Annotated in this window: 55 protein-coding genes (1 of these 55 running past the window's edge); 30 read left to right on the top strand and 25 right to left on the bottom strand. The window is 66.5% G+C overall.

The window, feature by feature from the left end; genetic code table 11:
• Nucleotides 1-179: the 5' portion of an LLM class F420-dependent oxidoreductase gene (locus tag ACOOF5_RS02555; protein WP_420435405.1), read on the bottom strand. 658 nt of this gene lie to the left of the window's left edge; 179 of the gene's 837 nt are visible here — the first part of the coding sequence; its start codon is at nt 177-179; its stop codon lies beyond the left edge, outside the window.
• A 55-nt stretch (nt 180-234) separates the two neighbouring features.
• Here ACOOF5_RS02555 and ACOOF5_RS02550 point away from each other — a divergent pair, with 55 nt between their 5' ends.
• Together ACOOF5_RS02550 and ACOOF5_RS02545 are read left to right on the top strand one after the other, a co-directional pair.
• A complete protein-coding gene (locus tag ACOOF5_RS02550) occupies nt 235-999 on the top strand; it encodes a hypothetical protein (protein ID WP_420435407.1) in 765 nt (254 codons plus the stop codon).
• Nucleotides 1,000-1,073: 74 nt separating this feature from the next.
• A complete protein-coding gene (locus ACOOF5_RS02545; protein WP_420435409.1) occupies nt 1,074-2,744 on the top strand; it encodes a SulP family inorganic anion transporter in 1,671 nt (556 codons plus the stop codon).
• A gap of 40 nt (nt 2,745-2,784) precedes the next feature.
• Here ACOOF5_RS02545 and ACOOF5_RS02540 read toward each other — a convergent pair whose 3' ends face one another.
• Nucleotides 2,785-3,516: a DNA alkylation repair protein gene (locus ACOOF5_RS02540; protein WP_420436279.1), complete on the bottom strand. Its 732-nt coding sequence runs from the start codon at nt 3,514-3,516 to the stop codon at nt 2,785-2,787.
• Nucleotides 3,517-3,668: 152 nt separating this feature from the next.
• On the opposite strand from ACOOF5_RS02540, the gene ACOOF5_RS02535 reads away from it, so the two are divergent.
• Entirely contained in the window at nt 3,669-4,427 is a 759-nt protein-coding gene (locus ACOOF5_RS02535; RefSeq protein WP_420436277.1) for a rhomboid family intramembrane serine protease, read from the top strand.
• 14 nt (nt 4,428-4,441) lie between these two features.
• Here ACOOF5_RS02535 and ACOOF5_RS02530 read toward each other — a convergent pair whose 3' ends face one another.
• Nucleotides 4,442-5,320: an EamA family transporter gene (locus tag ACOOF5_RS02530; RefSeq protein WP_420436275.1), complete on the bottom strand. Its 879-nt coding sequence runs from the start codon at nt 5,318-5,320 to the stop codon at nt 4,442-4,444.
• A gap of 168 nt (nt 5,321-5,488) precedes the next feature.
• Between ACOOF5_RS02530 and ACOOF5_RS02525 the strand changes: the two genes are divergently transcribed.
• The 6 genes from ACOOF5_RS02525 (at nt 5,489) to ACOOF5_RS02500 (ending at nt 12,544) form a co-directional block, all read left to right on the top strand.
• Nucleotides 5,489-6,832: an ABC transporter substrate-binding protein gene (locus ACOOF5_RS02525; RefSeq protein ID WP_420435417.1), complete on the top strand. Its 1,344-nt coding sequence runs from the start codon at nt 5,489-5,491 to the stop codon at nt 6,830-6,832.
• 23 nt (nt 6,833-6,855) lie between these two features.
• On the top strand, nt 6,856-7,965 hold the full coding sequence (locus tag ACOOF5_RS02520) for a branched-chain amino acid ABC transporter permease (RefSeq protein WP_420436273.1): 1,110 nt from the start codon (nt 6,856-6,858) through the stop codon (nt 7,963-7,965).
• Complete coding sequence (locus ACOOF5_RS02515; protein ID WP_420436271.1) at nt 7,962-9,839, top strand: branched-chain amino acid ABC transporter permease; 1,878 nt, start codon at nt 7,962-7,964, stop codon at nt 9,837-9,839. Before ACOOF5_RS02520 ends, ACOOF5_RS02515 begins: the two co-directional genes overlap by 4 nt.
• Nucleotides 9,836-10,639, top strand: coding sequence for an ABC transporter ATP-binding protein (locus tag ACOOF5_RS02510; RefSeq protein ID WP_420436269.1), 804 nt, complete (start codon nt 9,836-9,838; stop codon nt 10,637-10,639). The genes ACOOF5_RS02515 and ACOOF5_RS02510 overlap by 4 nt, the downstream gene beginning before the upstream one ends.
• Nucleotides 10,636-11,448, top strand: a complete 813-nt coding sequence (locus ACOOF5_RS02505) for an ABC transporter ATP-binding protein (RefSeq protein ID WP_420436267.1) — start codon at nt 10,636-10,638, stop codon at nt 11,446-11,448. Before ACOOF5_RS02510 ends, ACOOF5_RS02505 begins: the two co-directional genes overlap by 4 nt.
• Nucleotides 11,449-11,659: 211 nt before the next feature.
• A complete protein-coding gene (locus ACOOF5_RS02500; RefSeq protein ID WP_420436265.1) occupies nt 11,660-12,544 on the top strand; it encodes a DUF1932 domain-containing protein in 885 nt (294 codons plus the stop codon).
• Nucleotides 12,545-12,564: 20 nt separating this feature from the next.
• Here the strand turns inward: ACOOF5_RS02500 and ACOOF5_RS02495 are convergent, their stop codons facing one another.
• On the bottom strand, nt 12,565-13,461 hold the full coding sequence (locus ACOOF5_RS02495) for an LLM class flavin-dependent oxidoreductase (RefSeq protein WP_420436263.1): 897 nt from the start codon (nt 13,459-13,461) through the stop codon (nt 12,565-12,567).
• Between the two features lie 130 nt (nt 13,462-13,591).
• On the opposite strand from ACOOF5_RS02495, the gene ACOOF5_RS02490 reads away from it, so the two are divergent.
• The gene (locus ACOOF5_RS02490; RefSeq protein ID WP_420436261.1) at nt 13,592-14,386 is read left to right on the top strand and encodes an SDR family NAD(P)-dependent oxidoreductase; all 795 of its coding nucleotides are present in this window, start codon (nt 13,592-13,594) and stop codon (nt 14,384-14,386) included.
• Nucleotides 14,387-14,462: 76 nt separating this feature from the next.
• Nucleotides 14,463-15,113, top strand: a complete 651-nt coding sequence (locus ACOOF5_RS02485) for a GGDEF domain-containing protein (RefSeq protein WP_420436259.1) — start codon at nt 14,463-14,465, stop codon at nt 15,111-15,113.
• Between the two features lie 19 nt (nt 15,114-15,132).
• On the opposite strand, the gene ACOOF5_RS02480 is transcribed toward ACOOF5_RS02485, so the two are convergent.
• From ACOOF5_RS02480 to ACOOF5_RS02470, 3 genes are read right to left on the bottom strand one after another with little or no spacing between them, the layout of a single operon-like run.
• Nucleotides 15,133-15,624 carry a hypothetical protein gene (locus ACOOF5_RS02480; RefSeq protein ID WP_420436257.1) on the bottom strand — a complete coding sequence of 164 codons (492 nt, stop codon included), beginning with the start codon at nt 15,622-15,624 and terminating at the stop codon, nt 15,133-15,135.
• A gap of 49 nt (nt 15,625-15,673) precedes the next feature.
• Nucleotides 15,674-16,465 carry a hypothetical protein gene (locus ACOOF5_RS02475; RefSeq protein ID WP_420436255.1) on the bottom strand — a complete coding sequence of 264 codons (792 nt, stop codon included), beginning with the start codon at nt 16,463-16,465 and terminating at the stop codon, nt 15,674-15,676.
• 47 nt (nt 16,466-16,512) lie between these two features.
• The gene (locus ACOOF5_RS02470; protein WP_420436253.1) at nt 16,513-18,126 is read right to left on the bottom strand and encodes an acyl-CoA dehydrogenase family protein; all 1,614 of its coding nucleotides are present in this window, start codon (nt 18,124-18,126) and stop codon (nt 16,513-16,515) included.
• A 127-nt stretch (nt 18,127-18,253) separates the two neighbouring features.
• Here ACOOF5_RS02470 and ACOOF5_RS02465 point away from each other — a divergent pair, with 127 nt between their 5' ends.
• On the top strand, nt 18,254-18,775 hold the full coding sequence (locus tag ACOOF5_RS02465) for a MaoC family dehydratase (RefSeq protein WP_420436251.1): 522 nt from the start codon (nt 18,254-18,256) through the stop codon (nt 18,773-18,775).
• A gap of 35 nt (nt 18,776-18,810) precedes the next feature.
• The gene (locus tag ACOOF5_RS02460) at nt 18,811-19,689 is read left to right on the top strand and encodes an A/G-specific adenine glycosylase (RefSeq protein WP_420436249.1); all 879 of its coding nucleotides are present in this window, start codon (nt 18,811-18,813) and stop codon (nt 19,687-19,689) included.
• 1 nt (nt 19,690) lies between these two features.
• Here the strand turns inward: ACOOF5_RS02460 and ACOOF5_RS02455 are convergent, their stop codons facing one another.
• Nucleotides 19,691-20,209: a UGSC family (seleno)protein gene (locus ACOOF5_RS02455; RefSeq protein WP_420436247.1), complete on the bottom strand. Its 519-nt coding sequence runs from the start codon at nt 20,207-20,209 to the stop codon at nt 19,691-19,693.
• Between the two features lie 133 nt (nt 20,210-20,342).
• Nucleotides 20,343-21,863: a thioredoxin family protein gene (locus ACOOF5_RS02450; protein ID WP_420436245.1), complete on the bottom strand. Its 1,521-nt coding sequence runs from the start codon at nt 21,861-21,863 to the stop codon at nt 20,343-20,345.
• A 96-nt stretch (nt 21,864-21,959) separates the two neighbouring features.
• On the opposite strand from ACOOF5_RS02450, the gene ACOOF5_RS02445 reads away from it, so the two are divergent.
• Nucleotides 21,960-22,454 (top strand): flavin reductase family protein, encoded by a 495-nt coding sequence (locus ACOOF5_RS02445; RefSeq protein ID WP_420436243.1) that lies wholly within the window; start codon nt 21,960-21,962, stop codon nt 22,452-22,454.
• A gap of 133 nt (nt 22,455-22,587) precedes the next feature.
• Nucleotides 22,588-22,962 (top strand): MauE/DoxX family redox-associated membrane protein, encoded by a 375-nt coding sequence (locus tag ACOOF5_RS02440; protein WP_420436241.1) that lies wholly within the window; start codon nt 22,588-22,590, stop codon nt 22,960-22,962.
• Between the two features lie 63 nt (nt 22,963-23,025).
• On the opposite strand, the gene ACOOF5_RS02435 is transcribed toward ACOOF5_RS02440, so the two are convergent.
• The gene (locus ACOOF5_RS02435) at nt 23,026-25,119 is read right to left on the bottom strand and encodes a S9 family peptidase (RefSeq protein WP_420436239.1); all 2,094 of its coding nucleotides are present in this window, start codon (nt 25,117-25,119) and stop codon (nt 23,026-23,028) included.
• Nucleotides 25,120-25,191: 72 nt separating this feature from the next.
• On the opposite strand from ACOOF5_RS02435, the gene ACOOF5_RS02430 reads away from it, so the two are divergent.
• The gene (locus tag ACOOF5_RS02430) at nt 25,192-25,710 is read left to right on the top strand and encodes a gamma carbonic anhydrase family protein (protein ID WP_420436237.1); all 519 of its coding nucleotides are present in this window, start codon (nt 25,192-25,194) and stop codon (nt 25,708-25,710) included.
• A 69-nt stretch (nt 25,711-25,779) separates the two neighbouring features.
• Nucleotides 25,780-26,685, top strand: a complete 906-nt coding sequence (locus ACOOF5_RS02425) for an LLM class F420-dependent oxidoreductase (protein ID WP_420436235.1) — start codon at nt 25,780-25,782, stop codon at nt 26,683-26,685.
• A gap of 14 nt (nt 26,686-26,699) precedes the next feature.
• Here ACOOF5_RS02425 and ACOOF5_RS02420 read toward each other — a convergent pair whose 3' ends face one another.
• The 8 genes from ACOOF5_RS02420 to ACOOF5_RS02385 all read right to left on the bottom strand — a co-directional run bounded on the left by ACOOF5_RS02420 (nt 26,700) and on the right by ACOOF5_RS02385 (nt 36,896).
• Entirely contained in the window at nt 26,700-29,867 is a 3,168-nt protein-coding gene (locus ACOOF5_RS02420; RefSeq protein ID WP_420436233.1) for a cell wall-binding repeat-containing protein, read from the bottom strand.
• 59 nt (nt 29,868-29,926) lie between these two features.
• The gene (locus ACOOF5_RS02415; protein WP_420436231.1) at nt 29,927-30,958 is read right to left on the bottom strand and encodes a hypothetical protein; all 1,032 of its coding nucleotides are present in this window, start codon (nt 30,956-30,958) and stop codon (nt 29,927-29,929) included.
• A gap of 32 nt (nt 30,959-30,990) precedes the next feature.
• On the bottom strand, nt 30,991-31,401 hold the full coding sequence (locus ACOOF5_RS02410) for a hypothetical protein (protein ID WP_420436229.1): 411 nt from the start codon (nt 31,399-31,401) through the stop codon (nt 30,991-30,993).
• 679 nt (nt 31,402-32,080) lie between these two features.
• Complete coding sequence (locus ACOOF5_RS02405; RefSeq protein ID WP_420436227.1) at nt 32,081-32,662, bottom strand: hypothetical protein; 582 nt, start codon at nt 32,660-32,662, stop codon at nt 32,081-32,083.
• A gap of 241 nt (nt 32,663-32,903) precedes the next feature.
• The gene (locus tag ACOOF5_RS02400) at nt 32,904-34,253 is read right to left on the bottom strand and encodes an IS1380 family transposase (protein WP_420436225.1); all 1,350 of its coding nucleotides are present in this window, start codon (nt 34,251-34,253) and stop codon (nt 32,904-32,906) included.
• Entirely contained in the window at nt 34,141-36,156 is a 2,016-nt protein-coding gene (locus ACOOF5_RS02395) for a cell wall-binding repeat-containing protein (RefSeq protein WP_420436223.1), read from the bottom strand. Before ACOOF5_RS02395 ends, ACOOF5_RS02400 begins: the two co-directional genes overlap by 113 nt.
• Before the next feature lie 177 nt (nt 36,157-36,333).
• On the bottom strand, nt 36,334-36,594 hold the full coding sequence (locus ACOOF5_RS02390) for a DUF4160 domain-containing protein (protein WP_420436221.1): 261 nt from the start codon (nt 36,592-36,594) through the stop codon (nt 36,334-36,336).
• A 2-nt stretch (nt 36,595-36,596) separates the two neighbouring features.
• Nucleotides 36,597-36,896: a DUF2442 domain-containing protein gene (locus ACOOF5_RS02385; protein WP_420436219.1), complete on the bottom strand. Its 300-nt coding sequence runs from the start codon at nt 36,894-36,896 to the stop codon at nt 36,597-36,599.
• A 120-nt stretch (nt 36,897-37,016) separates the two neighbouring features.
• Between ACOOF5_RS02385 and sufB the strand changes: the two genes are divergently transcribed.
• The 9 genes from sufB to ACOOF5_RS02340 all read left to right on the top strand — a co-directional run bounded on the left by sufB (nt 37,017) and on the right by ACOOF5_RS02340 (nt 44,356).
• The gene (sufB, locus tag ACOOF5_RS02380; protein WP_420436217.1) at nt 37,017-38,429 is read left to right on the top strand and encodes a Fe-S cluster assembly protein SufB; all 1,413 of its coding nucleotides are present in this window, start codon (nt 37,017-37,019) and stop codon (nt 38,427-38,429) included.
• Nucleotides 38,429-39,487, top strand: a complete 1,059-nt coding sequence (locus ACOOF5_RS02375; RefSeq protein ID WP_420436215.1) for an HpcH/HpaI aldolase/citrate lyase family protein — start codon at nt 38,429-38,431, stop codon at nt 39,485-39,487. The genes sufB and ACOOF5_RS02375 overlap by 1 nt, the downstream gene beginning before the upstream one ends.
• Before the next feature lie 17 nt (nt 39,488-39,504).
• Nucleotides 39,505-40,380 (top strand): HpcH/HpaI aldolase/citrate lyase family protein, encoded by an 876-nt coding sequence (locus tag ACOOF5_RS02370; protein ID WP_420436213.1) that lies wholly within the window; start codon nt 39,505-39,507, stop codon nt 40,378-40,380.
• A gap of 14 nt (nt 40,381-40,394) precedes the next feature.
• Complete coding sequence (locus ACOOF5_RS02365) at nt 40,395-40,805, top strand: hypothetical protein (RefSeq protein WP_420436211.1); 411 nt, start codon at nt 40,395-40,397, stop codon at nt 40,803-40,805.
• A 66-nt stretch (nt 40,806-40,871) separates the two neighbouring features.
• A complete protein-coding gene (gene sufD / locus ACOOF5_RS02360; RefSeq protein ID WP_420436209.1) occupies nt 40,872-42,122 on the top strand; it encodes a Fe-S cluster assembly protein SufD in 1,251 nt (416 codons plus the stop codon).
• Between the two features lie 55 nt (nt 42,123-42,177).
• Nucleotides 42,178-42,510, top strand: a complete 333-nt coding sequence (locus tag ACOOF5_RS02355; protein WP_420436207.1) for a non-heme iron oxygenase ferredoxin subunit — start codon at nt 42,178-42,180, stop codon at nt 42,508-42,510.
• The gene (gene sufC / locus ACOOF5_RS02350) at nt 42,507-43,397 is read left to right on the top strand and encodes a Fe-S cluster assembly ATPase SufC (RefSeq protein WP_420436205.1); all 891 of its coding nucleotides are present in this window, start codon (nt 42,507-42,509) and stop codon (nt 43,395-43,397) included. The genes ACOOF5_RS02355 and sufC (ACOOF5_RS02350) overlap by 4 nt, the downstream gene beginning before the upstream one ends.
• A 97-nt stretch (nt 43,398-43,494) precedes the next feature.
• Nucleotides 43,495-43,791 carry a 4a-hydroxytetrahydrobiopterin dehydratase gene (locus ACOOF5_RS02345; RefSeq protein ID WP_420436203.1) on the top strand — a complete coding sequence of 99 codons (297 nt, stop codon included), beginning with the start codon at nt 43,495-43,497 and terminating at the stop codon, nt 43,789-43,791.
• Between the two features lie 10 nt (nt 43,792-43,801).
• On the top strand, nt 43,802-44,356 hold the full coding sequence (locus ACOOF5_RS02340) for an NUDIX domain-containing protein (protein WP_420436201.1): 555 nt from the start codon (nt 43,802-43,804) through the stop codon (nt 44,354-44,356).
• A 24-nt stretch (nt 44,357-44,380) separates the two neighbouring features.
• Here the strand turns inward: ACOOF5_RS02340 and ACOOF5_RS02335 are convergent, their stop codons facing one another.
• The 5 genes from ACOOF5_RS02335 to ACOOF5_RS02315 all read right to left on the bottom strand — a co-directional run bounded on the left by ACOOF5_RS02335 (nt 44,381) and on the right by ACOOF5_RS02315 (nt 49,714).
• Nucleotides 44,381-45,562, bottom strand: coding sequence for a hypothetical protein (locus ACOOF5_RS02335; RefSeq protein ID WP_420436199.1), 1,182 nt, complete (start codon nt 45,560-45,562; stop codon nt 44,381-44,383).
• Nucleotides 45,563-45,700: 138 nt separating this feature from the next.
• On the bottom strand, nt 45,701-46,207 hold the full coding sequence (gene sufU / locus ACOOF5_RS02330) for a Fe-S cluster assembly sulfur transfer protein SufU (protein ID WP_420436197.1): 507 nt from the start codon (nt 46,205-46,207) through the stop codon (nt 45,701-45,703).
• A gap of 31 nt (nt 46,208-46,238) precedes the next feature.
• Nucleotides 46,239-47,486, bottom strand: a complete 1,248-nt coding sequence (locus tag ACOOF5_RS02325) for a SufS family cysteine desulfurase (protein WP_420436195.1) — start codon at nt 47,484-47,486, stop codon at nt 46,239-46,241.
• Entirely contained in the window at nt 47,483-48,265 is a 783-nt protein-coding gene (sufC, locus tag ACOOF5_RS02320; RefSeq protein ID WP_420436193.1) for a Fe-S cluster assembly ATPase SufC, read from the bottom strand. Before sufC (ACOOF5_RS02320) ends, ACOOF5_RS02325 begins: the two co-directional genes overlap by 4 nt.
• Nucleotides 48,266-48,340: 75 nt before the next feature.
• Nucleotides 48,341-49,714: a M20/M25/M40 family metallo-hydrolase gene (locus tag ACOOF5_RS02315; RefSeq protein WP_420436191.1), complete on the bottom strand. Its 1,374-nt coding sequence runs from the start codon at nt 49,712-49,714 to the stop codon at nt 48,341-48,343.
• A 149-nt stretch (nt 49,715-49,863) separates the two neighbouring features.
• On the opposite strand from ACOOF5_RS02315, the gene ACOOF5_RS02310 reads away from it, so the two are divergent.
• The 3 genes from ACOOF5_RS02310 to ACOOF5_RS02300 are packed head-to-tail and all read left to right on the top strand — an operon-like array spanning nt 49,864 to nt 53,333.
• A complete protein-coding gene (locus ACOOF5_RS02310) occupies nt 49,864-51,303 on the top strand; it encodes an amidase (RefSeq protein WP_420436189.1) in 1,440 nt (479 codons plus the stop codon).
• Between the two features lie 60 nt (nt 51,304-51,363).
• Nucleotides 51,364-52,515 carry an ATP-binding cassette domain-containing protein gene (locus tag ACOOF5_RS02305; RefSeq protein WP_420436187.1) on the top strand — a complete coding sequence of 384 codons (1,152 nt, stop codon included), beginning with the start codon at nt 51,364-51,366 and terminating at the stop codon, nt 52,513-52,515.
• Nucleotides 52,512-53,333, top strand: a complete 822-nt coding sequence (locus ACOOF5_RS02300) for an ABC transporter permease (protein WP_420436185.1) — start codon at nt 52,512-52,514, stop codon at nt 53,331-53,333. Before ACOOF5_RS02305 ends, ACOOF5_RS02300 begins: the two co-directional genes overlap by 4 nt.
• Nucleotides 53,334-53,390: 57 nt before the next feature.
• Here the strand turns inward: ACOOF5_RS02300 and ACOOF5_RS02295 are convergent, their stop codons facing one another.
• Both ACOOF5_RS02295 and ACOOF5_RS02290 read right to left on the bottom strand, forming a co-directional pair.
• Nucleotides 53,391-54,032: an MBL fold metallo-hydrolase gene (locus tag ACOOF5_RS02295; RefSeq protein WP_420436183.1), complete on the bottom strand. Its 642-nt coding sequence runs from the start codon at nt 54,030-54,032 to the stop codon at nt 53,391-53,393.
• A gap of 30 nt (nt 54,033-54,062) precedes the next feature.
• Entirely contained in the window at nt 54,063-55,829 is a 1,767-nt protein-coding gene (locus ACOOF5_RS02290) for a molybdopterin-dependent oxidoreductase (RefSeq protein WP_420436181.1), read from the bottom strand.
• A 217-nt stretch (nt 55,830-56,046) separates the two neighbouring features.
• Between ACOOF5_RS02290 and ACOOF5_RS02285 the strand changes: the two genes are divergently transcribed.
• Nucleotides 56,047-57,159, top strand: coding sequence for an acyl-CoA dehydrogenase family protein (locus tag ACOOF5_RS02285; protein ID WP_420436179.1), 1,113 nt, complete (start codon nt 56,047-56,049; stop codon nt 57,157-57,159).
• Nucleotides 57,160-57,198 lie beyond the last annotated feature (39 nt).

Raw genomic sequence — 57,198 nt, 5'->3', positions numbered from 1 at the left:
TCGTCCCGCTTGCCGGGCATCTTGCCGTCTTCGGAGTACGGGTACGGCGTCTGGTAACCCTCCGGCACCACGACGTGTTCGACCGTCCACAGCGACTCGAAGCCGGCTGCCTCTGCCGCTTGCGCATACGCGATCGCCGAATCGCCCTCGACGTTGGGGCCCGTGTTGGCCAGTGTCATTCCGAATTTCACTGTGCACCTCTCTTCACAATGCTGCAGGTCCTAGTCTGCCCCTATGCGACGCATCTGCGCTTTGTACGTTGTGCTTTCCCTCGTAGCTGCCGCGTGCGGCGGCTCTGACGACGGTCCGCCTCCTGTCACCGAAGCGGCGGCGCCGGACCCGGTCGCGACGACCGAGGCGCCGCCGCCCACGACCGAGGCGCCGCCCCCGACGACGACCGAGGCGCCGCCGCCCACGACCGAGATGCCGCCCCCGACGACTACCGAAGCGCCGCCCCCGACGACCGAGGCTGCGCCGGTGGCGAACGCGCTACCCCCCGCGGTCGAGGGCGTCCTGCTTGAAGGCACTACGCCAGGCGGCTTCGACTCCCTGCAAGTCGCTAGCAACACACCACGGGTCGAGACCTGTCCGGGGTTCCCGGCCTACGGCGGGATCGGGCCAGTGGCCTATTCCGAAGCCATGTGGGCGGCCGATCCGCTGACGGGGCCATTTCTTGATGTCTCGGTCGCTCGATTCGAGTCACCTGAAGCGGCCTCGGAAGCCTTTATCAACTACCGCTCCGAGCTGGTCGACTGCGGTGAGTTCCCCGAGCCGACGACCGGCGCGGTGGGTTCGTTCAGCTACGGCGAAGACCCGGGCCTCGGGGACGAGTCCTTCGGCACCGACTACGTGGCCACCTTCCAGGGGCTTCCCGTCAACCGCTACGGCGTCCTGGTACGCATCGGAGACTCCCTCTACAGCTCGGGCGCGACCCACGTCTTTGTGGACCCTGACAAGGCCACCGTCTTCGCGGCGTTGGACACCTTCATCGGCCAATAGCCCGGCGGACGGCCTGAACCGGCGTTGACATGCCAGCGCTGAGAACGCGGAGGCTTGATTACAGCGGGGAACAGATGCGCGGGGACGTCTTCGGCGGACTCACCGCAGCGGTGGTCATGCTGCCGCTGTCGCTGGCGTTCGGCGTGGCCTCGGGCCTCGGCGCGATCGCTGGCCTGTACGGCGCCATCGCCGTCGGATTGCTGGCGTCGGTCTTCGGCGGCTCCAGGACGCAGGTCTCGGGACCGACTGCACCGCTGTCGGTGGCGATGTCCGTTGTTGTCATCGACTACGCCGGCGAAGACCTGGGAAAGGCGCTCGCGATCGTCGCCTTTGCGGGAGTCATCCAGATACTGCTCGGAGCGTTGCGTCTTGGCAGCTACGTGGCCTATACGCCCTACCCGGTGGTGTCAGGCTTCACCTCCGCCGTCGGCGTCATCATCGTCGTAGTCCAGTTGGTGCCATTCCTCGGAAGCGACGTGGCGCTCGGCGGGGTGTCGGCCTCCATTCGCTCGCTTCCCGACGCCATCGGAAACATTGAAACCGGTGCCCTGGTGCTCGGCGTGCTGACCATCGTCGTGTGCATGTTCTGGCCGCGGCGACTGCGTCGGATGCTTCCCCCTTCAGTAGCGGCATTGCTCATCGGCACGCTGATCAGCGTGCTGTGGTTCGGCGACGTCGACGTCATCGGCCACGTACCTTCCGGGCTGCCTGAGTTCGAGATGCCCGAGTTTGGCTGGGGAGACCTCGGAGGTGCCTTGGCGCCGGCTGTGACGCTCGCGCTGCTCGGTTCGATCAACAGTCTGTTGACGGCGATGGTCGCCGATTCGATGACGCGAGACCAGCATCAGCCGAACCGTGAGCTGATCGGCGTCGGCTTCGCCAACGTCGTCGCTGCTTTCTTCGGTGCTGTGCCCGGTGCGGGCGCCACCTCAGCCACGGTCGCCAATGTCAAGGGCGGCGGACGTTCACGGGTCTCGGGCGTGCTGTGCGCATTGGTGCTGCTCGCGCTGGTGCTCGGTCTCGGCAGCTACGCCGAACTCATCCCGCACGCAGTGCTCGCGGGCATTCTCATCAAGATCGGCTTCGACATCATCGACTGGCAGTACCTGACTCGCGTGCGCCGAGTTCAGCTTGATCAGTACGGCGTGATGGTGTTGACGCTGGGCCTGTCGATGGTGGCTGACCTCGTCGTGGCGGTCGGTGCCGGCCTCATCGCAGCGGCGATGACTGCCGCCCGACAATTCGAGCGATTCGAGCTCGACACGGTGGTCTCCACCCCGTTGCTGGACATGACGTTCCTGAATGCTCCGGACGAATCCGAGAACGACGGCGATGATGCCGGGGCCGGCGGCTTGCCCAGATTCGACCTCGACGGCCCAGATCCGTTCGCTGCGCGCACTGGGTTGCTGTCACTGCGCGGCACCTATACCGCCGCGTCCTCGATCAAGCTTCTCAAGTCGATTACCACCGATGTGGCCGAACATGAGGTGGTGATCTTCGACTTCACCGACACGCGCTACATGGACGACAGCGCCGCCTACATGGTGGGCAATCTGGTCGATGTCGCCGTCGAGGGGGGCGCGAAATGCATCGTGATGGGCATTGAGGTGTCGCAGGCGGCGAGCATCAGGGAGCTGAACGTCCTTCGCTCGGTTCCTGCTGAGCATTTCGTGGCCGACTTGGACGAGGCCCGGATCATCGCCCGGCGACTCCTCGACGTGCGTGACTGCGGCGACGGAAGCTAGGGGCTGACAGGCGCGAAACAGTCGGTTCCGGCGACAAGGGCTAGGCGATTTCCTTCGCAGCCGCCTTGGCCGCAGCCTGTTGGGCCCGCCGCTGCGCCATCTTGCGCCGATGCGTCAGCGTGCGGTCGATGTAGGGAGCGATGGCTGGCGTCTTGCAGCCCGTCTCGCCGTGGTCCACCACGATGGGGCCGATGCGGCTGTCCACTTCGAGCACCGAGCGTCGCAAGGTGTCGTCTCGCAACGCAATCGCGATGAGTACGCCGTTCATCTCGTGCCGCACCCGGTTCGGTCGCTCGCCGATCTCCGATTCGATCTGGGCGACGAGATCTCGCAGCTCGCTGATCGACCACACGTCGGTCTGCTCGGCGGTGCAGGTCACGATGAACCAGCCCACCGAGGCGGGCCACTCACGGGGCGAGTCTCGCCATTCGTCGCTGAGCCCGCGCGCGTGCGGCGACTGCGCGAGCAGCCCGCCGAGCGCCTCGGCCAGGATGTAGTTGTCGACATCGCGCAGCCAGCGCCGCGCCCGCGTCTTGGTCATCGCAGCGGCATCGGCGATGCGCAGCCCCAGCACGCGGGCGTCGTGATTGCCCGAGTCCCACAAGTCGATGGCCAGCGACTTGTCGGTCCCCAGCGGCTTGGCGATGCGGCCCAGGTCCTTGTAGCTGACTCCAAACATCGGCTCAGCGGCGCCGTGGCGGGCGTACACCTTGCGATTCTGCGCTGTTCCGGCGAGCTGCAACTGCGCCATGACATCCTGCAGCGTCGACACAGTCTCTGGTCCTTCGGCGAACCCGGACGAGCTTCCCGGCCAAGATCAAGCTAGTGCGGCCTGCACCCGTCTGCGCCGGCCAGCATCAGCCGGTGTCTGTATGCACCCGCCTGCACTGGCTCGCACCAGCGCGACTCGTAGGGTTCAGGGCCGTGCGCGGGCTCGGAGTAGGACGCGGCGGGCAGCCGGCGGCAACGGTCGTGCTCGGCGCCGTCTCGGTCGTGGTCTTCTTCGGGACCCACGAGCTGGCGCGCGTCCTGCCGTTCTCCCGCAGCTCGCTGCGGTACTCGGTGCTCGACGGTTACGGCACTTTGGGCCCCTACATCGCCGAGTTCGGGGAGTGGTGGCGGATCGTCACCGGCACGTTTCTGCACGCCGATCTGCGACATCTCCTGTTCAACATGTTGGTGCTGTACCTGCTGGGCAGACGCCTCGAGCGCTCCGTGGGCCCGGCGCTGCTGACTGGCACCTACGTCGTGTCCCTGCTCGGGGGATCAGCGGGCGCATTGCTCCTGCGGCCCGACGCCTTTGTCGTGGGGGCTTCGGGCGCCGTGTACGGCCTGATGGGCGCGGCCTTCGTGGTGGAGTACCTCCGCGGCGGCAAGCCGTGGCAGGACGGGCTGGGCAGCCTGATCATCATCAACGTCCTCATCTCATTCCTCATTCCGGGCATTTCCATCGGCGGGCATCTCGGCGGCCTGGTGGCGGGCGTGCTGGCCGGTTTTGCCATCGGCGACGCAAGCCGGCGCCAGCACCTGCCCACGCTCGCCGAGCGGCTCTCGGGCGAGCCTGTCGACACACGTTCGCGCCGCTCGCCCCTGGTGGTCTGGGGCTTGCTGGCGCTCACCGGATCGGCGTCATTCGCTGGGGCGCTGGCGGCGGCGTCGACGTGGCGCAACCCACTGTTCTGAGACGGCCGCGCTGTTCAGGGAATCACGTCGCGCGGCGTCGGATCGGACTCGCGGTTGATGACGATGGCGGCGATGACAGCTGCGATGCCCGCCACCTCACGCAGGCTCGGCACCTGGGAGAGCCACGCCAGCCCGATCAGCGTCGCCGTCACCGGCAGCAGCGCCTGCAGCAGCGCGAACCGTGCCCGTTCGAGACGCTGCATCACGAGCTGGTCGATGCCATAGGGGATGACATTCGACAGCACGCCCGCGGCGACGCCGCCCGCCAGCAGCAGCGGCGCTCCCACCCCGGCATCGAGGCCGCTGAAACCAGCCGGGCTGATGACGACGGCACCGATGAGCATGCCGACGCCCAGCCCGTCCACTGCCATGCCCGAACGGGCCACCCGGTGCCCCAGGATGATGTAGCCCGCCCACAGCGTGCCTGCGATCAGTGAGAACAGCGCGCCGAGCTGTGCCTCGGGAGGCGCGAATCCGGCCAGCACCACGACCCCCGCGATTGCCAACGCCAGCGCCCAACCTGATCTCAACGTGCGGGTGCCGAAAGCTGCGACGGCAATCGGGCCGATGAACTCGATGGCGACGGAGTTGCCGAGCGGCACCCGCTCGATGGCGAGGTAGAAGAACAGGTTCATCGACGCCAGCGCGGCGCCGAAAGCGGCCGTCCACGCCAGCTCGATGCGTGACCAGTGCCGCCGCCACGAGCGCCGCAGCACGACGAGCACGGCACCGGCGCCTGCAACCCTTAGCAGTGCGACGGTGCCGGGCCCCATCTCGTCGAACAACTCGAAAGCCGTGGCGGCGCCGAGATACTGCGACACCGCGCCGACGGCGAACAGCGCCTCGGGCGAGATCCTGCCCGCCCGCCAATTGCGTTCGACAGAGGCGCTCACTGGGTACCTTCCGACGACACGTGTCATCTATGCTCAGGAAGAGACGCATTCAGCTTGGCAAACCATGCTGGCACTTGTGCAAGAAGCCGACGGCTGAGGCCGCAAGTGCTGGAGGCGCGAGCGCATTGCGCAGGGTCCTCAGGCTGACGTACCGGGGAGGATTTGCGCATGAAACGAAAGCTCTTGACGCTGGCAGCGACGCTGTTCGCGGTATCGCTGTTCGCCGCTGCGTGCGGCGACGACAGTGACGATGCGGAGACCACGACGGCGCCCCCAGCGACCGATGCGCTGGCGGTCACGGAGGCTCCGTCAGAAGAGATGATGGACCATCTCGGCGACGGCTCCCTCGGTGTCGTCACGGTTGAATCGGGCGGTGCGGTCCAGATCCGCTCGCTCAACGCCATCACCGGAGATGTCGCGTTCTTCGGTCTGCCGCTCGAACGTGCGGTCATGCTGGCGATCGAGGACTACGGACAGATCCACGGCTTCGAGGTCGACTTGGGCACCGGGCTCGACGATCTGTGTTCCAACGACGGCGGTCAGGCAGCAGCCCAGATCATCGTTGCTGACGAAGACGTGCTCGGCGTCATCGGCACCTCGTGCTCGGGCGCTGCCGTCGCAGCGGCGCCGCTCATCACCGACGCCGGCATGGTGCTGATCTCAGGCGGCAACACGTCGCCTGCGCTCACATCGGACCTGGCGGGAACGCCGGGCGAGAACTACAACGTCGGCTACTACCGCACAGCTCACAACGACTTGTTCCAGGGCGCTGCCATGGCGAAGTTCGTCTTCGGCGAGCTGGGGCTGACCACGGCCGCGGCGATCCATGACGGCGACCCCTACACCCAGGGACTTGCGCAGGCCTTTGCCGACGCCTTCGAGGCCGAGGGCGGCACCATGACCGGGTTCTCAGCGGTCAACAAGGAAGACACCGATATGGTGCCGGTGCTGACCGAGATCGCTGCGGGCGGTCCCGAGGCGCTGTTCTTCCCGATTTTCCAGCCGGCAGGCGACTTCATCGCCGACCAGGCGCCGGGAGTCTCGGGACTGGAGAACACGGTGCTGCTGGCCGCTGACGGGCTGCTCAACACCAACTACCTGGCGCTGTCGCAGACCGCGGGCATGTACTTCTCGGGTCCGGACACACGCTTCGGCGAGAATGTCAACCAGAGCACCGGTAAGACGGCGCAAGACTTCTTGGCCGTCTACGAGGAGCGCTGGGGCGAGTCTCCGGCAGCACCGTTCTGGGCGCACGGCTACGACGCAACAACGTTGCTGTTGGACGCGATTGCGGCGGCCTCCTATCTCGACGGTGACACGCTCGTAGTCGACCGCCAGGGCATCCGCGACCACCTCAACAGCGTCGAGGGTTACAGCGGCTTGATCGGCACGATCAACTGCGACGACTTCGGCGACTGCGGTGCGGCTCGCATCACCGTCGTGCAGAACATCGGCGGTGAGGACAACGCCGAGGCCAGCATGGACAACGTGGTGTTCTCCTTCGCACCGTGAGCCGAGGAGAAAAGCTCTAGGCGGTGCGCGCCCGACTGCTGCGGCCCCGCACCCGGGTCGACTGGTTGCTCACCGTCATCCGGGCGGCGGTGCTGATTGTCCTCGCTGTCGGCTTTGCGGCCTTTATTGCCCAGGAGATCAACCCCGACAATCCGTTCGCCCGGTGGGCGAATCCCGATGCGACCGGCCTGACCGGCGCCCAGTTCCGGGGGCTGGTCGTATCGGGAATTGCCCAGGGCTCGATGTACGGGCTGATCGCGCTGGGCTACTCGATGGTGTACGGCGTTCTGGGGTTTATCAACTTCGCCCATGGCGAGGTGTTCATGGTGGGCGCCATGACCGGCATGATCACCTCGAACAAGCTGGCCGATGCCGGGCTGTGGGAGTCGAACTTCATCGGCTCACTGGTGTTCATCGTGGTCGTGTCGATCATCGTGTCGTCGCTGACGGCGGTGATCATGGAACGGGTCGCGTACCGCCCGCTGCGCGGCTCGCCGCGGCTGATCCCGCTGATCACTTCGATCGGCGTGTCGTTCTTCCTGCAGAACGCTTCCGTGGTGCTGCTGGGGCCCGCCAGCAAGTCCTACCCCGACGTGCCGGACTGGGTGAAGGCCAAGCACACGTTCCTGCAGATTGAGGGGGCGAAGATCCTGGTGGTGGTCGTGGCTGCGCTGTCGATGGCAGCGCTGTGGTACTACGTCGACCGCACCAAGACCGGCAAGGCGATGCGTGCCGTCGCCGAAGATGCCGAGATAGCGGCGCTCATGGGAATCGACGTGAACCGCACCATCGTGAAGGTGTTTGCGGTGGGCGGTGCCATGGCGGGGATGGCTGGGATCCTGTGGGGGATTCTGTTCCGCAGCGTCATCCACACGACGGGTTTCCTGCCGGGCATCAAAGCGTTCAGTGCTGCGGTGGTGGGCGGCATCGGGCATCTGGGCGGTGCGATGGCGGGCGGGCTGTCGATCGGCGTGGCCGAGTCGGTCGGGCCGCTGCTGATCCTCGAGCCGCTGGGCGTGAGCGGTGTGTCGCAGCTGCGTGACGCAGTTGCGTTCTCGATGCTCATCATCGTGCTGCTGGTGAAGCCGGCCGGCCTGTTCGGCGAGCGGTTGCCTGCGGAGGATCGGACATGAGTCTCGCAGTGCCGCCCGAAACTGGGTCGCAGCCGACGCCCGCGGCGAGCACAGCCAGCAATGACTCGCCGCCGCGCCCGCCGTTCGCGCAGGACTGGGGCCGCATCGCCCGCATGGGTGCGGTGGGCGCCGTCGGGCAGATCTTCATCTCGCTGTCCAACATGCCCGTCAAGCTCGACGGCCGGGCGATCATCGAGGGCATCCTCAGTTTGGGGTACCTGTCGCTTGTGGTCCTGCCGTTCGCTGTGGGAAGCCGCGTCGGGTATCAGGTCCGCCGCGAGGGTGTGCCGTTCCACCGACCCGGCACCTATGAGGTGGTCGGCGGGGCAGCGTGCGGCGCGGTGGTCGGCGGGGGGCTGTCGCTGCTGGCGATCCTGATTGCCAACTTCGATCTGCGCGAGCCGCTGGTCAACTGGAGCCCGATCCTGGCGGACCTGTTGGCGTTCAACCGCGGCACCGTGTTCGCGGTGGTGATCTGGCTCGCTGTGGGCGCGGTGATCGGTGCCTTGGGCGGGCTGCTGCGTGTGATACCGCCGCTCGCCAAGCGGATTCTGTGGACGGTGGTGCTCACGCTGTTCGGCGCTGCGGTGCTGGAATCGCTGACCACCGACCTGGCCGAGGGGATGGGTCTCGAAGGGCCGGTCGAGTGGTTCTACGCCCCCCGCGGCGGGCTGACCGTCACCGGCGTGATCGCTTTGGCGATCGGGTCAACCGTGCTCGCCGTGGTCGGACGCGGTCGCGTCAAGGGGGCAAAGGCCCGTATCGACTCGCTCGAAGGCCCGGCCCGCACCCGAGCGCATCTCGGGCTGATCCTGGCTACCGGAGCGGTGTTGGTGATCCTGCCGATGTTCGCGGGCAAGCTCACCAACGAGCTGCTAGCCAACGTGGGCCTGTTCGTATTGCTGGCGTTGGGTCTCAACGTGGTGGTCGGGCTCGCCGGCATATTGGACCTGGGTTACGTGGCGTTCTTCGCCGTCGGCAGCTACAGCGCTGCAGTCCTCACCGCTGCTGCCTCACCGCGTATCAACCCCGAGCTGCCATGGTTCGTTGCCCTCATCGGCGTCGTGATTCTGACCGGGCTGGTCGGGCTGTTCATCGGCGCGCCGGTCATCCGGATGCGCGGCGACTATCTCGCCATAGTCACGCTCGGCTTCGGCGAGATCATCCGGCTGCTGTTCCTGTCGGACTGGCTGTCGGGCTGGTTCGGCGGCTCGCAGGGAATCACCAACATTCCCGGTGCGGAGATCTTCGGCCTCGCTGAGGTGTCGGGCACCGATCCGCGCAGCGTCTTCTATCTGGTGCTGGCGTTCTGCGCGATTGCGATCTATGTCTCGTGGCGGCTGGAGCGATCGCGCATCGGGCGGGCCTGGATGGCGGTGCGCGAGGACGAGACGGTGGCCGAGGCGATGGGCATCAATACGGTCAACGTCAAGCTGCTGGCGTTCGTAGTGGGGGCGGTGCTCGGCTCGTTCAGCGGGGCGATCTTCGCGGCGAAGGTGGGCTCGGTGTTCCCCTCCAGCTTCCTGATCTTGGTGTCGATAGTGATCCTGGTGGTGGTCATCTTCGGCGGGATGGGCAGCATCGTCGGCGTCATCGCCGGTTCGGCAGTGCTGATCGGCGTGCTGGGAGGGCCCAAACAGCCAGGCCTGCTGGCAGAGTTCTCCGAGTTCAAGCTGCTGATCTACGGGGCGCTGCTGGTGTGGATGATGCTGGCCCGGCCCGAGGGGCTCATCCCGAGTGTGCGCCGCACTCGCGAGCTGCATCAGGAGGAGATGGCCCAAGACGCCTGGCTGCGAGGCCAGACCGGCGACGATGAGAAAGCAGACGACGACAAGGGTGCCACGGCCGGCCGGACGGTTGCGGGGGAGTCATGAGCCACGACGCCCCGCCAGAGCAGCCGCTTCTGGAAACGAGAGGCCTCAGCGTCGACTTCGGCGGCCTCACAGCGCTCGACGGGCTGGATCTCGCCGTGTATCCCGGCGAGATCGTCTCGGTGATCGGGCCGAACGGTGCCGGCAAGACCACGCTGTTCAATGCCATCACGGCCACGGTGTCGGCCTCGGAGGGCGACATCCGCTTCGAGGGCGAGTCGCTCATCGGCCTCGACCCCAACCGGGTGACCGCACGCGGCATCGCCCGCACATTCCAGAACGTCCGGCTGTTCGCCAACATGACCGTGCTCGAAAACGTCATGGTCTCCCAGCACTGTCGGACGCGCCAAAGCGTCGTGGGGGCGCTGCTGTGGACGAAGGCCTTTCGTCGCGAGGAGGAGGAGATCGCCGAGCGAGGCAAGCAGGTGCTGTCGTTCTTCGGGAGCCGGCTCACGGGCTACCGCTTCGACCAGCCCGCGTTCACGCTGTCGTACGCCAACCGGCGACGCCTCGAGATTGCCCGGGCTATGGCCACCCAGCCCAAGCTGATCCTGCTGGACGAGCCCGTGGCGGGCATGAACCCCACCGAGTCGGCCGAGCTGACCGGCCTGATCGGGCGGCTGCGCGACGAGTGGGGATTTGCCATCGTGGTCATCGAGCACGACATGGAGGTGGTCCGCGAGGTCTCGGACCGGGTGATCGTGCTCGACCATGGGGTCAAGATCGCGGAGGGCGACTACGCCGACGTGTCGGCCGACCCCCAGGTCGTCGAGGCGTACCTGGGCCACGGGGCGTCGGCATGAACGACGAGCAGAGCCCCGAGGCCAAGCCGGGCGCAAGCTTCGTCCCCAGCCCCGACGCACATCCCGGCGTGCGCATCCCGCTGCTGGAAATGCGCAGGGTGAACGCGCACTACGGGGCGGTGCATGCGCTGCGCGACGTGGACTTGTTGATCTACGAGGGCGAGCTGGTGTGCCTGCTGGGCGGCAACGCGAGCGGCAAGTCGACCACGCTCAAGACACTGCTCGGCATGCTCAAGCCCACCTCGGGCGAGGTGGTGCTCGACGGCGAGGTCGTGAACGACCGCCCGACCAGCTACCGGGTGGAGCGCGGCATCACGATGGTCCCCGAGAACCGGCGCCTGTTCAAGCGCCTGACGGTGCGCGAGAACCTGCAGCTCGGCGCCTACCTCCGCAAGGACAGCGACGCCATCGCAGCCGACTTGGAGCGCGTGTACGAGCTGTTCCCCCGCGTCAAAGAGCGTCTCGGCCAGAAGGCGGGCACGCTGTCGGGCGGCGAGCAGCAGATGGTGGCCATCGGCCGGGCGCTCATGTCCCAGCCCCGCGTGCTGCTGATGGATGAGCCGTCGATGGGGTTGGCGCCAGCGCTGGTGCAGCAGAATTTCGAGCTGATCTCACAGATTCACGAGGCCGGCATGACGGTGTTCATGGTGGAGCAGAACGCCAACATGGCGCTGGGCATCGCGGATCGGGGCTGGGTGCTGCAGACCGGCCGGGTCGTGCTCGACGACACTGCCGAAGCCCTGCTGGCCAATCCGGCCCTGCGCACGTCCTATCTGGGCGGCGGCAAGGACGGCACCGACTCGTCGTAGGCGCCAAGAAAACCGTAGGGAACTGACACCGCACGGTTCCTAGAGTGCCGGAGGGTCTGGTCCGCTGGCTCTGCCAACGACGACACAGCGGACCGGCCCTCCTGAACGAGGCGACCCAAAATGGGCGATATTCGTTCTGCCGCAATCATACGCCCGCAGGCGCGGTCGGCGTGCTCGCAATTTCGGCAGCGAGGCTGCTAGGACTGGCAGCGTGAGCGAGGCGGCGGGCGGGATACAGGGCACTGCCGTGACGGGGGTGCTGCACCCCGGCGACATGGGCTCGACCGTGGCGGCCGCGTGTTCCGGTACCGTGCTGTGGGCTGGCGAAGGCCGCTCGGTCAAAACCCGGCGGCGGGCGGAAGATGCTGAGCTCACCGATGCCGGCGACCTCACGTCATTGGGCGCCGCAGCGGACATGGTGATCTCGGTCTGCCCGCCGCATGGGGCCGAGGCGCTAGCCCGCTCGGTGGCTGGTGCAGGCTTTGAGGGCTGCTACGTCGATGCCAACGCCGTCTCGCCGGCAACTGCCCGCCGCATTGCCGAACGCTTCGACGACTTCGTCGACGGCAGCCTGATCGGGCCGCCGGCACGTGAGCCTGGAACGACCCGGCTCTACCTGTCCGGTCCGTCGGCCAACCGGGTCGCCGCACGATTCGAAGGCTCCGCGCTGGACGCCCGAGTGCTGGCCGGAGGCGAACCAGGTGCTGCCTCGGCGCTGAAGATGGCTTACGCGTCGTGGACCAAGGGGACGAGTGCCCTCTTGATGGCGGTGGCGGCCCTGGCGGCGGCCGAGGGCGTGTCCGACGAGCTGACCGCCGAGTGGGCTTTGTCGCAGAGCAGCCTGTCGCAGCGGTTGGCGTACACCTCCATCGCCGTTGCCCCCAAGGCGTGGCGCTGGGTCGGCGAAATGGACGAGATAGCAGACACGTTCGCTGCGGCGGGTCTGCCAGACGGCTTCCACCGTGCCGCGAGCGAGGTGTATGAGCGCCTGGAGGCTTTCAAGAACGCCCGGAGTGCCTCCGTCTCCGAGATGCTCGAGGCACTGTTGAGTCCCGCAGCAGCGGTCGAAAACGCGTCGCCCGATAACGCTGGCTGACGCCGAGCGCTTCTGCAGGGTTAGTTCTGCAGCGGGAGGACGGCGTCGGCGACGCCTTCGAGCTCGGCGAACCAGTCCTCGGGTTCGCCGACCAGAATTGGCACAAACTTGGACGCGCCCACCTCGATGAATCGCTGGAGCTGGTCGCGCAAACCGTCCCAGCCGGTCGGGATGATCTCGCTCGGATCGATGCCGGGCGCACGACGTTCGAGGATTGCCTTGTAGCCGGCGGTCATCTCGCCGTGGGTGTAGGGGACGAGAACGCCGAAGTGCTCCGGATCGATCCAGCGCTCGTGCTCGTCGGCGGCTTCGTTCACGATCTTCCAGCCGGCCGCTGCGATGTCGGGCGTGCAGAACGACGGCAGCCAGCCGTCGCCGAAACGGCCGCATCGGCGCAGCTCCACTTCGGCGGCCCCGCCCAGCCAGATGTCCATGGGCTTTTGGGCCGGCTTCGGCAGCAGCGACACCTCGTCGTAGTCGTACCAGTCGCCGTGATGGGTGACCGGCTCGTCCTCCCAGAAGCGCTTCAGCAGCGGCAGAGCCTCGTTGAACATCTTCGCCCGCTGGCGCCGCTCGACGCCGAACGCGGCCTGCTCATGCACATCGGCGACGCCCAGCCCGAAGGCAGGCAGCAGCCTGCCGTCGGAGAGGCGGTCGAGGCTGGCGAGTTCCTTGGCCAGCACCGCGAGGTTGCGGCCGGGCAGCACCAGCACGGACATGCCGAACTTCATGCGCTTGGTGCGACCCGCGGCGTAGGCCAAGCCCACGATCGGGTCGGGGCATTCGCCGCCGAGCCGCTCGCTCAGCCACAACGAGTCGAAGCCGTTGTCCTCGAGCGCGTCCACGAACGGGTCGAAGGTGGCGTGGTCGTTGGTGAAGCTGCGCGTGCCCAGCCCGAAGCCGATCCGGATCTTCATGGCCCACACGCTAGGTCACTTGGCCGCTGCGTGGACGGGCCGGCATTGGGTGCGCACTTCCCATTCGCACATCTCAGAGCCGTACGCTCAGGCGCTGGAGTCCCACCCCAGTGCCAGAAGAGGAACGCCGATGAACGAAACCGCAGCGAACGGGCAGATCGACTTGGTGGCACCGTTCCGGCTCGAGGGGCAGGTGTGCCTGGTGACAGGTGCATCGAGCGGATTCGGCGTTCGGTTCGCCGAGGTATTCGCCGCGGCGGGGGCTCAAGTGGTCGTTGCCGCACGGCGGGCGGATCGGCTCGAATCACTGGCGTCGCGACTGCCCGACGCGCTGGCGATCGCTTGCGATGTCGGCGACGACGATGCCTGCCGCGACCTTGTCGCCCGAACCATCGACCACTACGGCAAGGTTGACGTGCTGGTCAACAACGCCGGCGTGAGCGACGCCATCAACCCCGGCGAGCAGGCCGACGTGGAGAGCTTCCGGCACGTGGTCGACATCAACCTGAACGCGTGCTTCTTGCTGGCGGGCCTCGTGGCCGCCGACATCATCGCCAGAGAAGCCGCAGGCAGCATCATCAACGTGGCGTCGGTGCACGGGCACGTGGCCTCGGCGCCGAATCTGCAGCCCGCTTATGCGGCTTCGAAGGCCGGCCTGGTGAACCTGACCCGTGACCTGGCCGTGCAGTGGGCGACCCGGGGCGTGCGGGTGAACGCCCTGTGTCCCGGCTACTTCGAGACCGAGCTGACCGCGCCGATGTTCGACGACGATCGCTCGATGGCGTGGATCAGCCGAAACGCCCCGATGCGGCGGCCCGGGCACACCCACGAGCTGGACGGGGCGCTGCTGTTCCTGGCCAGCGAGGCCAGCAGTTACGTGACCGGCAGCTCGCTGATGGTGGACGGGGGCTGGACAGCACGCTGAGGTGCGCGGTACAACGGTCTGTTCTGTCGGATGAATCGCCCTATGAGCGGGCGTGGAAGAACCCAGGGGATAGACGATGTACGTGATCGTCGCTGCACTCGTCGCTGCTGGAATCATGTGCTTCGCGCTCGGTGCGCTGTGGGGCGCCAAGAGTGGGCGCACCACCAAGATCGACCCGCTGACCGGAGCCGTCAGCCGCAAGAACGCATTGCGGCATCTCGACGGGCTGCTGCGCCGCCCCCGGCGGGGCGACTACGTCGTCGGCGTCGCGTTTTGCGATGTCGACGGGCTCAAGGACGTCAACGACCATCACGGTCATGCCGTCGGCGATCAGGTGCTGCAGCATGTAGCGGCGCGCCTGCGCAATGCGCTGCGACCGTCCGATGTCGTCACACGTCTCGGCGGTGACGAATTCCTCGTGATCTGCGATGGAGTGCGCACGCGCGCGGACATGGACCGCATCGCGCTCAGGCTGCGCGAAGCCGTGTCGCCGGCGATCCTGCTTGACGGCGCTCAGGTCGGTGCGGATCAGCACGGCTTGGTAGCGGTGTATGCGAGCGTCAGCATCGGGACTGCAGCCTCTGATGCCACCACGCGCGATGCCGAGCATCTCATCGCCCGCGCTGACCGAGCGATGTACCACAGCAAACGCATCCGCGAGGAACTGCCGATCAGCGGCGGACCGCCGTCGCCCGTTCGGCTGCGCGCCCGCCTCGGCTCCCGCTGAGGTCGCCGAGCCGGCAGGGTTATCCCAGGGCGGGAGTGCCTTCGAAGTTGCCCGGGTCTTCGGCGGTGGGCAGCACCGGCCGTGCCCGCCAGTCCATGGCGTCTTCGACGCCGTCGATGACGTCGGACCATTCGGCTGCATTCCAGCCCTGGGCTGAGCCGAGCACGCTGGCGTCCTGGGCGAGGTGTACGAGGGCCGGCAGCTGCTCGAGGCCGAGCGAGCGCACGAACTCGCGCTCGGGGTCGAGCAGCACGAAGTGTTCGTCGGCGAAGCGGCCGAGGAAGCTGCGAGCGCCTTCCGCATCGCTGCACACCACGAAGGCGCAGCGCACGTCGGCCTCCTCGTAGACCACGAACAGCCGTGACGCCGTGGGCAGTATCCAGCCGCTCTGGTGGGTGTAAGGGTCGATGACGACGCCCATGAGGTTGAACACCACCAGCCATTCGCCCAGCGTGTGGGTGTGGCCAGAGAGGGTCTCGAGCTTGATGTCGGTAGACGGCGCGTCAAGCACGGCAGGCAAACTAGCGCTCCCGGTCGGCTCGGCCACGGTCCACCGGGTTTCAGATTGCAGGGCGAAGCAATTCGGCGGCGAGGGGACAGTCGGCGCGCTGCCAGCCGGCGGCGGGCTCGATGCCGTTTGGGCCGACGACGTGGCTGAACAGGCCGAGCGGCACCACCTCCTCGTCGCATTCCCACGGCTCATTTGCGACGGTGCTCGCTGCGGCCTCGAAGAACTGCCGGGGCAGTGCGCGACCCTGCCCGGCAATGCACCAGACGTCGACCCCCGACACATATCCGACAGCGGCGGCAGCGTGGGAGCCGCCCGCAGCGATCACCGCTTCGGGCCCAGCGACGGCGGCCTCCACCAAGATGACGTCTGCGTTCGAGCACGCGGCCGCTAGGCCGGCGAGCGGCACGTCGGTCACGTCGCAGCCGTTGCCGGCGAGCCGTCGCGCCAGGCCGGCACCCTCGCCGTAGGCGTCGATGACGCGCACGCGCACGTCCGATCGTCGCCCCAGCCCTTCGGCGGCAAGGTCGGGCCAGCCCAGCAGGCAGACCGTCGCATCGGCAGGCAGAGCATCGGCAGCGTGATCTGCGGTGGCGTCGGCACGCAGCTCGGAGGAGAACTCGCGTGCCGCCCGATAGGGCTGCGCAGACGTGCACACCCGGGCCGCCATCGACCACAGCGCCCCGGCGACCGGGTACTTGTCGAGAATCCGACGGCACACCGTGACCAGCTCCAGCGGATCAGACGCCAGCGCGCCCAGCGCCGAGGCCGTCTCGCGCACAAGCACGTCCTGGGACAGGTCGCCCGCACGCGCCACATAGCGCAGGTGCTCGATCGGGTGCACGCGCCGAACCTATCCCGTGTTCGCGAACTGATCCGCAGCGCAGCCTCTCAGGCGCTTTGGGTCTGCAGCCGCCGCGCGATCACCTTGAGGCACAGCGTCTCATCTGCGCCCTCGAAGATCGACAGCACCCGGGCGTCGACGAACAGCCGACTGACCGTGTATTCCTCGGCGAACCCGAATCCGCCGTGGATCTGCTGGGCCTCGCGGGTCACCCACTCGGCGGCCTTGCAGACGTACGCCTTGATCATCGATGCCTCGAGCGCCCCGCTGCCTCGCGCCATCATGCGAGCTACCTCGTAGCTGTACTGGCGGGCCGCGGCGATGATCGCGGCCATGCGGCCCAGCTTCGCCTGCGTGAGCTGGTACTCGGCGATCGGCCGGCCGAACACCTTGCGCTCGTCCGCGTAAGAGCGGGCCTCGTCATAGGCCGCCTGCATGACGCCCACAGCCCGCGCCGCGGTCTGCAACCGGCCGTTCTCGAACCCGGCCATCTGCAGGTAGAAGCCCTGCCCGATGCCGTCGTCGCCGCCGATGAGGTTCTCTGCGGGCACGAACCAGTCGTCGAAGGCGATCTCGAAGCTGTGCATGCCCCGGTAGCCCAGGGTGGCGATGGCCCGCCCCTCGATGGTGCCGCCCCGCTCGTCGGTGAATTGGAAGTCGTGACCCTCCGCCTGGGGCTTGGGCACGATGAACAGGCTGAGTCCCCGGTGCGCCTTGCGCCGGTCGGGGTCGGTGCGGGCCAGCAGCATCAGCACATCGGCCCGGCCGGCGAACGTGCACCACGTCTTGGTGCCCGAGATCAGCCAGCCGCCCTCGGTAGGGGTCGCCGACACGACCAGGTTGGCCACGTCGCTGCCGTAATCGGGCTCGGTGACGGCGACCGCAACCATGGTCTCGCCGGTGGCGATCTGGGGGAACCAGTGCTTCTTTTGCGCCTCGGTGCCGCCACGCTCCAGCGCCCGGGTGAGGATCTCGGGCCGGGTGATGAGCGAGCCACCCGCACCCAGCGATGCCCGTGACAGTTCCTCGGTGGCGATGACCATGCCCAGGTAATCGCTCTCAGAGCCTGAGGCAAAGCCGCCGTACTCCTCGGGCACCGACAGGCCGAAACAGCCCAGCTCGGCGAGACCCGCAATGAGGTCTTCGGGGATGTCAGTGTCGCCGCGGTGGATGTGCTCGGCGGCGGGGGCGATCTTGTCCTCGCCGAAGCGGCGGAACGTCTCGGCGACGAGTTCGAAATCTTCGTCGAGGTGGCTGGGCGGTGCGAGCTCGGCGAGCGTCGCGACGTAGGCAGGGTCGCGGTAGGCAGCCATGAATTCGCGGGCGCCGTCGAGTGCGCCCGCTTCAAGGCCCCACTGGGCTTCGCGGGCGAACAGCCGGGCGTAGAAGTCGCCGAGCGCGTCGGCGATGAAGCCGCACGCGAGGCGGGCCTCGGCGTCGCCCAGCGCGCCCCAGTCGAGCAACGATTCGCAGATGCGCAGTGCCGAAGCGGTGTGCGCCAGGTCGTAGAGGAAGCACTGGTGGTCGTCGCCCTTGCCGACTGCGTGCGCGCAGGCTCGGCTCACGGCGTCGGTGCCCGCCGCCAGCGCGTCAGCCGCCGCCTGCATATCCGGCTCGGCAGGTGCCGCAGTCGTCCCAGCGATTGTCCCCGTCGTCGTCACAGCCGCACAGGCTAAAGCCGACTCCCGCAAGCGACCCCGTCAGCCCGGTAGCTGCGAGCCGTGCGCCGTACGATGACTCGACCCACCCACCAGCACCACTGCTCCAAACCACTGCACGGAGGTTGCCGTGACCGTCCATGACCGCCCGTTCGGGCGCTACTTCGAGGATTTCGAGATCGGCGACGTGTACCGGCACTGGCCGGGCAAGACGATCACCGAGGCCGACGATCACCTCTTTTGCATGATCACCATGAACCACCACCCGCTGCACACCAACGAGTGGTTCGCCCAGCATGAGACCGTGCACGGAAAAAACGTGGTGGTCGGCAACCTGGTGTATTCGCTGGTGCTGGGCATGAGCGTGCCCGACGTCAGCGGCGCCGCGATTGCCAACCTCGAGGTCGAGACACTGACGCACTCGCGCCCGACATTCCACGGCGACACCATCTATGCCGTCACCAAGGTGCTCGACAAGCGGGAGTCGAGTTCACGGCCCGACCGGGGTGTGGTGACGGTCGAGACTCGGGCGTTCAATCAACGATCCGAAGAGGTCTGCTACTTCCGGCGCAAGGTGATGATCTGGAAGCGGGATGCATCGCCTGAGCGACGCTTCCCCTACAGCGACGAGGCAGCAGTCGGGCAGGGCTGAGCCGCCGCTCCACGCCGAGCTGGGATGAGCGTGGCGTGATCCGCGCTGAACGAGATGAGCGTGGCGAGCGCTACACGGGACTGGTCCAGTGGTGGGCGACCGAGCGACGGGACTTGCCGTGGCGGTTCACCCGCGATCCGTGGCTCGTACTGGTCTCGGAGGTCATGCTGCAGCAGACCCAGGTTGATCGCGTGCGGCCCTACTTCGAGTTGTTTGCTGAGCGCTGGCCCACGCCTGGGCACCTCGCGCAAGCGGAGCTGTCGGACGTTCTGGCTGCCTGGCAGGGTTTGGGCTATCCCCGGCGCGCTCGCAACCTGTGGCACGCGGCGAAGGTCATCTCCTCCGATCATGGCGGTGAGCTGCCCGTCGATCTGGACAGCCTGCTGAGGCTGCCTGGCGTAGGTCCCTACACCGCTCGGGCCGTGCAGGCGTTCGCCTTCGGCATCGACGCCGGTGTGGTTGATACCAACGTGGGCCGCATCTTGGCCCGTTGGACGGGCCGCCGGCTCGGCGGGGCGGAAGCCCAACAGCTCGCCGACAACCTGGTGCCGGCGGGCGAGAGCTGGGTATGGAACCAGGCGATGATGGATCTCGGCGCACGGATCTGCACCAAGCGAGAACCCAGATGTCGCGGGTGCCCTGTCGAGCAGTGGTGCGCTTGGGCGCGGTCGGACGCACCTGATCCGGCTGATCGCAGCGCTGGGGTCAGTGCGCGGCAAGCGCCATTCGAAGGCAGTGACCGCCAAGCGAGGGGCCGCCTGCTGGCTGCGCTCTCTGGCGGTGCTATCGAGCGATCCCAAGCTGGCGAGGCGATGAGGCTCGGACGCGATGAGGCCCGGGCTTACCGGCTCATCGATGGATTGATTGCGGAAGGCTTGGTCACCGCAGACGGCGACCAGCTCCGGCTTGGCTAGTTCAAGCAGCTACGAGCTGTTCAATCAGCTCGTCGAAGGCTTTGTCGGCGATGGAGACCATCTCATCGTCGGTGCGGTCTTGGATGGGATGCTCCACCCACACAGCGGCGGGGTCGAAACCGAGCGCCTTGCCCTGCACCTCGGCCCCGTCAACGAATTGGACGGTGGCCACGAAGACAGACGGGATGCCGCGGCGTTCCAGATCAGCGATGTCGTGCACACTGCACGACGTGCAGCTGCCTCAATCGGCTAGCGCTTCGATCACCACGTCACACTTGGTGGCAATCTCGTGGCGCAGGTCGACAGGCGCCGGCTTGGTGAACGTGGGCTTTGAGAAGCGCTCGACCCGCAGTCCACGCTCAGTCAGCCGCTCCTCCAGCCGATTCAGGAAGCGGTCGCCGCGGGGCTTGCTGATATCCAGCAGCCCGACGGTGAGGCCGTCCAGCTTGTCGGGTCGGGCCACACGCTCGCGATGCGAAGGCGCTGCTTCGTTCGTGGGGTCCAAGACAACAGTGCTCATGTGGTTCCCCCTGGGTTGGATCCGGTGGGCACGTTCCGACCGACTGTAGCCGCCCCAGGCCCGAGCGGCCTGTGAGCGCAGTGAACAAGAGCGGGAATCCCAAGCCGGAGCGCTTCGGAGGTGGGCGGCCGTGCTAGCGCCAGGGATCGATCTCGACGCAAACCGGCTGAGCGCCTACTTCGCCGTTCACCCAGCCGCCGATGACCGCCGAGAACAGGCCCGCGCCACCGCCGCAGTGCACCAAGTGCAAGCCGCCGTCACGGAATTTTGGTAAGTCGGCCTCAGCTAGGAACTCGGGAACGCCCTCGGCGATACCGCCAGCACCCCGCACCAGTTCGGCGCCCGGTCGGGTGGTCAGTTCGTTGATGCGCTCGGCCGTTTGCTGGCGTGACCAGCCGCTCTCGACGAAGACGCGGGAGTGATCGGGGGCCACCGCCAGGATCGCATCGAAGCCCAGCACGAGCTTCGGGTGATGGATCGCATTTAGCGCGGCGGCCATGGTGCGGGCCAGCGACTCGGGATCCCGAGAGAGCTGGTCGACCACCGAGCGGGGCGCCTCGCCAGGGAAGGCCGTCACCGTATTGGTGCCGGCTTCGAAGCCAAAGTCAGTGCACAGCGGATCCCAGTCAGTGGCGGCACCTCCATCGCCATTCGCCGTCGCAGCTTCGTCCACGCCTTCGATCTCGGCGAAGCAGAAACCCACCTTGCCCGGCTGGCCCAGGGCAGCCCGGTCCACCTCGCCGGGGCGTCCGCCGCCGACGTTGCGCACGATCAACTGCACGGCCCGCCCGATCGTGCTGTTGGCGCGGTTGCCCTGGCCGAACACGTTCATCCCGCTGTTCATGCCGATCTGGCGGGCGATCGGGCCGTTGACGATGAACACCGGTCCGACCGGCATGGTGGTGGCCAGCATCCCGTGCATGTTGAACGTGTCGTTGCAGACGGCGGTTAGCGCTGCGAGCACAACGGGGAAATACTCGGGCCGGCAGCCCGCCATCACGGCGTTGACGGCTGCTTTTTCGACGGTGCAGTCGGCGAGATCCGGTGCGACGCAGGCCACCACCTCGTCGGTGCCGCGTGATGTTCCGGCGAGCATCGCCGCTACCCGCTCGGCCGTCGGGGGCACCAGCGGCAGGCCGTCGGACCAGCCCCGATCGAACATCGCCTCGTGGATGTCTTCTTGGCTGCCGAACTCGACGCGGCAAGCACTCAGCCCTGAACTCCCGAAACGAGCTTCCAAGGCGTCGGCGTGGGCTGGATCGACCGACAGCGAGCCGCAGCCGGGGCGATGTTCGGGCAAGTCGTTGCCAAGTGCGGTCAGCCCGGTGAAGGCTTCCCATTCGGGCCGTGACCAACCCAAGACGCGGCCGGCCTCATCGCCGTCGGCAAAACGCATGAGCGTCGGGACTGTCTCGATGTCGTGATGCCAGGAGAATCCGAGGTCGGCGTCGTGCACCTTGGCGGCGACCGCCTCGGGGAAGGCGGGATCGTCCTGTGTGAACACGGTGAGCGAGCTGCGGGCCTCGATGTCTGCAAGCACCGGTTCGACGAGCTCGCACGTCGGGCAGTCCCGCTTCACCACGGCCACCAAGCCGTCGTGCGGGGCGCTTGCCGCCTCGCCGTTTGAGGTGTCGCCGCCAGCGCTCGAAGTCATGGCCGGAGGCTACATACGGCCATCGCAGCCCGACCGAGGTCGGCAAGCGCCTCGAGGCGGGGAAACTGCCCCAGCGCCGTGTCTAGGGTTGCAGCCGTGACTGACGCAAGCGACCAGCCGACCATCGACAGCAGGCTCTTCCGGGATGTCTTGGGACACTTCCCGACGGGTGTCACTGCGGTGACTGCCGTGAACGAAGGCCGGCCGGTGGGCATGGCCATCGGTTCGTTCACGTCGGTGTCGCTGGACCCGCCGCTCGTGGCTTTCCTGCCCACAAAGGACTCTTCGTCGTGGGAGGAGATTCGGGCTGCTGGCAGCTTCTGCGTGAACATCATGGCCCAGGACCAGATGGCCACCTGCGGCGTCATGGCCAGCCGGGCCGACGACAAGTTCGCCGATGTCGAGTGGCACCCTGGTCCGACTGGTGCACCGATCATCGACGGCTCGATCGCCTACATCGACTGCAATGTTGAGGCCGTGTATGACGGCGGTGACCATGACATCGTGATCGGCCGGGTGGTCGAGCTCGAAGTACTCGATGCCAAGGACCCCCTGCTGTTCTGGAAGGGCGGCTACGGCACGTTTGCCTGAGAGGCCGCGGATCGGTGCACCTTGGTGAGGTGGTGGCAGTCGCTTCACGCTCTTGTTGGCTGTCGCTCACGGGCCGCTCGGGCTCGGGCTTCAGGTTCTGAGGGCGGGCCGATGTGCCGGACACGGTGATCGAGTGATCGGCACTGCCGCTCGCATTGCGCTGGGAATGCTGTTCCTGCTCTCGGGTGCGCTGAAGCTGCGCGATCCGTCGTGGCCGGGTGCGGCGAGAGCAATGGGTGCGCCCCGCTGGTCAGTGTCGCTAGTCGCCCCGATCGAGATTGTGCTGGGAGCCTGCGCAGCCGCGGGCGTTGCCGAACCGTGGCCCGCATGGCTGGCGCTTGCGCTGCTCGCGGCGTTCAGCGCAGTGCTGACCCGATTCCTGCGGAATCCAGTCGCCGAGCGTCCGGTGTGCGCCTGCTTCGGCCGCTGGTCTGCGAAGCCGGTGGGCGCCGGCTCGCTGCTGCGCAACGGCGGGCTGGCGGTGCTCGCTGTTACGGCCCTGCTCTGAGCGGGTCACGCCGACGGTCTTGCCTGCGCGTGGCGTACGCCGCCCGTGTTGCCTGCGCGTGGCTTACGCCACGTCGAGCACGTCGCAGATGAAGGCGAGAATGAAGGCCTCGTCACGCCAGGCGTCGTAGCGCCCCGACGGTCCGCCGTGGCCGGCGCCCATCTCGGTGCGCAGCAGGATCGGCTTGGTCGAGGTTGTCGTCGCTCGCAGCTTGGCGACCCATTTCGTTGGCTCCCAGTACTGCACCCGCGGGTCGTTGAGCCCTGCGGTCACGAGCAAGGCCGGATGGTCGACGGCTTCCACGTTCTCGTAGGGCGCGTACGACCGGATCGTGTCGAACGCGTCCGGATCGTTGGGGTCGCCCCACTCGTCGTATTCGGTGACTGTCAGCGGGATGTCGGGATCGAGCATCGTGTTCAGCACATCCACGAACGGCACCTCGGCGACGATGCCGCAGAACAGCTCCGGGTGGCGGTTCACCATGGCGCCCATGAGCAATCCGCCGGCGCTGCCGCCACGGGCGACGATCCGCGCAGGGTCGGCCCAGTCGGTTGCGACGAGGTGGGCGGCGCACGCAGCGAAGTCGTCGAACGTGTTCGACTTGTTGGCCAGCTTGCCGCCTTCGTACCAAGGTCGGCCGAGCTCTCCGCCGCCTCGGACATGGGTAATGGCGAAGAGGACCCCCCGGTCGAGCAACGACAGACGTGCCGCGGAGAACGACGCCGGCATCGGGATCTCGTACGCCCCATATCCGTAGAGCAGGCACGGGGCCGGCCAACTGACGGCACTCGGCTTCCACACCACGCTGACGGGCACCGCCGTGCCGTCGGGAGCTGTCGCCTTGATGCGTTCAGTTCGGTAGGCCGTCAGATCGACGTCGCCGAGCACCGGGAGTTGATCGAGCAGTTCCTGCTCGCCGCTGCCACGATCCAGCTCGAAGATGGACGGCGGCGTGACCATCGACGTGTAGCCGAAGCGGTACTGCGTGGTCTCGTATTCGGCATTCGAGCCGCCTCCAGCCTCGTAGACAGGCTCGGGCATCTCGATTTCGACGCCCGGGCCCAGCGGGAGTTCCTCGCTGGCCGTGCTGGTGTCGTGAACGCGCATCGTCACCAGGCCGTCCTTGCGCTCGTGAACGACGATGAAGTCGGCGAAGCAGTCCACGCCGTCGAGTCGGATGCCTGGCCGGTCACCGATGAGTTCTCGCCACGGCGGGGGCTCGGCCTCCGAATCGTTCGGCAGCGGTGCTTCCAAGAGACGGAAATCCTTCGCGCCGTCGTTGGTCACGACGAGCAGGCGATCTCCCTGGTGGTCGACGCCGTATTCGATGCCTTCTCGGCGCTCCTGCACTAGCACCAGCGCTGAGGTCGGATCGTCGGCGTCGAGCAGCCGGTGCTCAGAGGTGGTCTTCGATTCACACCCGATCCCGATGTACCGCTCGCTGCGAGAGGCGCCGACACCCACCCAGTACCGTTCGTCGTCCTCGCGGTACACCTCGACGTCGTCGTCGGGGTCGGTGCCGACGACATGGCGGATCACCCGGTTCGGGCGCTGGGCCTCGTCGGTGCGAACGGCGAACAGCGTCGAGTTGTCGTTCGCCCAGACCAACCCATAGCTGAGCTCGGTGAGGCCGCACCGGGGCGCGGGCACGCCGGGGCCGTCCAGCACCCGGCCGCTCGCGATGTCGACGACCGTCAGCGTGTACTTCTCGTCGCCGTCGGTGTCGACGGTGTAGGCGAGCAAGCGGTGGTCGGGGCTGGCAGCCAGGTCGCCGACGGCGAAATAGTCGTGGCCTTCGGCCAGCTCGTTCTCGTCGAGCAATACCGTTTCGGCGTCGTCGGCGCCGCCACGCGGACGCCGCACGTGGATGACGTATTGCAGTCCCTCGACCGTGCGAGCCCGGTACTCCCAGTCGTCCTTGGGCGTCGGCAGCGATTGGTGGGTCTCCTTGGTGCGCGACTTGATCTCGCCGAAGATGGCTTGCCGCAGCTCGGCCAGGTGCGCCGTTACTGCGTCGGTGTAGGCGTTCTCGGCCTCGAGATACTCCCGCACGGCGGGGTCGTCCCGGTCGCGCAGCCAGTGCCACGGGTCGGCGGTCTCGGTGCGGTGAATGCGCCGGATGTGGGGCCGCTGCGGTGCCACCGGAGGCTGTGTCATGGAGTGCGCACCGTACCGGCCGCTGTGCGCAGCGGCTCCATGAATTCAGAGGCCGACCACTAGCGTGACGACGTGCCTATCTATGCGCTTGGCGACTATAAGCCCGACATCCATCCCGACGCTTTCGTGATGCCCGAGGCGATCATCATCGGCAGGGTGACGATCGGCGCCGAGGCGTCGATCTGGTCGGGCGCGGTGCTGCGGGGCGACGACAACGACATCGTCGTAGGCGCCGGCACCTCCGTGCAAGACAACGCCGTGCTGCACGTCACCGCGGAATGGTCGACGACGGTGGGGGAGCGCTGCACCATCGGCCACCTGGCCCACATCGAGGGCGGCGTGGTGCACGACGAGGCGCTCATCGGCACCGGAGCGATCGTGCTGCACGACGCCGAAGTCGGCGAGCGGGCGCTGGTGGGTGCCGGTGCCGTGGTGCCAGGAGGCATGAAGGTTCCACCGGGAACCATCGCCGTCGGCACCCCCGCCAAGATCCGCGAGGGCGTCGACACCGCCCCGCTCATCCTGCCTGGCGTGCAGAACTACCTCGACCGCCGCGTCCGCTACATGGGCGACCTGCGCCGCCTCGACTGACCCGGCATCTCGCTTCAGGCACAGATTTGCCCTGACGCGTCTTCAGCGGCGGGGGTAGCGTCACGGCCCATGAGCATGGGAAGCATTGATCTGGGACGTATCGGCATCTGGACGGGGGTGCTCGACGCACTGCCGTCCGCGCAAGGCGTGGAATTCGTCGCTGAGGCTGAGGAACTCGGCTACGGCGCATTCTGGGTTCCCGAGGCCGTCGGGCGTGACCCGTTCGTGGCGGCTGCCCGCCTGCTGGAAGGCACCAGCACCATCAAGATCGCGACCGGCATCGCCAACATCTACGCCCGCGATCCCATGACGATGGCCAACACGCTGCGCACCATCGACGAGGCCTACCCCGGGCGCTTCCTGTTGGGCCTCGGCGTCAGCCACCACCACTTGGTGGAGTACATCCGCAAGCACGACTACTCCCGACCGCTCAGCTACATGCGCGAGTACCTCGAGCGCATGGGCAAGGCCCGCTTCATGGCCCACGGCCCCCAGGAGCTGCCCGAGATCGTGCTGGCCGCGCTCGGCCCCAAGATGCTGGAGCTGTCAGCCACCGCGACCGCCGGCGCACACCCCTACTTCGTGCCGCCCGAGCACACCGCAGTCGCCCGGGAGACCATGGGCCCCGACGCAGCGCTCTACCCCGAGCAGATGGCCATCCTGGACACCGACGCCGACTCGGCCCGGGCACTTGCCCGCAAGAACATGGCCATCTACCTGGGCCTGCCGAACTACGCCAACAACCTGCTGCGGCTGGGCTTCACCCAGGCCGACGTCGACGGCGGCCCAGACGGCGGCCCGTCCGACAAGCTCGTCGACGCCATCGTGGCCTGGGGCACCGAAGACGATGTCAAAGCCCGCGTGGACGCTCACTTCGACGCTGGCGCCGACCACGTCTGCGTGCAGGTCCTGGCACCCGATCCCGCAACCGCATTCGACGGCTGGCGCCGTCTCGCCCCCGCCCTGCTGGGTTGAGCTGCGGAATTGGGTCAGTAGTCGTAGTAAGGCCAGAGGTAGTATTCACCGGCTGTGAAGATGCCGGCTGTTGTCCACTCTGCGGAGAATCTGAAGTCTTTCAATATGTCGCCATAGTCATCGGGGTCGTTCAAAACCGGTTTGCCCGGCTCGGTAGCTGCGTAGATGTCGTAGATCCCGAGCAGAGCGCCGTCCCCAGTGTCATGGAGCAGCACTACGCCGGCCGTAGCCCGGTCGCTGTGAATCACCTGCTGGCTGTCAGGCGAGAAGCCGAAGTACCTCGGGGCGTACTCGAAGACCTGGCGCAATTCCAGTGGGATGACCTTGTCGCTTGCAATGTCGGCGATGGTCATGCCATGAGTTCGGTTGCCGCGGGCCCCGATTTCGACGTGATAGAGAAGTCGTGAGCTGTCAGCAGTCCAGGCAACGACGTGTGCCGTGGATTCGGGGCCGAAAGACTGCGACAATGGCACGTTCCAAACGGCGCCGCTTGCGGTGTCCAGCAAGGATGCGCCGAGGTTGTCATAGGTGGAGTAGCTGGGGTTCTGAACGAATTCGTAGTTCGTGTAGTGCAGGTAACGGCCATTTGGCGACCACAGTCCGCCTGATGCGGAATTGCTGTTGATTCTGGCAGCTTGCGGATCATCGGTACTGACGTCATAGAGGTAGAACCGCAGATCGTTCCACCCACGATACGTACAACCGCCTTGAGCGTTGTAGTAGTCGTAGAACGAATGGGTTTCAAAGGAGACGTGAGTTCCATTTAGAGGCACGTCAAATCCTGCGCGGTAGTAGTCACCCACGATGAACCCCTCGTACGCGAGCTGCGTCGAGTAACGATTGGCGAGGCTGACAACGTGGGCTTCCAGGTGTGGAACGCCTGTCCGACGCCCTTGTGCTGGAGAGACGTGATGACACGGCCCCTCGAGTTCCTCGATGCGCTGCACGGTGTAGAGCAACTTGCTCCCGTTCAGTAACCACACTTGCGCGACGTGATGATGCTCGTCCGACTGATTGTGGGTGATCTGAGCCACGTCCCCGGCCGCGACGTCCAGTGCGAACAGCGAATGACCGTCAGAATCCTCAGTCGATGCTCGAAAGACGAGACTGTCGCTGTCAGGTGACCACATCGGAGCGAAGCCGCTAGCGCTGTCGTCGGTGACCGCACGGGGTTCGGAGCCGGTGATGTTGAACACCGAGATCGATGGTGTACCTAGGCCGTCATGGGTGCATCGCCAGCGAAAGAACCCGTGGATGTCTCGCTCAGGCGCAAACTCGTAGTCCTCGTAGCTCTTGACGGCGACAAATCGACGATCCGGCGAGAGCAGTATCGGCTTGTCGACGAGATGGTTCCCGTGCGGCAGTGGCTGGGCCTGGCCATCTCCGACATCGACGATGTGAGCACGGTGTAGCGGAGTGTTCTCGCATCTGCTGCCGAACTGACTGGAGTCTGGACCGGCGTAGGCACGAGTGTTTGAGGGGCCGTCGGGGGGTACGGGTTCTTCGTTCCGGGCGAATTCGAGGTGCGCGTAGATCAGGCGCCGGCCATCTGCCAGCCAACCGGAGCTCACGACATGATGTGTGTCGTTCGTGGTGTTGTGCGTGAGCTGTCGCACCTCGCCCGATTTCACGTGGAGCGCGAATAGCGAGTGGCCGGCGTAGTCCTCGGTGGGAGCGCGGAACACGATGTACTCGCGACTCGGCGAGGGCGTGGGGTCAACCCAACCGTCCTGTATCAGGGGTGCGTACCAGAACTGGATGCGTGGCTGGGGCCGAACTGCGCCACTGTGAAAGTCGAGTTCGTACGTACTCCGGGTACCGCCGTCCACGCCCTCGCCGTCAATCCACTTGCCATCTTCCCAGTCGCCGTAGGGAAGCGGGGTGCCGTTTCGGACGCCCGTGAAGATGACCGTCTCGCGATCCGGAGCCCATCGAAGTCGGGTGATGCCGTCGAAGCCGGCGTCGGTGAGGTAGTAGCGGGCTTGGTGGTGTTCGTCGAGGACGACGATGTGCTGGCCGTTGCCGTCGGGGTTGTCAGCGACTGTTGCCATGCGCACTGGTGGGCGTTCGATGGCTGAGGGGTCAATGGTGACTCCGTCGCCGATGCGATGCCAGTTTGGTTCGATGCCGGTGCGGTGCCGGTACAGGTACAGGTGGTTTTGGGTGATCGGCGCGAGCCGATCGGTGTCGGTGAACAGCAGCGGGATGCACTGCGGTCCCAGCAGATGGCCAGCGGTCAGCGCGAGGTGCGGTTCTTCGGCGTGGGCGAGGCCGACGCTGTCGATTGCGTCGTCGGCGCAGCGTGGAACCTCGCCAAGCAGGTCCATGGCCAGAGCGGCCGTGTGATGGCGGTTCTCCCCGCTGAGGCGGGTGACGGTGACGTCGGTGGTCTCGATCGCGTTCTGCACGGCTGCGTTCACGGCCGCGGTGCCGCCGACGAGCACCACATGTTCGATTTCGTGGTCGGTGAGGTATGCGGTGATGCGTGGATCGAGGGCGTCTGGCGTGCTGAGCAGCAGCGGGAACGGACCAGCAGCCGCCAACGGCCCGGCCGCCACAGCGTCGGCAACGCTGCGGTCGCTGGTGATGATCACGGTGCGGCCCAAGTCACCGAATTCTTCAGGGGTGCCGATCCGCTCGGCAACGGCGATGGCAGCTCCGACTGGGTCTGCGTCGTGGACCCGTTCGATGTTTCTTGGCAGCATCCCCAAGCCGAACAGCACCGACGGCTCATGATTCGGCAGCACATCGGAGTTGCCCACGATCACCACACGACGCACTCCGGCCGATCGCAGGAACTCCACCAGATCAGGCGGCGCCGTGGACGCCTGCAATCCGCCTGGGGGCACCAGGACGACTGGCGCATCCAGCGACGCCGCAAGCGGACCTGCCGCTGCGGCATCGGTCCACGACTCACCCGACGCCAGCACCGCCCATTCCGAAGAACCAGAACCGGCGTCCACCAGTGCCTGCGCCATCTCGATCGACAGTTCATAGGCATCCGAACCGGCGTACCGAGCGATCTCCACGCCACCCGCCGAGTCCCCTGGGGCAGCCTCGGCCGACGTCTCCGCGGCGCTAGAAGCAGACTCGTCCGCGACGGCAGAATCCTCAGCAGCGCCCGCGCCAGACAGGGGCAGCAACGACGCCGCCAGGCAGGCCACCGCGGCGAGCCACCACATCGACCGCATTCGCCTCGCGTGATCGCTCTTAGCGAGCACGCCAGCGTTGCGCCGTCCGTTCACCGCGGTTGGCCCCATACCGTGAAGCCGGGGCCGAGCGGGTATGGGCACGAGAGAACAGTCCGGTATTCGTCAGCCGCTGGCAGCACCAGTGGTCCTGCCGCTTGGATGTCGGGGACGATGAACTTGGTCGCGGCCGTGTTGGTGCCGCAAGCGAGCATCTCCCCGGTCGCGGCTGCGCTCAGCCACGTCACTCCCGAGAAGCACGGATGATTGGCGGGGTGAACAGTCACAACGAATACATCGCCGTCGTGGCGCGCCTGAATGTTCCACCAGTCCCCCTCGATACGCGTTGGCCTACGCAACACGAAGCGAACCGAGGTGTCAGCGTGGCTGATGCTCACGATGTCGCCGGTGACTTCCGCGTCGGCGTTTGAGGGACGTGACCGGATCTCTGCGAGCAGCGCGTCCGAAGGCGCCTTGAGTCGCTCAGGTGCGCCGCCCCAAGGCACCAAGAACGAGGCGCTCACCGATCCAGCAGGACCGCCTAACTCGATGCCGTCGAGGCCGTGAGATACCAGCCCAACATCGCCGACACAGGCGATGGACAGCTCCGGCAAAGGAATCACACCAACAGTCCATCCCCGGCCGACCCCCGAGTCGGTCCACCGGTAGAACCGCAGATGCCAGCGTCCTTCTTCTCCCCACCGCACATCCGTCCAAGCGAGCTGCACCAGTCCTTCGAAGGGCCACTCGGGCAAGGTCTCGTCATCCGTCCAGGTCACTCTGCTGCCTGCTTCGATGGTCGGCAACGGTTCTCGCGATAGTTCAGGTGCAACAGTGAGAGCGGGTTCCTCGGTGACTTGGGCCGCTCGCTCATCGCGCGCGTACGTCTCCTCCTCGCCCGTCTGGTCGACGTATTCGTCGCCGCTCCGGACGGACGTGTCGCGGGCCGGCTTGATGGTCTCACTGCTCGGGCTGGACAGTGTTGTCGCCGCTTCGGAGCGTGGTGTCGTGGAGGCATTCACGGTGGGCTCGGTTGCTTCGGCGACGCGTTCGGCCGTGGTCGCGCATGCTGTCAGAACGAGCACCAGGCCGACCAGAGGCAGTCTCGACCGCTTCATCACTTGGCGTCGTCCCGCTCGTCGAACTCAGACGGGCCGAGTGTTGCGGCCCGTTGAAAGAACTCATCGGGATGGTCCCCGTCAAGTCGCACGCCACAGCTATCCGCCTCCACAGGCCACATCGCGTTCGGCAAAGCAAAATCGTCCGACACGAAACTGTCTTCGGATGCCACGAATACCAGCGACGTTTGCGCTTCCATCACGTAGTCGTAGCAGGCGACGACCTGGCCCGTGATTCCATCCACCACAAAACTCAGTTCGATGTCACTGCACGCCGGGTGACCCTCGTGGTTCAACGAGAGGCCGTAGTACCGGCCGTCTGAGCCCGTTGTGCCGACGCCCCGAATGGACGCTCGCCCGCCGAATTCCTGGGCCAATTTGTCCATCGTGCCGAGATCGTCAGTAGCCAAGCCCTTTGAGTCGATCTCGACAAATCCGCCGACGGGTGGTGACCACCGTGAAGCGAGAGGCAAGTATGACCTGCTCTCAAGAGCGTTGTGAAGTTGAAACGTGACAACCCGGGAATAGGTAATCTCTGTTTCGTCGCTGTACCAAGAGGATTCTTGCGTGGTGGAACCTATTCGCTCAGCTGTCATACGGATGTTCGTGCGCCTCAAGCTTGACTCTTGAGCTTCCGTATTCGAAGATCGTGTCCTCGCTATGTCGGAATGAAGGACCGGATACGCGACATCACCCCACGGAATCACATAGTGCTTGTTGCCGGGGTAGATATAGGACGCATAGCCCATGCGGATTGACTCTGCATCGACGTCCACATAAATCTCATCACACGCTCCGAATTCGATGCCCTCACTGACATCGTGCACCCTTCCGCGGCCTGTATCCCAGAACCTCCCCAAAGCCGGAGCGAAGAAGCCCTGAAACGGCCACTCAGGAGCGATGCCCCGAATGATCTCAGCCGAGCCCACGGATACAGCGACATCGTCACTCGAATTCGAACTTTGAGAGGTAGCATCCGCAGCGGAGCGCTCGAGGGCTTGGACTCCTACCGCCGGAAACAAGGCCATCAGCGCTGCCAATGTCAAGAAAAATGGCCAGGGTGAGTGGCGCCTACCCGTCTCCAGATACCTAGAAGTCATGGTACACAGCGCAGTTCCCGCGGATGCCAGTCACAGTCCAGCTCAGATCACAGAGTGGAAATCCGTCAGCGGGAAGATGGAGTGGGATTTCTGTATGGGAGCGCAAATCTGTCCATCTATTTCCGATGAGGGCGAACTGTAGGTCGTCAAATATGAATGCCAATTGCGACGCATCGGGAGCGATTGCCGTTGCCAAGCTGTCCTTGACTTGTGCAGATATCTCTACGAGCCGTTCAGCGTCGCCATTTAGCGGATCTACGCCGATGAGGGCGAGCGGATGTTGATCGTTTGGCCTCGGCGGATATTCCATAAAGAGCAACCTGGTACCGTCGCTGTTCCAGCCGTGCACTCTCAGAGTCGCGTTGATGCTGAGGTCGATGCTGGCATTGGCACCGCCGGCGACGTCATGGATGTATTGAGTTTCCGTCGAAGCTCCCGACCCGAAGTACAGATTGCTGTGCGCAATGAACCTGCCGTCCGGAGACCATCCGATCACCCAGCCTAGGCCAAGTTTTTCTGGCCCTACATCTGGCGTGAGCTGTTTGACAGCGCTGCTATCGCTTGCGGCCAAGAATACACGATGATCTTGATAAAGCTCTAGCCCTGATTATTCATGAGAATGCCGCGAGTCGTCTTTTGGGCATGCCGGTTGGCCTGATTTGTCGTGTCGGGGTTGTCGGGGTGCGGGCCGGGGCTCGGCCGGGCTGTTTTTGGCTCCGATTTGGGTGTGGGCATGCTGTGGGGCGTGTTCGGGGGCGCGGCGGAGCCGGCCCGCTGGTGCGGGCATCGTCGAGTTCGGGTGCCGCGGCGGGTCAGCGGGGGTGGGCGATGGCGAGCAGGGCTCGGGCGCCGGGGTGTTGTTGGGGGAGCCGCAGCAGGACGCGTCGTGCGCTGTGGCACACGACCGCCGGGAGGTGCCACAGCTGCCAGCGGAGCCGTTTGGGGGCTGCTCGGCGCAGCGTTCCGGTGAGGCAGCGGGTCTGGAACCATCCCACGAGCGCGAGGCCGGTCATGGCCAGGGCGGCCCAGGCGCTGTTGGCGTGCCAGTCGGTGAACGGCATGCGGGCCAGGCCGCTGTCTTTGAGCCGGCAGATGGCGTTCTCGACGTCGGCGTGTGAGCGCATGAGACGGTCGAGCTGGGCTGTGTCGCCGGTCCGGTCGGTGAGGAATCCCCAGTATCGGTAGTTGTCGCTTCCGAACAGGCTGCGCTGCGCGCCGGGATGCAATGGTTCGCGGCGCACTATCAGCCGGGTTCGAGCGGGCCAGCCCGGCAGGTCGACGAGGTCGGTGAGGTCCGCGACCTGAGCGCGGCCGGGCTTGCGCTGGCGGGGCCTCTTGGCGGCGTTGTGCCAGCGGCCCGGGTCGCCCAAAGCGCCGCGGATCGCTGCTTGGATGCCGGGCGTCGAGCGTGCTGACACCATGAACCCGATGTTGCGGTCCCGCAGTCCTTTCGCGAGCTTCGCCGAGCAGCCCGCCGCGTCGATGCGCACCACCAGCGAACGCTGCGCCAGCTCGCTGTCGTCGCCTGGGCGGTGCCCTGCCGCGTCGGGCTCGGGCAGCATCGACACCGCGGCGTCGATGACTTCGAGATGATCGGCGATGTCGTTCGCGGCGGCGTTGCCCGCCCGCTGCTTGACCCACAGCGGCTCCCCGTCCGCGGTCGAGCACACCATCGGATGAAACCCGTAGCCGCCCTTGAAATGCGGCGCTGCGCCCTCTTTGTTCTCCGAGTGGATCTCCACCAATGTCGAGTCGACGTCGAGGACCAGCGGGCGACCACGATCGTGACCGGCCCACAACCCGGAGCGCACCGCTGCCGCTGCGCTCATCAGCGCCGCACCGCCGCCGGGGCCCAGACCGGTGAGAGTGCGATACAGCGTGGAGTCCGACGCCACCTCGCCGAACAGCTCACGCTGAGCGCGCAGATACTCGATATCGGTGCACGCCTCACCGCCGCCCGCCAGCACCAACAACGCATGAACCAAAACCGCGCCGCGGTCATGAACCGGAGCACGCTCCCCGCGTGCGGGCACCGCCGCCGACAGCGCTTCAGTCAGCCCCACACGGTCCGCGAACCGCCCCAGCGCGAACAGGCCCGCACCCCAAACAACCCGGTCCCCGCCGCCTGTCAACTGCGCGTTCGTGACACTGGTAGGTTTCACCTCGGAGATGCCCCCCTGAACTCGCTGATGCTTGACTCAACGCCATGCATCGTCGCAGGTCAGAGGGGCTTTTCCGCGGACCCACACCGCACCGACCCACAGCCCCATGAAGAATCAGGGCTAACTCCTCGACGGTGCCGATAAACGCAAGATGGCTGCCATCGGGAGACCACCAAACCTCGCCGTCGGACGACGTATATGCGTACACATCGGTGACGGTCCCGGTCATGATTTCAATGATGTGCAGTGACTCTGGGTACCAATATCGCGCGAAGATTCCCATGTCCACGCGGGATTGAGTGAACGCGATTCTTGTACCGTCCGGCGACCAGGACCTAACGGTGTCGTTGATGTCATTGTGTGTCAGGCGCGAGGTCGTTCCCTTGGTCGCGTCATATAAGAACATCTCTGCGGCATGATTCCAGTACGCGCCGTCGCCACAGACGTCACCCATACAGGTTGCGGGATCGTCGATAAATGCGGTGAACGCGACTTTGTCACTGCTGGGCGACCACTCCGGCCAATGCCATGTCGGCAGGTAGCGGAAAGCATGATCGCCAATGGTCGCCTCATTGGCCTCTCCAGTTTCGATATCTAGAACGAACATACGTTTCGTACCGGCGATTGCCAGCCGGGCGCCATCAGGTGACCAAGCGAACTGGCTGGGTGTGAATCTCGAATTCTCGACAGACGTATCTCGACCGGGCGCAACGGCGTAGAAACTTCGCTCACCCTTCTCGTCCACGACGAGGACGCCTGACTCATCGCGGTCCGTGTTGCCGGTGCGCTTACGCGCAACTGTGGCGAGGCGAATCGGCGGAACAGAGACTTCGACGACGGAGTCCGGAATAGCGGCTCGGTCGCTGAATACCTGAACGAGAATCTCCCGTGAACCGTGCTTGGCCAAGTAGAGGGTGTTGCGGATGTCTGCTCGGAGTTGTCCGTGTTCGGTGTAGCGCAACGATGTGCAGGCTTGGGCGAGCAAGGGGCCGGCGGTGAGCGCACGTTCGGGGTGCCGGGCCGGTGCGAGTCCGATGTGGATGGGGCTGTCATTGCAGGCGGCGTTGTCGGTGTTGTGCTGGTCGAACAGGTCGGCCACAAGCCGTGCGGTGTCGATGCGGTCACGGCCGGCGAGGCGCGTGACCGCGGCGCCAGCGGTCTCGATTGCTTCTTGGGCGGCAGGTGCCATGGCGGCTGTGCCGCCGACCAGCACCACATGTTCGATTTCGTGGTCGATGAGATATGTCGTGATGCGCGGGTCGAGCGCGTCGGGTGCAGTGAGCAGCAGCGGGAATGGTCCTGCAGCTGCCAACGGCCCGGCGGCGACTGCGTCAGCAATGCTTTGGTCGCTGGCGATGATCACGGTGTGGCCCAAGCCTCCCAGCTGCGCGGGGGCGCCGATCCGCTCGGCGACTGCTATCGCGTTTGCGACCGGGTCGGTGCCGTGGAACCGCTCGACGTCGCGGGGCAGCGTCCCCAGCCCGTACAGCACCGTTTGTTTGTGGTCCGGCAAGACAATGCCGCTGCCCACGATCAGCGCTCGACGCACGCCCGTCGACTGCAGGAACTCCACCATATCAGACCGCGCTGTAGGGAATTGCAGGCCGCCGGGCGGCACCAGAACCACCGGTGCATCCAGCGACGCTGCCAGCGGACCCGCCATGGCCGCATCAGTCCACGACTCACCCGAAGCCAACACGACCCACTCCGAAGTGCCGTCCTCAGCGTCTACCAGCGCCTGCGCCAACTCGATCGACATCGCATACCGATCCGAGCCGGCGTAGCGCACGACTTTCACGCCACCCGCCGGGTCCTCGGGGCCAAGATCAGCCGACGCCTCAGCGGCATCAGGAGCAGTTTCGTCCGGGCCGGCAGGTTCCTCAACGGCGCCCACGCCCGTCATCGGCAGCAGCGACGCCGCTAGCCAGGCCGCCGCGACCAACCACGACCGTGACTGCCTGCACCCCGACCCCCCATCACCTGAGCGCATGAGTGCTCTTGATCGTCTCAAAGAACCAACCCCGCGGCCGAAGCTACCGCCCTGCCGCGGCCCCGGTTCCCGCGGATCGCCGATGCCGTGTTATTCCAGCGGCGCGATTCCTGCCGGCGCCCGACCGCTGCGCAGCGCCTCCCACGCGGTCCGAAGCTCAGCCCGGTGCAGCGCGGACCACTCGTCGACTATGTCCTGAGCACGTCGAGAAAGCGAACCGCGCAAGAGCTGAGAGTTCTCGACATCGACTAGCGCCTCGTGCTCGCCGTACCGGGCATGGAAGTGCGGCGGTGGATGATCACGTGCATACATCGTGATCACGATGCCGAAGAATCGGCTGAGTTCTGGCACTGCTAGCGGACGGCTGCTGCGTTTGAGTCGCTGCGGAATTCGTCGAACGACTGGCCGGTCAGGTCCAGGTAGAGGCTGAGCGGGCAGACATCGACCCCGTCGTCGTCACCCCACGCCACCGCGCCGCTGTCAGGAACGATGTGAGCGCTGCGCCAATAGCCGGCATCGGACCACGCAGAGAAGATGCCGCCTGTCTCGGCACTGTCCGACAGGTCAACCTCGCCCGCGATTCCGTCGTCGAACCGCACCCAGATGGCGTACGGCTGGCGGACCTCGAGTTCGACGACATACGGCGAGAGCACGAACCCAAGCGTAATGATGACAGGCGCCTTGAAGAAGCCGTTTTTCGCCGTCCTCGGGTCGAGCCCCCTACGCCAGCGCCTGCACTCGGACCCCGGCTGGGGTGGCGTTAGGCTGAACCTATGACCGATACCGCTCAGCCCGCCGTTGGAATCGACCTCGGCAAGTACAAGCTGGGGTGGAGCGACGAGGAAGACTACGTCTTCAAGCCGCGCAAGGGCTTGGACGAAACGATCATCCGCGAGATGTCGGGTCTCAAGAACGAGCCGCAGTGGATGCTCGACTTCCGCCTGCGCGCCTACAAGATCTTCCAGCGCAAGCCCATGCCCAACTGGGGCGGGGACATGTCGGAGATCTATTTCGACGACATCTACTACTACATCAAGCCCACCGAGGGCCAGGTCGACGCCTGGGAAGAGCTGCCCGACTCTGTCAAGGACACCTACGAGAAGCTGGGCATCCCCGAGGCTGAGCGCAAGTACCTCGCCGGGGTCACCGCCCAGTACGAGTCCGAGGTGGTGTACCACCGCAACCGGGAAGACCTCGAAGCCCAGGGCGTGCTGTTCAGCGACATGGACTCTGCCGTCAAGGACTACCCAGAGCTCGTGCAACGGTACTTCGGCACGATCATCCCGCCGGGCGACAACAAGTTCTCGGCGCTGAACTCGGCGGTGTGGTCGGGCGGATCGTTCATCTACGTGCCACCCGGCGTCGAGGTGGAGATGCCGCTGCAGGCCTACTTCCGCATCAACGCAGAGAACATGGGCCAATTCGAGCGGACGCTGATCATCGCCGACGAGGGCGCCACGGTGCACTACATCGAGGGCTGCTCGGCCCCGGTCTACACGACCGACTCGCTGCACTCAGCCGTCGTCGAGCTGGTGGCGCTGCCCGGTGGGCGCATCACCTACACCACCATCCAGAACTGGTCGAACAACGTGTTCAACCTGGTCACCAAGCGCGCTGCCGCCTACGACGAAGCCCACGTGGAGTGGATCGACGGCAACATCGGAAGCCGCCTCACGATGAAGTACCCGGCGGTGTACTTGATGGGTCCGAAGGCCTCGGGCGAGGTGCTGTCGGTGGCCTACGCCGGCAACGGCCAGCACCAGGACGCCGGGGCGAAGATGGTCCACGCCGCCCCCGAGACCACCTCCAAGATTGTGTCGAAGTCGATCTCCAAGGACGGCGGTCGCACCACCTACCGCGGCCTCGTGCGAGTGGAAGAAGGCATGAGCGGCTGCCGCAGCCACGTCCAGTGCGATGCGCTGCTGCTCGACCAGGACAGCCGCTCGGACACCTACCCGTACCAGGAGATTGGTTCCCGCGACGCCGAGATCGGCCACGAGGCCACGGTGTCGAAGGTTGCCGACGAGCAGCTCTTCTACCTGATGAGCCGCGGGCTGTCGGCCGAGCAGGCCATGGGCATGGTGGTGAACGGCTTCATCGAGCCTGTGACGCGCACCCTGCCGATGGAATACGCCGTCGAGTGGAGCCGGCTGATCGAGCTTCAGATGGAGGGATCGATCGGCTGATGCGCAGTCCAAGAGACTTCTTTGCCCCGCTGGCGCTCGGGGCGCCACAACCGCTGCGCGAGATCCCCTTGCGGCCCTCGCGCATGATTCACTTCTTCGACCCGTCGAATGAGCGGATGCGGGCCAAGGTGCCCGACATCGCCCCGACCGTCGACGTTCTGCTGGGCAACCTCGAAGACGCTGTGTCTGCCGACAACAAAGACGCCGCCCGGGCAGGGCTGATCGAGGTCGGCAAGGCCTGGGAACGGGGCCACACCCAGCTGTGGACCCGGGTGAACAGCCTCGACTCACCGTGGTTCCTCGACGACGTGTGGGCGCTGTGTCACGAGATCGGCGACAAGCTCGACGTGATCATGGTGCCGAAGGTGGAAGGCCCCGAGGACATCCACTACGTGGACCGGCTGCTGGCCCAGCTTGAAGCCCGGGTCGGCATCGAACAGCCGCTGCTGGTTCACGCCATCTTGGAGACCGCTCGCGGCGTGGCCAACGTGGAATCGATCTGCTTGGCGAGTCCCCGCATGCAGGGGCTCTCGCTGGGGCCTGCGGACCTCGCTGCGGATCGCCGCATGAAGACCACCAGGGTCGGCGGCGGGCATCCGGGGTACCTCGTGCGCACCGACCCGATGCCCGACACCGACGACAACGCCCGCACCGCCTTCCAGCAGGACCTGTGGCACTACACACTGGCCCGCATGGTGGACGCCTGCGGCACCGCGGGGATCCTGCCCTACTACGGGCCGTTCGGCGACATCGCCGACCCCGTCGGCTGCGAGGACCAATTCCGCAACGCCTACCTGCTCGGCTGCGTGGGAGCTTGGAGCCTGCACCCCAGCCAGATCGCCATCGCCAAGCGGGTGTTCAGCCCCGAGCCTGCCGAGGTTGCGTGGGCGCAGCGGGTGGTGACCGAGATGGGCGACGGCACCGGCGCCGTGATGATCGACGGCAAGATGCAGGACGACGCAACCGTCAAGCAGTGCCGGGTAGTGCTGCAGCTCGCCCGTGACCTGTCTGGGGCCGACCCCGAGCTGGCGGCCGCCTACGGTCTCGAGACCGCCTGAGTAGGCCTGGAATTTCCATGAGCGCTGCCGATGCTTACCCCCGCCCGCGCCGGTCGGTGCTGTACATGCCGGCGGCCAATGCCCGGGCGCTGGAGAAGGCCAAGACCATCGACGCAGATGCGCTGATCTTCGATCTCGAAGATGCCGTGGCGCCCGACGCCAAGGAAGCTGCCCGCGAAGGTGCGTGCGCGGCTGTGGCCTCGGGGGAGTACGGGCACCGCGAGCTCACGATTCGCTGCAACGGGCTTGATACGCCATGGGGGCGCGACGACGTTGCGGCTGCGGGTGCTGTGGCTCCCTCGGCAGTGGTCATACCCAAGGTCTCCGGCGCTGCCGATCTGGCCGCAGTGGCTGGCATTCTCGAAGCCGCGGGTGCGCCCGACACCACGCGCATCTGGGCGATGATCGAAACCCCGGGAGGCATTGCCAAGGCCCGTGCGATCGCTGGCTTCGAACGCGTCGACGCCGTGGTCATGGGCACGAACGACATGGCCAAAGAGCTGCGGGCCACGATCACGCCGGACCGGGCGGCGCTCGTGCCGCATCTGGCGACCTGCCTGGTGGCCGCACGTGAGGCGGGCGTCACCGCACTTGACGGTGTGTACAACGACATCAGCGACGCGGAAGGGTTCGCCGCGGTGTGCCAGCAAGGGGCCAATCTCGGCTTCGACGGCAAGACACTCATCCATCCCAGCCAGGTCGAACCGTGCAACGACGCCTTCTCGCCCAGCTTTGACGAGCTCGATTTCCACCGCCAGGTCATCGAAGCGTTCTCCGCAGCGGTTGCAGATGGCCGCGGGGTGGTGACCGTAGACGGCAAGATGGTCGAGAATCTTCACGTGGACGAAGCTCGACGAGCCATTGCGCTCGCCGACGCGATTGCGCAGCGCTAAGGGAGGCAGCTGCCATGCCGATGCGAACGAACTGCCGCCACTACGAGAGCCGGACGTACCCGAACGGTGACACGGTGCGCAAGTGCAACCTTGATCTCGCGCCCGAAGCTCCCTGGCGTTGCCCAGAGGACTGCCCGTCCTATTCGCCCCGGCGCCTCGATGCCGGCTGGCAGCACGGGTCGCTGGGCGTTCAGAACTTCGCCAAGGAGCCCGCCAGCATCGGCGAGGACGACTCCATCGCGGCCCTGCTGGACGAAGCCGAGGACATCGTGAACACCGCTGGGCCGCGCATCCTCGAAGAGGTTGCTGCGGAGCGGTCGAAGCGCAAGGGGATTCGCGGCAAGATGCGCGGGCGCAGCAACAAGAAGCAGCGCAAGCGGCGCCGTCGGCGCGACCGCGACGACCGCAAAGACGGCGAAGTCTGATAGCGGCCTGGTACGGGCCGTCGCGGCCCGCTAGGCCCTGACGGGCGCGCCGGTAGCCTCCGCAGCGTGTTCACCCCTGATCTCGTCGACGCGCTCGACGGCTCCGACGCGTTGACCAAACGGCGCCGCGCTGCAGCGGATCGGGCGGTTGCCACCGGCATGCCGTCGTTCACCGAAGAGGTGTGGCGCTACACCCCCATCGACGACCTCGAAGCCGGGCACTATGCGTTCGGGGCACCCGGCGGTGCCGCCGGGCCGCCGGGCTTGATGGCAGGCGTCGATGGCGATGCCGCAGCGGTCGTACACATCACCAACGGAGCTGTCGTCGACGTCTCGGTGCGCGCCGATGGCGTCCGCGTGAGCACGCTCGGCGACGGCGCAGACGACCTGATCGGCACGGTGGCGCCCGAAGGCCCCGATGTCTTCGGCGATTGGAACCTGGCACTGACCACAGCGCCGGTGGTTGTCAGCATCGAGCCGAAGGCGGTGCTGAGCGCCCCCATCGTGGTGCACGTCCACACCGACGTCGAGGGGTTGGCATGGTTCCCGCGGCTCGTCGTGATGGCCGGGCGCACCAGCCAAGCCACCGTGATCGAACACCACACCGGCGGTGAGACCCCGGCGCTCATCTGCCCGCTGACCGAACTGAGCGTGAGCGACGGCGCGCACCTCGGTCACGTCACCGTGCAGGAACTGGGCGGCGCCGCGTGGCAGATCGCCAACCTCTGCTCAGATGTCGGCCGCGACGCCAACCTGCGGATCGGCCACGTGGCGATGGGCGGCGCATACGCCCGGGCACGCATCGGCACCGACATGACCGGCCGCGGCGGCCACAGCGAGATCGATGCCGTGTATTTCGGCCGTGACACCTCCACGCTCGACTTCCGAACCTTCCAGACCCATGTGGCGGCCCACACCACCTCAGATCTGCTGTTCAAGGGAGCGGTCGACGACCATGCCCGGGCCGTCTACACCGGGCTGATCCGCATCGAAGAAGACGCCTCCCAAGTTGTTGCCAACCAGACCAACCGGAACCTGAAGCTGTCGCCGAATGCTTGGGCCGAGTCTGTGCCGAACCTCGAGATCGAGAACAACGACGTGCAGTGCAGCCACGCCTCCTCGATCGGCCCCGTCGATGCCGACCAGCGCTTCTATCTCGAGAGCAGGGGTGTGCCGACCGACGTGGCCGAGGCGCTGGTGGTGCGTGGCTTCTTCGACGAAGTCCTTGATGCGCTGCCGTCCGAGCAGATCTCGGCATCGGTGCGCCAGCGCATCGACGAGCTGGTGTCCGAGGCCGACTTCGCGGTGGCGCCATGAGCCCCACCCCAAGAAGCACGACCTCCATGAGCACGACCGCCATGGGGAAGGTGCGATGAGCACGACCGACGAGACCCGCACTGTTGTGCTGTGCCAGCAAGACGACGTGCCTCACGGCGAAGCCCGCCGCTTCGATGTTGACGGCCACCGCATCGCGGTCGCACGCATCGGCGACGATTTCTATGCCATCGGCGACCGGTGCAGCCACCAGAACTACTCGCTGGCCGACGGCTGGGTGTGGCCTGACGAGTGCGCGCTGGAATGTCCCCAGCACTCCTCGAGCTTTGACTTGCGCACAGGGCGGCCAAACTGCTTCCCAGCCACCCAGCCGGTCCCCGTCTACGAAGTACGCACCCAAGGCGAGGGCGTGGCGGTGGTGCTGCCATGAACGACAACTCCACCCACACCTTGCGCATCGAAGGACTGTGTGCCTCTGCGGGCGGCCAGGACATCCTCCAAGGCGTGAACCTCGAGGTGTCCTCCGGGCGCGTGCATGCGGTCATGGGGCCTAACGGCTCGGGCAAGAGCACGCTGGCGCACGTGGTGATGGGCCGGCCCGGCTACGAGGTCACCGGCGGCTCGGTCACCCTCGACGGCGTCGATGTCTTGAGCCTGGCTCCCTGGGAGCGGGCTCAGGCCGGTCTGTTCTTGGCAATGCAGCACCCGACGGAGGTGCCCGGCGTCTCGGCCGCACAGGCGCTGGCCGAGGCGCTTGCGCTGCGGTCCGGCGACGACAGCCCGAGTCCCGAACAGCTCGAGCGCACCCGGGGGCTGCTCGAAACCGAGGCGGCCGCCGTGGGGCTCAAGGCCGAACTGGTGGCGCGGCCGCTCAACGTCGACATGTCCGGCGGCGAGAAGAAACGGAACGAGACGGTGCAGCTCGCGGTGTTGCAGCCGCGCATTGCCATCCTCGACGAGATTGACAGCGGTCTCGACATCGATGCATTGCGCGCCTGCGCCAACCGCATTGAGGCACTCACCGAGGCGGGCCTGGGCGTGCTGGCCATCACGCACTTCACCCGGGTGCTGGAGTATCTCCGGCCCGACGAGGTTCACGTGATCGTGGACGGTCGCATCGTCGACTCCGGCGGTCCTGAGCTCGCCGACGCGCTCGAGGAAGACGGTTACGCGCCCTACCTTCCTGAAGAACCCGACGCAGGGGTGGCGGTGTCGATCGGCGGGCTCGGCGGCCCGCTCGCGGCAGAGGCGGGGCCGTCTCCCGCTGAGGACCCGTTCGCTGACCCCTGGGCCGACCCGCTCGACGAGCTGGGTTGAGCGCCGCTTCATCTCTCCTGACGCGAGTTGCAGAGCGTGTTTTCGAAGTGCCTGCCGCGTGGTGTTGACTGGGCACTCGGCAACGAGAGGGGGATCGATGGCACGTGAGCTGTTGTCCCAAAACGAACTTGCAACGCTGGCTGCCGAGCTCACGGCGTGGGAGGTGTCGGGCAGCGAATTGCGCCGCACCTTCCGCTTCGGGAACTTCGTGGAAGCGTTCGGATTTATGGCTGCTGCGGCTTTGGTGGCCGAGAAGATGGACCACCATCCCAACTGGTCGAACGTGTACAGCACGGTGGACGTTGCGCTCAACACGCACGACCGTGGCGGCGTGACCGAACTGGACGCTGCATTGGCGCGGGCGATGAACGGCCTGGCAGGCAGCGCAGGCTGATCGCTCGTCGATGGCTTGGCTGCGCCTGAGGCGCCGCACGAAGGGGGATCGCCCCGAGCGATCCGCGTCTTCGCCCATGGTGGAGGGCACCGTCGAGTCGAAGCCCGGCGCGCGCCGGCTGCTGCATCAGCTCTTCGAGGTATGGGTGCGCTTGCGGCCCGCACGCGTCACGCTCGGCGTGCGCGGCCTGGCGGTCGACCCGAAGGGTCGCGTGTGCTTGGTGCGCCACACCTACCGTGACGGCTGGTTTCTGCCCGGCGGCGGCGTCAAGCCCCGCGAGACGCTGTCAGCGGCGGCGGCGAGGGAGCTGCGCGAGGAAACCGGGATCGTCGTCACCGAGGCTCCCCGCAGCGTGCTCGGCGTGTACTCGTCACGCCACGGGCACCGCAGCGACCACATCGTCGTGTTCGTGGTCACCGACTGGCGGGTGGAGGAGACGGTCTCACCGGAAATCGCCGAGGTGGCCTTCTTCCCGCCCGACGAATTGCCCCCCGGGACCACGCCGGGAACCTCACGCCGCATTTCCGAATGGATGACCGGTGTCCCCCCCGGCCACCGTTGGTAGTTCCAGTCGCCTGAGCGCGATCTGTCAGAGGCGGGGGGTGCGGGGTGGGTGGCCCATGAGGATGCGGCCGTAGGCCTCGAGCGCTGGGTCGAGGGCGGTGATCGCGTGCATGTTGATGGCCTGCAGGTCGGCTTGGAGGCGGCCGATTCGGTTGGTGTCTCGCACACCTCGGCCGCCCGTGGCCAGGTAGAGCGTCTCGACGGCCTCCAGACAGCGGCGGACGGCGAAGGCACAGTCGAGCCGCACCCGTGCCCGCAGCGGAAGCTCGAGCGGCTCGCCGTTGCGGGCTCCCTCGATGAGGAGCTCGGCGGTACGCCGCATCAATAGTTCGCCTTGGTCCACCAGCGCATGGGCTTCGGCGAACTGACGGTGTGTCAGCGGCCAGTCGGTCTGCAGCACGTCGACGTGGCTGATGACTTTGCCGTCGACCTCCTCGGCGAACACAGCTAGCGCCGCACGCGCGGCCCCCAGTGCCGGCGGGACCAGGGCGTAGGCAAGCGTCGGCATGAGCGAGCTGCGCTGGATCCATCCGACGTTGCGGGCCATGCCCGGTGTGTCGCCTGACGCCAGCACCTCGCCGGGCACGAATCGGTGCTCGGGTACGAAGGCGTCCTTCACCGCAATGCTGCTGCTGCCGGTGGCTCGAAGCCCGTTGGCATGCCAGTCATCGAGCGCCGAGACATCGGTTGCGGGCAGTACGAACATGCCCGAGGTCAGCCCGTCGCCCTCGGGGGACGGGAAGTGCCCTCCCAGGACCACCCAGTCAGCATGATCGATGCCCGAGCCGAACGGCCAGAAGCCGTTGAGCATCCAGCCGCCGTCGACGGGGGTTGCGTCGCCACGGTCGACGAGCACCCCGGCGACGTACTGGTCGGCGCCTGGGCCGTAGATGTCTTCCTGGCAGGCATCGGGCCAGTGGCCCACCAGCCAAGCGTGCGCATTGCCGACGCAGGAATGCCACGCGGTCGAGGGGCAGCCTTCAGCCAGCGCCGCGTTCACCTCGAGGAAGGTGATCCAGTCGAGCTCCTGGCCGCCGTTGGCGCTCGGTTGACCGATGGTGAGCAGCTCAGCGCCTCGCAGCTCTTCGATGACTTCGGGCTCGACCCGGCGGGCCCACGGGTCGGCTGCTGCCCGACCAGCCAGCTTGGGGGCTAGCTGCCGTGCCCGTTCGACGAGCTCGGCGCGGCGATCTATCTCCTCAGGCACAGTCCCTATAGAAGCAGACCCCTCAGACACGGCGCAGGCCGGTGGGCGACCAGGGGTTGCGCTTCACGATGGCAATAGGCCTCTCAGGCACGGCTCACGCCTAGCAGAACGAGTGGGCGAGACGATGCGCTTGTGGTCTCAACTCGCATCGACCGTCTCGTCGAGGCCGCTTGCGAGCGCATTCCAGCCGAGGGTGGCGCACTTGATGCGGACGGGGAACTTCACCACACCTCGCAGTGCTTCCAGATCGCCGAGTCGCAGGGAGCCGCCGTCGCCGCCCCCGGGCTCGCTGGACCCAGCACCGTCATGGGCTTCGCTGCCGTCGCCGCCGATGGTTTCCTCGTGGATCGACATCATGGCCTTGAAGGCCCGGGTGAGCTCGCGGATTTCCTCAGCCGACTTGCCGATGACCGCAGCGGACATCATCGACGCCGATGCCTGGCTGATCGAGCAGCCCTGCCCGCCGACTCGCAGGTCGGTCACAGTGTCGCCGTCCATCTCGAAGGTGAGCACCACCTCGTCGCCGCACAGCGGGTTGAATCCCTCGCAGCGGTGCGCAGGTGGACTCTCTAGCTCGCCGCGATTGCGCGGGTTGCGGTAGTGGTCGAGGATGATCTCGCGGTACAGGTCTTCGAGCCCAGCCATCGGATCTTGTCTCGTCTCGGTCCTGTTGCCTCTAGCGGCCGAACAGTGCGCCGACTTCGTCGAGCGCCTCAGCCAGCGAATCTACGTCTGAAGTGTCGTTGTACACGTACAGCGAGGCCCGTGTCGTGGCAGCGACGCCGAGGCATCGCATGAGTGGCTTGGCGCAGTGGTGACCCGCACGCACGCACACGCCGCTCTGGTCGAGCACTTGGGAGATGTCGTGGGGGTGCACGTCGCGGTAGACGAACGAGAGCACGCCGCCGCGTTGGGCGGGCTCTGAGGGGCCGTGCACGGTGATGTCGTCGCCGTGACGGTCGGTCAGCGTCCGGAGGGCGTAGCCGGTGAGGCTGACCTCGTGCGCTCGCACGGCGTCCATGCCGAGCCCTTCCAGGTACCGCACCGCGGCGCCGAGGCCCACAATTTCCGCGATGGGCGGGGTGCCCGCCTCGAACTTGTGCGGCACGATGTTGGGCCGGAAGCCTTCCTTGGTGACGTCGAGGATCATCTCGCCGCCGCCGAGGAACGGCGGCATGGCATCGAGCAATTCTGAGCGGGCCCACAGCACGCCGACGCCGGTCGGACCGCACATTTTGTGGCCGGTGAACACCATGAAATCGGCGCCCAGCGCGCCCACATCGGTGGGCAAGTGCGGCACGTACTGGCTGGCGTCGACGCTGATCAGCGCGCCGGCGTCATGGGCGGCGGCAGCGAGGCGCCCGATCGGGTTGAGCGTGCCCAACACGTTGCTCATGGCGGTGACCGACAGCAGCTTCGCCCCATCCAGCAGGCGGTCCAGATCGGTGAGGTCCAAGCAGCCGTCAGCGGTGATGGGGATCCAGCGGATCTCGAAGCCCCGCTCGGCCGCCAGGATGTGCCAAGGCACGATGTTGGCGTGGTGCTCCATCTCGGTGAGCACGATTGCGTCCGTGGGGCCCAGGTTGGCGCCACCCCACGAGCGGGCCACCAGGTTCATCGCCTCAGTGGCGTTCTTGGTGAAGATGATCTCATCGGCGCTAGGGGCGGAGATGAAGCGTGCGACATCGACCCGGGCGCGTTCCATCAGCTCGGTCGCAGCTGCGGCGATCTCATACGCGCCGCGATGGACGTTGGCGTTGACGGTCCGGTAGTAGTCGTCCATCGCATCGAGAACAGCGGCCGGTTTCTGCGACGAAGCTGCCGAGTCGAGGTAGACGATCGGGTTGCCGTGGACTCTGCGCTCAAGCAGCGGGAACTGGGCCTTGACTGCCCCGTCGATGTCCCCGCCTACCCCGCCGTTCACGCTGCGGCCTTGCGCTCAAACGGCTCGTAGCCGTCGCGCTCCAGCTCGGCCGCGAGCTCTGGTCCGCCCGACGCCACGATCTGCCCGTCGACCAGCACGTGGACGTGGTCGGGCTCGATCTCGCTGAGCAGGCGTTCGTAGTGGGTGATGAGTACGACGCCCATGTGCGGCCGCTCGGCGCGGACCTGCTGCAACCCGGTCGCCACCACCCGCAGCGCATCGATGTCGAGGCCTGAATCGGTCTCGTCCAGAACGGCCACGTCGGGTTCAAGCAGCGCGAGCTGCAGGATCTCGTTCCGCTTGCGCTCGCCGCCGCTGAAGCCCTCGTTGAGGTAGCGGTCCATGAACGACTCGTCCATGCCGAGCCGTGACATCCACTCGCCCATGGCGACGTAGATCTCGATGGCGGACACGTCCTCGCCGCGCCGTGCCGAGACTGCCTGGCGCAGGAAATTGCGCACCGACACACCGGGGATGTGCTGTGGGTACTGGAACGCGAGGAACAGGCCGGCGTTCGATCGGGCGTCGGGGTCCCACTCGGAGATGTCGTCGCCCCGGTAGCGGATCTCCCCGCCGGTTACCTTGAACTCGGGAGATCCGAGGATCGTGGTGGCCAGCGTCGACTTGCCCGACCCGTTGGGTCCCATGATGGCGTGGCATTCGCCCGCGTTGACCACGAGATCCACGCCGCGCAGGATCTGCGGACCGTCGACTGCCTGGACGCCCAAGTCGTCGATCTCGAAGAGGGGTGTGCCCGACGCTGTGCGGTCCAATGCCATCAAGCGCAGTGTATGGCTGGCCCCAAATGCCCCAACAAGTGCGGCTCGGATCGCGTCCGGCCGATTGGCGGTTGCTCAGTCCCAGAGGCTATTGACCACGTCGAGCCATAGCTGGGTGGTCAGCGCCAGCGATTCGATGTCGATGCGTTCGTCGTTGCCGTGGAAGCGGGCGCCGTAGTCGCCGCCGTCGAGCTCGGGGCTGAACAGGCCGGCGCCGTACGCGACGGCACCCATGTCGCGGTACACCCGAGAGTCGGTGAACCCGATGATGAGCTGCGGCGTGAGTCGCGCCGACGGGAAGCGCCGACCGACGGCAACTTGCAGCGCGTCCCACAGTGGCGTCTCGACCCGGCTCACCGACGCTGGGTCGTTCATGATGATCTCGATCTCGACATCGTCCGCCAGGTCGCCAAGCGCTTCGTCGAGATGCGCTTGCACTTCGGCGGCGCCCTCACCGGGCAGCGTGCGCACGTCCACTTCGATATCGACGTGATCGGGGATGACGTTCGTCTTCATCGTCGTGGGCGCGCCGATGACGTTCGGCGAGAACGAGGTGTGAGTGCACGAGTAAAGGTGCGCCGCTACCGAGGCGCTGGGGTGGGCGTCCAGCCAGTCCTCGACGAGGTTCTCATCGAGCATGATCGCCCGGGTCTCATCGTCGACGCCGAGGGTGTCGACCTGCTCGCGCCACAGCTCGTGGAACCTCGGCGGCGGCCGGTAGTTCGAGATGCGGTGCACCACCGCTGCCGCCTTCACCAGCGCATTCTCCTGCCGGAATGGACGTGACCCATGCCCGGGCACGCCGCGTACCCGTAAGCGCCGCCACGCCACGCCTTTCTCGCCCACATTCATGCCGATGAACGGGGCGTCCGGCGAGCCTGAATGCAGGCCGCCGTTCTCGGTCAGCACGTAGTCGGCACCGATCGCGTCCCAGTGGTTCTCGGCCATCCAGCGAGCGCCGTAGGCCGAGCCTGCCTCTTCGTCGGCGCAGGCGAAGTAGATGAGATCGCCCTTGGGCCGGTAGCCGGTCTCGGCCATGTGCCGGAACGCCACTGCCATTGACGATGTGAGGTTCAGCATGTCCACCGCGCCGCGGCCCCACACCTCGCCGTCGATGAGCTCCCCGCCGAAAGGATCGCGGCTCCAGCCGTCGGCGTTAACCGGCACCACGTCGGTGTGGCCCATCAGGCACAGCGTGGGCGCATTCGGATCGCTGCCCTCGATGCGGGTGACGAGCGACCGCCGGCCCGGTGCGGCGTCGAACACCTCAAGATCCAGGCCAGCCCCTTCGAGATAGGCCTGGATGGTGTCAGAGTTGCGCACTTCGCCGCCCGACTCCGCTGTGCCGTAGTTGACGCATTCATTGCGGATCAGGGTCTGCAGCAGCTCGACGGTCTGGCCGGTGCGACCGTTCTCGTCGCTGGTCCCCGCAGTGAATGACTGGCTCATGGGTTGCAACCTAGAGGCTGAGCCGTAGGCGAAGCCGTGGCCCGAGTGGCCCCGTGAGCGCAGCGAACAGGAGCCGAACACGACTCTTGGCCGGAGGCAAGTCGCACGAATCCCGGTTTCGGTAGGGGTGCCTGTGGTCGAATGGCTCGATGGACTCAGGGTCGAACAATGGGCTGGGCGTCTGCGGGCTGACGGCGATCGAGATGGCCGCCATGCTCGCAACGGGCGAGATTGCTGCACGGGAACTGCTGGCGGCACACCTCGAACGGATCGAGCAGGTCAATCCCGCGCTTAACGCCATCGTCACGTTCACGCCAGAACTGGCGGCCGAGCGTGCGGCGGCAGCTGACGAGGCACACGCCCGCGGTGAGTCGCTGGGACTGCTGCACGGGCTGCCGGTGGCCCACAAGGACTTGGCGTTGACAGCGGGCGTCCGCACCACGATGGGCTCGCCGCTGTTCGCCGATTTCGTTCCCGACATTGACGCACTGGTGGTGGAGCGTCAGCGCGAAGCCGGTGCGGTGATGGTGGGCAAGACCAATACGCCCGAGTTCGGTGCGGGCTCGCACACGTTCAACCCGGTGTTCGGCATCACCCGCAATCCCTACAACGTCGCCAAGACGTGCGGCGGTTCCAGCGGGGGAGCGGCAGTGGCGCTGGCCGCCCGGATGCTGCCGCTGTGCGACGGCTCAGACCTGGGCGGTTCCCTGCGCAACCCTGCGGCGTTCTGCAACATCGTCGGCTTCCGCCCGTCGCCCGGACGGGTGCCGTCAACCAGCTCGATGGACGCCTGGTTCCCGCTGGCGGTCGAAGGCCCTATGGCGCGCACCGTGGCCGACGTGGCGTTCTTCCTGCAGGCACTCGCCGGCCCAGATGACCGCTCGCCGGTGTCGAACCAGGAATCGTCGGAGGTCTTCGCGGGTTCGCTGGAGCGCGACTTGCGGGGCGTACGGGTTGCGTGGTCGCCCGATGCGGGCGGGCTGCCGGTCGACCCTGCCGTGCGCGCCGCCACCGCGAACGTGCCCGACGTCCTCTCCGGTCTCGGCTGCGAGGTAGTCGAAGCGTGGCCCGATCTGTCCGATGCCCCGCAGGTTTTCCAGGCACGCCGGGCCTGGGTGTTCGCTGTCGGATTCGGATCGCTGCTGTCCGAACACGGTGACCAGATGAAGGAGACGCTGGTCTGGAATATTGAAAAGGGCCTGTCGATGTCGATTGCCGACTACGCCGACGCTTGCCGCCGCCACACCCAGCTGTTCGCAGCCGTCGACGATTTCATGTCGCCCGACGGCGGATTCGACTACATGGCGTGCCCGACGACGCAGGTGCCGCCGTTCGATGTCGAGGTCGAGTACCCCACCGAGATCGAGGGTGTCGAATTCGAGACCTACATCGACTGGATGCGCTCATGCAGCGACATCACAGTCACCACCCACCCTGCGATCTCGGTACCGGCCGGCTTCACCCCCGACGGCCTGCCGGTCGGCCTGCAGCTCATTGGCCGTCACCGCGCCGACCGCTCAGTGCTCGAGCTGGCCCACGCCTGGGAAGCGGCAACCCGCCACGTCGACGTGCTGCCCACCTTGCCGTGACCGTTCTGAGCCCCTGAATTCAGCCGTTGGCTCGACAGGCGGGTCGGTAGCCTGCCGCCCGTGTCTGAGGCGGCGTCAAGCGGGTCTGTAAGGGCCATCGAAGCCCATGGACTGGTGCGCGACTTCGGTGCCAAGCGTGCGGTCGACGGTGTGGACTTGCTGGTCCGCGAAGGCGAGATCTTCGGGTTCCTCGGGCCGAATGGCGCTGGCAAGAGCACCACGGTGCGGATGCTGTGCACGCTGCTGAGCCCGACCGCCGGCGAGGCCAGGGTCGCCGGCTACGACGTCGCGAAGAATCCCGGCGAGGTGCGCATCCGCATCGGCGTGGCCATGCAGGAGGCAGCGCTCGATGAGAAGCAGACCGGCCGCGAGATCCTCGACTTGCAGGCCCGGCTGTACGGCCTTCGCCCTGTAGACCGGGCTGCCTCTATCGAGCGTGCCATCGACCTGGCCGACATCGGCGATGCCATCGATGCCCGCATCTCCACCTACAGCGGCGGGATGAAGCGGCGGCTCGACCTCGCTGCGTCGCTGATCCACGCTCCTGAGGTGATCTTCCTGGACGAGCCCACCACCGGGCTTGACCCGGTGAGTCGAACCCAGGTCTGGGACGAGGTGCGTCGCCTCAACAGCGAGCTGGGCGTCACCGTGTTCCTGACCACGCAGTACTTGGAAGAAGCCGATGCGCTCGCCGATCGCGTGGCGATCCTGGCCGATGGCCGCATAGTGCAACAGGGCACGCCCACCGAGCTGAAGCGTGCCGTCGGGGCCGATGTGATCGTGGTGGATCTTGAGCCAGGCGACATCGCGCGGGCAGCCGAGGTGGCAGAGTCTGTGCCGGGCGCAGACGATGTGACCACCGGCCGGCTTGGCATCACCATCGCGGCAGCCGATGGAGCAGGACTGGTCGGTGCTGTCGCCGTTGCTCTGGCCGGCGCGAACGTGCATCCGACTGCCCTTACCGTCCGCACGCCGTCGCTGGACGACGTATTCCTCCAGGCGACGGGATATCGCATGGCCGCAGCCGAAGAGGCTGCGGCGGAGGACGCAGGCGCAGCGGAAGAGGCTGCGGCGGAGGGCGCAGGCGCGGCGGAAGAGGCTGCGGCGGAGGGCACAGGCGCAGCGGAAGAGGCTGCGGTCGATGGCGCTGCTGGCGCGATCGGGACGGACGCACAAGACAGCCACCAGGCTGCATCTGGAGGCGGATCATGACCGACGCTGCGGTAAGCCCGGGCGGCGGCCTCACCCACGGCGTCGGATTCTTCACTGACATAGCGACGATCTCCCGGCGGGCCGTGCGCAGCGTGGTGCGCGAACCCGAGTACATGATCCCGGCGCTGATCATTCCGATCTTCTTCTTTGTGGTGAATACGGGTGCCCTCGAGTCGTTCGTGGAAGGTCAGGCGCCCTCGGGAAGCAATGTCGCTCTCGACTACCGAGCCTTCCAGCTTCCAGTCGCGATCATCTTCGCTGTCACCGGCATCTCGAGGGCGAGCGTGCTCGTGATCGACATCCAGTCTGGCTACCTCGACCGCATGCTCGTGACGCCGATCCGACGGTCCACGCTGCTCTTCGGGCTGATGGTGGCCGACATTGTCATGGCGCTCGGGCTGGCTCTGTTCGTGGTGGTGATGGGACTCGCCTTCGGCGTGTGGTTCGAGACCGGCGTGCTGGGCTTGCTGGTGTTCCTGCTGCTTGCGATCGCCTGGAGCGTGGCGTACAGCGGCATTCCTTACACGGTCGCGCTTCGCACCGGCAACCCGGCTGCAGTCAACTCGTCGTTCCTGATCTTCTTCCCGTTCGCGTTCCTGACACCGTCGTTCCTGCCTCGCGAACTGATGTCGGGCTGGCTTCGCGCAGCAGCGGGGTGGAATCCGGTCACCTACCTCATGGAGGCGATGCGATCGATTCTGTTCGACGGCTGGGACGGCGTCATGATCCTGAAGGGCGCCGCCGCCATCGTGGGGCTCGCCATCGTCACCTTCTACATCGCGTTCAGATCTTTGGGCCACCGGGTAGCCACCGGCTGACCCTTCTGCCGAACACCGGGCGAAGGATCTGGGAATTGCGCCCAGGCAGGGCCGGGCTTACCAGCCGCGGTCGATCCACTCCTGCAGTTGCGGAGACTCAGCACCGATCGTGGTGTCGAGGCCGTGGCCGGGCAGCACCATCGTGTCCCCACCGAACGCCGAGAACATCCGGTCTTCGATGCTGCGGATGATCTGGTCGAAGTCGCCGCCGAAGCCGGTCGCGCCAGGCCCACCAGGGAAGAGCGTGTCGCCGGTGAACAGCAGCGGCGTGCCTTCAACATGGAAGCTCATCGAGCCCGCGGTGTGGCCGGGGTTGTGAATGGTGCGGATCCGCAACCGGCCCACTTCGATGACCGAGTCGTCTTCGAGGATGATGTCGTAGCTGGGCATCATCGACGAGTCCTCCGAAGTGATGCCCACCTCGATGCCTGCATCGCGTATCGCCGGCACGGCCTGGATGTGGTCCCAATGGCCGTGTGTCTCGACGACCTTGGTCACGCCGAGCGTGCGGCACACCTCCAGCAGGCGTTCGTGCTCGTTCGCGGCGTCGATGAGCATCGCTTCGCCGGTCTCAGTGCAGCGGATCGTGAAGACGTTGTTGTCGAAGTCGTCGGGGAAGCCGCTGGGCAGATCGCCCTCGAGCGGGCGCACGACGTGCTTGTGGACTTCGATGCCGGTGGCGGACCAATGGAGAGCCATGGCTGCATCCTAAGAGGACGCCAGTGCTGCTCAGGCGGGGTCCACCCGCACGGCGACCCGATGCCAGCCTTCGGCACCGTCGGGGCGGACGTCCTTGGGTCCTTCGGGTTGGGTCATGCCGGTGCCGTCGATGGCTCGCACCTGCAGGGAGTGCGTCCCTGATGTGGGCGTCCAGGGCAGGTGCCACTGCACCCAGCTCTCGTCGCCCAACGAATCGCCCAGATCGCATTGCTGCCACGGTCCGTCGTCGACGCGCACTTCGACGGCGCTGATGCCCCGCGTCGGCGCCCAGGCGATGCCGGCAATGGCCGTTTGCGTGCCGGCGACGGGGCGGTCGCCGCTGCCGGGCACATCGATGCGACTCTGCGTCTTCATCGGGCCGCGCTTGGACCATCCCCGCGGCACCCAGTAGCCGTCGAAGGCATCCCATGTGGTGAGGTTGATCTCTTCGATCCACTTCACTGCCGACACGTAGCCGTAGAGCCCTGCCACGATCAAGCGTGCGGGAAAGCCGTGCCGAGTCGGCAACGGCTCGCCGTTCATGCCAACGGCCAGCAGCGCGTTGCGGCCGTCGTACAGCAGCGGGGTGGGAAAGCCGGCAGTCCAGTCATCGACCGAGCGGCCCACGAACTGGTCGGCACCTGCCTGCACACCGGCTCGTTCCAGCAGGTCCACCAGCGGTACGCCGGTCCAGATGGCATTGCCGACGAGGTTGCCGCCGACCCGATTGGACACGCACGACAGCGTGACGACGTGCTCTTGGAGGTCCATCGCCAGGATCTCGTCGAAGGTCAGCTCATAGGGATTGTCGACCATGCCGGTGAAGCTGAGCTTCCAATTTGCCGGGTCGACCTGTGGCACCGTCAGCGCCGTGTCGATCCGATAAAAATCGTTGTTGGGTGTCACGTAGCTCGAGATGCCGCTGACCTCGTCGAGTGTGTCCAGTGCAGCAACCCGGGTGGCCACCGAGGGCCCGGCCGCGGTTGTTGCCGTCGGTTCGGCCGCAGTCGCAGCACCGGTGGCGGCGGTGGTGGCGGGAGGTCTGGCCGAACTCAGGTCGATTCCGGCTCGGGCAGTCTCTGCCGCAGAGGGGCCGCGCACCCCTCGACCCAGCGCAACGAGCCCCACGGCCGCCACGCCGGCGCCGCCCACGCTGAGCAGGAAGGCCCGGCGGCTGGAATCCGCAGCTCTGTCGGGAAGCCCCACGGTCACCGGTTCAGGCGGCTCGACATCGCCATCGTCGGGTCGCGCCCGACGGTGAGCGGGGGCGAGCCGCAGCAACACCCGCAGCGTGATGTAGCCGAGCGCGGCGGCGGCCACGGCCACCGCCCACGAGCCCACGAACGGGCTCATCGGGTTGCGGGCGGCAGTCCAGCCGCCGATGACGCCGAATGCGGCGAATCCCGCAACCGGCACCCAGCGACGCCGCGGGGCCATGGCGCACGCACCCAGCAGGCCGCCGATGATCAGCGACACGCCGACGATGCCGATGGCCAGCACCGCTTTGTCCTTCTCGCCGAACAGCTCGATGCTCAGCTTCACGGCCCAGTCGGGCGAGTAGTCGACCAGCGCCTCGCCGACGGCGACGACCAGTGACGGGATCGTATCGACCAGCGCGTCCACGAATTCGCCGAATGCCAGTGCCACGGCGGCCCCTGCGATGCCCGCCAGCAGACCGGCTCCGGCGCCGGGCCGGCTGATCAGCCGGCGCACCGCGCCACGGCCGCTCGTAGCGGTCGCAGAAGTGTCGGTGTCTGAGGTGGGGGGATCTGGGGCCTGGCTGGACCCGTCGCTCATTGATGTACCGCCTTGCCGGCTGTCGTGCTGATGCGCGTCGAACTGTTCACGAAAGCTAACGCCCGACTTGCGCCCGGGCTTCCACCCCTGTTCGTGGTCGGCAGTGACCCGCAGCTGAGCCGATGGGGCCGTTGGGTGATAGAACTTCGCCTGTCCATCGCACCGGTTGCACCGGTGCCCAGGCTGCACTGGCTGCACCAGCCCCGGAGGCACATCCGTGAACTTCGCATTCACCGAGGAGCAGGAAGAGCTCCGCAACTTCGTTCGCTCGTTCCTTGAGGAGAAGTCCCCTGAAACAACCGTTCGGGAACTGATGGAGACCGAAGACGGCTACGACCCCGCCGTGTGGTCGCAGATGGCTGAGCAGCTCGGCCTGCAGGCGTTGATCATTCCCGAGGAATACGGCGGGCAGGGCGCCAGCTACGTGGAGCTCGGCATCGTGCTCGAGGAGATGGGCCGCAGCCTGCTGTGCTCGCCCTACTTCTCCACGGTGGTACTGGCCGGCAACGCCATCTTGCACTCGGGCAACGAGAAGGCCAAAGAGGAGTTGCTCGAGGGCATCGCCTCCGGCGAGATCATTGCCACCTTGGCCTTGGCCGAGGCTGGCGGCACGTGGGATGCCGATGGCGTCGAGGTGGAAGCCACCGACACGGGCGATTCGGCGACCATTTCCGGCGAGAAGATGTTTGTGACCGACGGCGGCACCGCGAACCTGTTCGTGGTGGCGGCCCGGTGCAATGGCGGCATTCACCTGTTCACGGTCGAGGGTGATGCGGCCGGGCTCAGCCGGGAGAATCTCGCCACGATGGATCAGACCCGCAAACAGGCTCGCATCACGTTCGACAACACGCCTGCGAAACACCTGTGCGACACCGACAACTTCGCCTACATCGACCGGGTGCTCGACCTCGCTGCGGTGGCTCTCGCAAGCGAGCAGGTCGGCGGAGCGCAGTTCGTGCTCGACATGGCAGTGCAGTACGCGAAGGACCGTGTGCAGTTCGGCCGCCCGATCGGCTCGTTCCAGGCCATCAAGCACAAGTGCGCCGACATGCTGCTCGAGGTCGAGTCGGCAAAGTCGGCCGCCTACTACGCGGCCTGGTGCGCAGCAGAGATGAACGACGAGCTGCCGTCGGTGGCCTCGCTGGCCAAGGCCTACTGCTCTGAGGCGTACTTCCACTGCGCTGCGGAGAACATCCAGATCCACGGCGGCATCGGCTTCACCTGGGAGCACCCCGCGCACCTGTACTTCAAGCGTGCGAAGAGCTCCGAGCTGATCTTCGGCGATCCGGCGTACCACCGGGAGCAGCTGGCGCAGCGCATCGGCCTGTAGAACCGACAACCCACAACTCAACGCGGCAGGTGAGCCGCA

Source organism: Candidatus Poriferisodalis sp. (genome assembly GCF_965214215.1).
GTDB lineage: Bacteria > Actinomycetota > Acidimicrobiia > Acidimicrobiales > Poriferisodalaceae > Poriferisodalis.
The sequence above is the reverse complement of the archived record's forward strand: the minus strand, read 5'-3'. Positions and strand labels throughout refer to the sequence as shown.

Coding starts and splice junctions, on each gene's coding strand:
- ACOOF5_RS02490 (WP_420436261.1), top strand. CDS start 13,592: ATGAACGAAACCGCAGCGAACGGGCAGATCGACTTGGTGGCACCGTTC.
- ACOOF5_RS02525 (WP_420435417.1), top strand. CDS start 5,489: ATGAAACGAAAGCTCTTGACGCTGGCAGCGACGCTGTTCGCGGTATCG.
- ACOOF5_RS02375 (WP_420436215.1), top strand. CDS start 38,429: ATGCGCAGTCCAAGAGACTTCTTTGCCCCGCTGGCGCTCGGGGCGCCA.
- sufC (WP_420436193.1), bottom strand. CDS start 48,265: ATGGCATTGGACCGCACAGCGTCGGGCACACCCCTCTTCGAGATCGAC.
- ACOOF5_RS02315 (WP_420436191.1), bottom strand. CDS start 49,714: ATGAGCCAGTCATTCACTGCGGGGACCAGCGACGAGAACGGTCGCACC.
- ACOOF5_RS02505 (WP_420436267.1), top strand. CDS start 10,636: ATGAACGACGAGCAGAGCCCCGAGGCCAAGCCGGGCGCAAGCTTCGTC.
- ACOOF5_RS02290 (WP_420436181.1), bottom strand. CDS start 55,829: ATGAGCGACGGGTCCAGCCAGGCCCCAGATCCCCCCACCTCAGACACC.
- ACOOF5_RS02485 (WP_420436259.1), top strand. CDS start 14,463: ATGTACGTGATCGTCGCTGCACTCGTCGCTGCTGGAATCATGTGCTTC.
- ACOOF5_RS02345 (WP_420436203.1), top strand. CDS start 43,495: ATGGCACGTGAGCTGTTGTCCCAAAACGAACTTGCAACGCTGGCTGCC.
- sufB (WP_420436217.1), top strand. CDS start 37,017: ATGACCGATACCGCTCAGCCCGCCGTTGGAATCGACCTCGGCAAGTAC.
- ACOOF5_RS02550 (WP_420435407.1), top strand. CDS start 235: ATGCGACGCATCTGCGCTTTGTACGTTGTGCTTTCCCTCGTAGCTGCC.
- ACOOF5_RS02340 (WP_420436201.1), top strand. CDS start 43,802: ATGGCTTGGCTGCGCCTGAGGCGCCGCACGAAGGGGGATCGCCCCGAG.
- ACOOF5_RS02310 (WP_420436189.1), top strand. CDS start 49,864: ATGGACTCAGGGTCGAACAATGGGCTGGGCGTCTGCGGGCTGACGGCG.
- ACOOF5_RS02510 (WP_420436269.1), top strand. CDS start 9,836: ATGAGCCACGACGCCCCGCCAGAGCAGCCGCTTCTGGAAACGAGAGGC.
- ACOOF5_RS02365 (WP_420436211.1), top strand. CDS start 40,395: ATGCCGATGCGAACGAACTGCCGCCACTACGAGAGCCGGACGTACCCG.
- ACOOF5_RS02545 (WP_420435409.1), top strand. CDS start 1,074: ATGCGCGGGGACGTCTTCGGCGGACTCACCGCAGCGGTGGTCATGCTG.
- ACOOF5_RS02515 (WP_420436271.1), top strand. CDS start 7,962: ATGAGTCTCGCAGTGCCGCCCGAAACTGGGTCGCAGCCGACGCCCGCG.
- sufC (WP_420436205.1), top strand. CDS start 42,507: ATGAACGACAACTCCACCCACACCTTGCGCATCGAAGGACTGTGTGCC.
- ACOOF5_RS02425 (WP_420436235.1), top strand. CDS start 25,780: ATGAGCATGGGAAGCATTGATCTGGGACGTATCGGCATCTGGACGGGG.
- ACOOF5_RS02450 (WP_420436245.1), bottom strand. CDS start 21,863: ATGACTTCGAGCGCTGGCGGCGACACCTCAAACGGCGAGGCGGCAAGC.
- ACOOF5_RS02295 (WP_420436183.1), bottom strand. CDS start 54,032: ATGGCTCTCCATTGGTCCGCCACCGGCATCGAAGTCCACAAGCACGTC.
- ACOOF5_RS02435 (WP_420436239.1), bottom strand. CDS start 25,119: ATGACACAGCCTCCGGTGGCACCGCAGCGGCCCCACATCCGGCGCATT.
- ACOOF5_RS02370 (WP_420436213.1), top strand. CDS start 39,505: ATGAGCGCTGCCGATGCTTACCCCCGCCCGCGCCGGTCGGTGCTGTAC.
- ACOOF5_RS02355 (WP_420436207.1), top strand. CDS start 42,178: ATGAGCACGACCGACGAGACCCGCACTGTTGTGCTGTGCCAGCAAGAC.
- ACOOF5_RS02395 (WP_420436223.1), bottom strand. CDS start 36,156: ATGACGGGCGTGGGCGCCGTTGAGGAACCTGCCGGCCCGGACGAAACT.
- ACOOF5_RS02420 (WP_420436233.1), bottom strand. CDS start 29,867: ATGTGGTGGCTCGCCGCGGTGGCCTGCCTGGCGGCGTCGTTGCTGCCC.
- ACOOF5_RS02495 (WP_420436263.1), bottom strand. CDS start 13,461: ATGAAGATCCGGATCGGCTTCGGGCTGGGCACGCGCAGCTTCACCAAC.
- ACOOF5_RS02300 (WP_420436185.1), top strand. CDS start 52,512: ATGACCGACGCTGCGGTAAGCCCGGGCGGCGGCCTCACCCACGGCGTC.
- sufU (WP_420436197.1), bottom strand. CDS start 46,207: ATGGCTGGGCTCGAAGACCTGTACCGCGAGATCATCCTCGACCACTAC.